Below are 57,671 nucleotides of genomic sequence, written 5' to 3' on the forward strand. Positions count from 1 at the left end.
ATTTATTTTTTAATAATTAAGTAATAAACGATAATATAATCTAGGGTATAATTTATGTAAAAGATTGCCAGGGAGAAGATTATGATTGGGATAGGATATGAGTTACTATTTTTTATATCAATAGTTGTGTACTTAATTTATGAAATAATTACTTTAAAGAGGAGCAAGACAATAAATAGGCTGAGAGAAATTATACTTTTAAAGAAGAGGAAATAATTGAGGCTTTGGGTAGTAGAAATATTGATGTTTTAGCATCAAAGGATATAAATAAAGTAGGCAAGGTGTATCTAATAGAGGAGAAAATAGAAGGGAAAGGGAGATTAGCAATACAATTTTATGATTCTGTAGGAACAAATAGTTTTTTACGTGGTGTTGATAAGCCGATAGATGCTATTCCTGATAAAAAAGGAAATGTAGTTGAGTATTTATTTTCTAATTATAATGGTCAGTTTTTTGAAACTATAACTGTATTCGGAAAAATTATTGATGGGGAAAAAATTCAAATAATTTGTGGCGAAAAAGAATTAAATGTGGATATCTCCGAACAGAAATACTTTATTGATACTATAGATATTAGTGAATTTAATATTTCGCAATATGATGAAGTTAAAATTAAGATTATTTAGTTTATAAGGTGCACTAGCTAAGGTGCACTTTATTTATGTGAAGAAATATAAAGATAATTAATTATATAGAATAAGATAAGTAAAAGAAGTAAATAAATATATTAGATTATGTAGAAAGGAATGTAGAAAAATAGATAGTGATAACATTTACAAAAGTTAGTCGACTAAGTAAAAAAATATTAAATAAATATTAATATAGACACATTTACTTGATTTTAGCAGTATTATGGATTAATATAATAGTTAGCCGACTAAGTAAGGGGGGATGAAAATGGGTTTAATACCTGAAGAATCATTACACCGTGTTTTTGCTCAAGTAATGAGGCTACAATTTGTTAGAAGCCAGCCACTACTTGATAAAATTGGATTATATCCTGGGCAACCACCATTACTTTTTTCATTATATAAGAAGAATGGACAAAGTCAGAGAGAGTTAGCTGAAAATCTTGGGATAAAGGCAGCAACTATTACTGTAATGATAAAGAGAATGGAAAAAACTAAGATGATAAAGAGAGAACAAGATGTAAATGATCAAAGAGTATCTAGAATTTTTATCACTGATGCAGGTATAGAGGTATGTAAGCAATTAGCTATTATACATGAAGAGATAGAGAAGGAATGCTTTGCTGGATTTACAGTAGAGGAAAAAATCTTATTACGTAGATTAATGATACAGGTAAGAGATAATTTAAAAAAAGTATGTGATAAGGACATAGAAATAGGTTGTTGTGGACATAGTAAAAAAAGCTAAAAGGGAGATGGATATATGTTAAAGTTAATGAAGTATTTAAAGAAATCAGTCGTACCGATTATTGCAATAATAGTTTTATTAGTAATTCAAGCAGTGTGCGATCTTTCTTTACCAGATTATACTTCTAAGATAGTTAATGTCGGTATACAACAAGGAGGAGTAGAAAATGCTGTTCCTAAAGTTATTAGACAAACTGAATTAGATAAATTGACACTGTTTATGAGTGAAGAAGATAAGAATGAGGTATTAAGTAATTATACTTTATTAGATAAGGCTTCACTTTCTAAAGAAGATATTACAGGAGATGAGCCTGTATATGAACTTAGCACAAAAAATAAAGATACAATTGAATCTTTAAATGCAATATTTGGTAAACCTATGATGGTTGTTGGTGGACTAGAAAGTGACAATGACCAAACAAAGGAAATGAAGAAACAAATGATGGCTAATATGCCGCCGCAAATGGTAGCTTCAGGGGATCTAGATATATTTAAAGTATTCTCATCTATGCCAAAAGAACAATTAGAAGGTATAAAGAATAACATTTATGAAAAATTTGGTGATATGCCAGAGAGTATGGTTACACAAAGTGCAGTATCTTATGTAAAGTCAGAATATGTTTCATTAGGTATTGATACAGATAAGCAACAAAATAATTACGTATTATTAGCTGGTGCTAAGATGCTTGGAATAGCACTATTAAGTATGATTGCAACAGTTATAGTTGGATTCTTAGGAGCAAAGGTTGCAGCAGCTCTAGGTAGAGATCTTAGAGGGAAAGTATTTAAAAAGGTTATGTCATTTTCAAGTACAGAGCTAGATACATTCTCAACAGCTTCATTAATAACACGTAGTACAAATGATATACAACAAATTCAAATGGTTATGGTTATGTTACTTAGAATTGTATTCTATGCACCAATCCTAGCATTAGGAGGGGTATTAAAGGTTTTAAAGACAGATACTTCAATGTCTTGGATTATAGCAGTAGCAGTACTAGCAGTATTATCATTAGTAATGGTATTATTTTCAGTTGTAATGCCTAGATTTAAGAAAGTTCAAAAGTTGGTAGATAAAGTAAATTTAGTAACTCGTGAAATACTTACAGGTATTCCAGTTATACGTGCATTTAGTACTCAAAAGTATGAAGAAGAAAGATTTGAGAAGGCAAATATGGATTTAACTAAAAACAATATATTTGTTAACAGAGTTATGTCATGTATGATGCCAGCAATGATGTTTGTAATGAATGCTGTAGCAGTTCTTATTGTTTGGAATGGGTCACATGCAGTTGACTCAGGGGCTATGCAAGTTGGAGATATGATGGCATTTATTCAATATACAATGCAAATAATTATGTCATTCTTAATGATATCGATGGTATCAGTAATGTGGCCAAGAGCATCAGTATCAGCAGAACGTATTGATGAAGTAATTACAACATCTCTTAAAATAGAAGATCCTAAGAATGCTGAGGCATTTAAGGATGAGAAAAAGGGAATATTAGAGTTTAGAAATGTTTCATTTAGATATCCTAATGCAGAAGAAGATGTTTTAAGCAATATTACATTTACTGCAAAGCCAGGAGAAACAACAGCATTTATAGGAAGTACTGGTAGTGGTAAATCTACTTTAGTAAATTTAATTCCACGTTTCTATGATGTAACAGAAGGTGAGATTAGACTGGACGGGGTAGATATTAGAAATGTATCTCAACATGATCTTAGAGCTAAAATAGGATATGTTCCACAAAAGGGAGTACTATTCTCAGGAACAATAGATTCAAATTTAAGATATGGTAGGGAAGAAGCTACGGAAGATGAAATAGTAAGAGCAGCAAGGATAGCACAAGCTACAGACTTTATAACTTCAAAGCCAGAAGGTTTTGAAACAGAAATTTCTCAAGGTGGTACAAATGTATCTGGAGGACAAAAGCAAAGACTTTCTATTGCAAGAGCAATAGCTAAGAATCCAGAATTATATATATTTGATGATAGTTTCTCAGCATTAGATTTTAAGACTGATGCTACTTTACGTAAAGCTCTAAAAGCTGAAACAAGTGATAGTACTGTATTAATAGTTGCACAAAGAATTAGTACTATACTTCATGCAGAACAAATTATAGTCCTTGATGAAGGAAGAGTTGTTGGAATAGGAACTCACAAAGAGCTTCTTAAGAATTGTGAAGTTTATGAGCAAATAGCTTTATCACAACTTTCAAAGGAGGAGTTAGCTAATGAGTAATGAGAAAAGAGGAACAAGAAAAGGCTTTGGTGGCCCAATGGGCGGAATGCATGGCGCAGGCGAAAAGGCAAAAGATTTTAAAGGAACAATGAAAAAATTATTCGGGTATATAAGTGCATTTAAATTTGCAATACTTGGAGTAATAATATTTGCAATTGGTAGTGCATGTTTCTCTATAGTTGGACCAAAGATTTTAGGTAAAGCTACTACTGAAATATTTAATGGATTAGTTTCAAAGGTATCTGGAGCAGAAGGAGCGGGTATAAACTTTGATAAGATAGGAAGAATACTTTTAATATTAATTGGACTTTATGTAATTAGTGCATTATTTGCATTTATCCAAGGTTATATAATGAGTGGTATTTCACAAAAGCTTTGTTATAATTTAAGAAACGATCTTTCTACTAAGATAAATAGAATGCCAATGAAGTATTTTGATACTAAAACTCATGGTGAAGTATTATCAAGATTTACAAATGATATAGATACCTTAGGGCAAAGTTTAAATCAAAGTATGACACAATTAATAACATCAGTTGTTACAATAATTGGTGTACTAGTAATGATGCTTTCTATAAGTTGGCAAATGACTCTTGTGGCATTATTAATATTACCTATATCAATGGGATTAATAATGTTAATAGTTAAGAAATCACAAAAATTCTTTAAGGACCAACAAGAGTACTTAGGTAATGTAAATGGTCAAGTTGAAGAGTTATATGGTGGCCATAATATAGTTAAGGTATTTAATGGTGAAGAAAAAGCTATAGAAGAATTTGATGAGTTAAATGATAAATTATATGGATCTGCTTGGAAGTCTCAATTCTTATCAGGAATGATGCAACCAGTTATGATGTTTATAGGAAACCTAGGTTATGTAGCAGTATCTATAATGGGTGGATGGCTTACAATTAAAAAGACTATTGAAGTTGGAGATATTCAATCATTCATTCAATATGTAAGACAATTTACTCAACCAATAGCACAAGTGGCGCAAGTAGCTAATTTATTACAATCTACAGCAGCAGCAGCAGAAAGGGTATTCGAATTCTTAGAAGAAGAGGAAGAAGTACAATTTGCTGAGAATCCTGTATCAGTAGAAGGTTTAGAAGGTAGAGTTGATTTTGAGAATGTTCATTTTGGATATAATGAAAACAAGACAATTATTAATGACTTTACAGCTCATGTTAAGCCCGGCCAAAAGGTAGCAATCGTTGGACCTACTGGTGCTGGTAAGACAACTATGATTAAGTTATTAATGAGATTCTATGATGTTAATAGTGGAGCAATATTAATTGATGGACACAATATTCAAGATTTCAATCGTACAGAGTTAAGAGATTTATTTGGTATGGTACTTCAAGATACTTGGTTATTTAACGGAAGTATAAGAGAGAATATCAGATATGGTAGATTAGATGCAACAGATGAAGAAGTAATTGATGCGGCTAAAGCAGCTCATGTTCATCATTTTGTTAAAACATTACCTGCTGGATATGATATGGAATTAAACGAAGAAGCAAGCAATGTATCACAAGGACAAAAGCAGTTATTAACAATTGCCCGTGCTATTTTAGCTGATCCTAAGATATTAATACTTGATGAAGCAACAAGTTCAGTTGATACAAGAACTGAAATTTTAATTCAAAAGGCTATGGATAATCTTATGGAAGGTAGAACAAGTTTTGTTATAGCTCACAGATTATCAACAATTCGTGATGCGGATTTAATCTTAGTTATGAATGAAGGAGATATAGTTGAGCAAGGAACACATGAAGAGTTACTAGCTAAGGGTGAATTCTATGCTAAGCTTTATAACTCACAATTTGAGAGATCGGAAGAAGCAGTTTAATATAGAAGGTAGTTATAGAAAGATGACAAGTTAAAAGTGGCTTGTCATCTTTTCATTGTATTTCAATAGGTATATATTTAAAATATACTTAAAAAGATAAGCAAGGTGATGAGATGAATTATGTGTATATAATAAAATGTGGAGATAATTCTCTTTATACAGGGTGGACAAACAATCTGGAAAAAAGATTTAATGATCATTGTAGTGGAAGAGGTGCAAAGTATACAAAAGGAAGGGGTCCTTTAGAACTTGCATACTATGAAACTTATGAAGATAAGTCTATAGCTATGAAAAGAGAATATGCCATAAAAAAGTTAAAAAGGGAAGACAAAGAGAAATTGATAGAAAAGTTTGAGGAAACTATTGACAATAAAGAAGTTAATTGTATAATATAAACAAGTAGAAAATTTAATAAATAAGTTTATCTTATTAAGAGTGGTGGAGGGACCGGCCCTTTGAAGCCCAGCAACCTGTAATTGATATTACGTGGTGCTAAATCCTGCAGGTTTATCCTGACAGATAAGAGGAAAGCTAGTCCCATTAGGACTATATTTAGGCTATTTTTAGTCGCTTCTTATAATTTAAGAAGCGGCTTTTTTTACTATAAAGGCAATTATAATTAAAAAAGGGGGCATATTATATGAAAGATTGTTGTTCATTTGAAACAAAAGCAGTAAGAGGGGCATCAGGTGGAGATGAGAGAACAGGGGCAATTAGTTTTCCCATATACCAAAGTGCTACGTTTAAGCATGCTGGACTTTATGAAAGTACAGGATATGACTACTCAAGGATGCAAAACCCAACAGTAGAAGAATTAGAAAGGACAGTAGCTTCTTTAGAAGGTGGAAAAGAAGGAATTGCTTTCGCATCAGGTCTTGGGGCAATTACTTGTTGCATACATCTTTTTAAAGCTGGGGAACATGTTATTTTATCAGAGGATTTATATGGTGGAACCTTCAGACTATTTGATGATATTTATAAGTCATTTGGAATAGATGCTACATTTGTAGATACAAGAAATTTAGAAGATATTAAAGCTGCAATTAAGGAAAATACTAAGGGGATATTTATAGAAACACCTTCAAATCCTTCATTAAAAGTAACTGATATAAGAGGGATAAGTAAAATTGCTAAGGAGAATAATTTGATTTTTGTGGTTGATAATACATTTTTAACACCATATTATCAAAGGCCATTAGAATTAGGGGCAGATGTTGTTGTTCATAGTGGCACTAAGTATCTTGGAGGACATAATGATGTACTTGCTGGAATTGCAGTGGCAAATGATGAAAATATAATTAAAAGATTGAGATATATATTAATGTCAACTGGAGCAACTCTTGGAGCAAATGATGCATGGCTTTTACTAAGAGGACTTAAAACATTGCATATAAGATTAGATAGAGCCCAAGAAAATGCTATAGAAATTGCTAAGTGGTTAGAAAAACAAGAAGAAGTGAGTACAGTTTACTACGTTGGATTAGAAGATCATGAGGGGTATGAAATTAATAAATCTCAAAGTAGTGGTTTTGGTACAACTTTATCATTTAGAGTTAAAGATAAAGAAATTATTCCAAGAATCTTAAAAAATGTTGAGGTAATAAGCTTTGCAGAAAGTTTAGGTGGAGTAGAAACATTAATTACTTATCCATTTACGCAAACACATTCAGAGTTACCTGATGATTTAAGAAAGAGACTTGGAGTAGATGAGTATCTTTTGAGAATAGCAGTAGGAATAGAAAATATAAATGATTTAATAGGTGATCTGGAAAGAGCAATAAAGGGGGAATAACAATGGGAATAGGAACATCATTAATACATTCAGAAGGAAGTATAGATAAGAATACAGGTGCACTAAGTACACCAATATATCAAGCATCAACCTATCATCAATTTGATATAGATAACTTCGGTAAATATGATTATTCAAGATCAGGGAATCCAACGAGAGAAGTGCTGGAAAATCTAATATCAGAACTTGAAGGAGGAGATAGGGGATTTGCTTTTGCATCAGGAATGGCAGCTATATGTTCAGTTTTAAGTATATTTTCAGCAGGAGACCATTTGGTAATCTGTGGAGATGTATATGGAGGAACATATAGAGCAGTAACAAATTTATTCTCAAGATTTAATATTGAACATACATTTGTTGATGCTAGTAATCTTGAAGAAATAAGGTCAGCTATAAAGGAGAATACTAAGGGAATATATTTAGAAACTCCTTCGAATCCATTGTTAAAAGTTACAGATATAAGAGGTGCAGTGGAAATAGCTAAGGAGAATAATGCAATAGTTATAGTTGATAATACATTTATGTCACCACTATTACAAAAACCATTGGAATTAGGGGCAGATATAGTAATTCATAGTGGGACAAAATTTATAGGCGGACATAGTGATGTTATATCAGGCTTAGTAGTTACTAAAACTAAAGAGTTAAGTAGTAGGGTATATCAAATACAAAATACTTTTGGAGCAGTACTTGGACCACAAGATTGTTGGTTATTAATTAGAGGATTGAAGACATTAAAGGTTAGATTATTAGAATCTCAAAGAAATACTGAAATTCTTGCAAAGTGGCTAAATGAAAGAGAAGAAGTTGAAAAAGTATATTATCCAGGATTAGAAGGGCATGAAGGAAGGGATATTCACTTATCACAAGCAAGTGGTGGTGGAGCAGTATTATCTTTCAAGTTTAATAACTATGAACAAACAAAGTATTTCTTAAATAATATAACTAATGCTGCTTTTGCAGTAAGTCTTGGAGGGGTGGAGACTATAGTGTCATATCCAGCTAAAATGAGTCATGCTGCTATTCCTAGAGAAGAAAGAGAAAAACTTGGTGTAACTGATACTTTGATCAGAGTATCTGTTGGACTTGAGGATGTTGAAGATTTAATAAAGAGTTTTGATAAGTCTATTTTAAAATAGGAAATAGCAAGGATATTAATGCAACTTAGTTATAAATTACAAAGTTTTTTAAATTTGAAATTACTTGTTATAATTTAAGTAGCTACAAAAGCAAAAGAGGAGAATTATGATGGGTAATTATGATAATAGTATAATAAAAGATTCACATGAAAGAAGTAGGGCATATGGAGTTAGAACGGAAGGTTATACCTTAAGAAAGGCATTGGAAATAGGGGAAGTAAATAATCTTTTAAAAAAGAATTCAGATTTAGTTAAAGTTGCAAAAATATATATGGATATGTTTAATGATGTTCTACAAGATGAACATTTTGTAATTGTATTAACAGATAAAGATGGTTGCGTCCTATATATTAATGGTCAGAAAAATGTAGTAAAAGAATATGAAAAATCAAATATAGTTGTTGGTATGTATATGGATGAAAAGAGTGTTGGTACTAATGCTATGGGTACTGCAATAAAGGAAAATAGACCTGTACAAGTTACAGCGGACGAGCACTATATAGATATATTTAAAAAATTAACCTGTTCAGCAGCACCAATACATGGGAAGAATGGTGAGATAATAGGAACGTTGAATCTTACATCACAATGGACTGAAAAACATCTTCATTCATTAGGATTAGTTTTGTTTGGAGTAAAGGCAATCGAGAATGAATTGGAAAAAATACATTCTAAAGAGATACTTGAAGAAACCTACAATTATATGGGAAGTCTTATGGAGAATTATGATAAGGGAATAATTTTAGTTAATGAATTAGGAAGGATAAAAAAAGTAAATGATCTTGTTACAGAAATAATACAAATCCCAGAAGATATACTATTAAATAAAAATATACAAAATATAATTCCCACGTGGAAAAATATAATGGATGGATTTAAGGTTAACAAATACAAAGTATATACAAAGGATGTTAAGTTGAATGATGATATAAAGAAAAGAACACTTATATCAATAAAACCAATTAGATTAAATGATAGAGTGATAGGAAATATTATTACCTTTAGTAAAACAGAAGATAATAATAAGGTAAATATTACTGGAGCTTATAAATCTTTTGATGATATTATTGGTGAAAGTGATGTAATTTTGAATGTAATCACTAATTGCAAGGTAGTAGCAAACAGTCCATCAACTATATTAATAGAAGGGGAAAGTGGAACAGGGAAAGAAGTATTTGCACAAGCAATACATAATTATAGCTATAGAAGAAATGAAAAGTTTATTGCTATAAACTGTGGAGCTATTCCTAAAAATTTAATTGAGAGCGAACTTTTTGGATATGATGATGGTGCATTTACAGGTGCAAAAAAGGGAGGAAAACCAGGGAAGTTTGAACAGGCAAACGGGGGGACATTATTTTTAGATGAGATAGGTGAAATGCCGTTAGAGATGCAGGTTCATTTATTAAGAGTACTACAAGAAGGAAGGGTCACTAGAATTGGTGGAGAGAAAGAAATTCCTATAGATGTTAGGATAATTGCTGCAACAAACAAAAATCTTAAAAAAGAAATAAAAGAAAAAAGATTTAGAGAAGATTTATATTATAGATTAAGTGTTATACCAATTAAAATACCACCATTAAGGGAAAGGAAAGGTGATGTGGAAAAACTTATAGAGTACTTTTTAATGATGAAAACTTATAAATTAAGCAAATGCCATATTGAGTTAAAAGGTATATTAAAAAATAATCTTATTAATTATACATGGCCAGGAAATATTAGAGAGCTAGAAAACTGTATAGAGAATATAGTTAATTTAGATGGTGAAATGTCATATGATATTCTCGATAAAATGAATATAAATGAAGATAGAAATATTCAGAGTAGCCAAATAGAAAATGAATCTAATAAGATAATAAAAATAAATCTAGAAGAGTATAGTTCAATAAAAGAAATAGAGAGAGAAATAATAAATAGGGCTATAGAAATAAATAATTATAATATAAGTAAGACTGCAAAAGAACTAGGGGTAAGCAGAAATACATTATATTATAAGAATAAAAGATAATGTACTAATTTAAGACAGTGTATTAAATTAGTACATTAATAAATAAGCATATGTACTAAATTAGTACATATGCTTATTTTATATTTTTAGACTTTGTTAAAAATATGACTATGTCTGGGGTGAACTTTGTTAAAATTTTGGCATAGAACTTGCTAGTATTATATGTGATAAGAAAAATAATATATTTGGAGGGGTTTGTTATGGCACGTTTTACATTACCAAGAGATATTTATCATGGAAAAGGTACTATTGATATATTAAAGGAAATCAGTGGGAAGAAAGCAATGATCGTAATGGGTGGAGGCTCTATGAAGAGATTTGGTTTTTTACAAAAAATAGAAGATAATTTAAAAGAAGCAGGATTAGAGGTTGAAATTTTTGATGGAGTTGAATCAGATCCTTCAGTTGAAACAGTTATGAAGGGCGCAGAAGCAATGAGGAAGTTTGAGCCAGACTGGATCATCGGATTAGGTGGAGGATCGCCAATTGATGCAGCTAAAGCAATGTGGATATTCTATGAAAATCCAGATTTCACTTTTGAAGAGGCAGTTGTACCATTTGGTTTACCTAAGTTAAGAAAGAAGGCTAAGTTTATAGCTATAGCTTCAACAAGTGGAACAGCTACAGAGGTTACAGCATTCTCAGTTATTACAAATTATGATGAGAAAATTAAGTATCCGTTAGCTGATTTTGAAATCACACCTGATATTGCAATAGTTGATCCTGACCTAGCAGAAACTATGCCTCCTAAATTAGTGGCATTTACAGGTATGGATGCTATGACTCATGCTATTGAAGCATATGTATCAACAATAGCAGATAATTTCTCTGATCCTTTAGCTTTAAAGGCAATTGAAATGGTAAGAGACAATATAAAAGCATCTTATGCTGGAGACTTAAAAGCCAGAAGTGAAATGCATGATGCACAATGTTTAGCTGGAATGGCATTTAGTAATGTTTCATTAGGAATAGTACATTCTATGGCGCATAAGATTGGAGGAGTGTTCCATGTACCTCATGGATGCGCAAATGCAATTTTATTACCATCAGTTATAGAATTTAATAGCAGAGAATGTGAACATAGATATGCAGATATAGCAAAGATGTTAAAGTTAGAAGGAAATAATAATGCAGAGTTAACAAAATCATTAGTGGAATTAATTAGGGAATTAAATAAGGAATTAAATGTACCAGCAACATTTAAAGAATATGGAGTAGATGAAGAAGAATTCAAAGCAAATATAGAGTATATGTCTAAAAATTCAGTAATAGATGCATGTACAGCAACTAATCCAAGAAAGGTTGATGCTGAGTTAATTAGAAAGATATATGAAGCTGCTTACAATGGTGAAGAAGTAGCATTTTAATAAATAATTTCTTTTAGCCTCCTATATTAAAAAGGAGGCTTTTTAAATAAATTTAAATTTTACATAAAGGGAGAATTTGGTATTATGTATAGAATAGTTTCGAAAAGAGAATTGACAGAAAATATATTTTTAATGGACATTGAAGCTAGAAGAGTAGCTAAATCAGCAAAGCCAGGGCAGTTCATAATTATTAAGAATGATGAGAAAGGTGAAAGAATTCCTCTTACAATAGCAGATTTTGATTCAGAAAGAGGCACTGTAGCTATAGTATTCCAAGTTGTTGGAAAAGGAACTAAGGAACTAGCAGATTTAAAGGTAGGGGATTATGTAAGTGATTTTGTTGGGCCTTTAGGGAGAGCAAGTGAATTTGTAGATGAAGACTTAGAAAAGCTAAGAAATAAGAAGATCTTATTTGTAGCAGGGGGAGTTGGTGCAGCTCCAGTATATCCACAAGTTAAGTGGCTAAAAGAACAAGGTATTAATGTAGATGTAATTGTTGGAAGTAGAAATAAAGAATTACTTATATTAGAAGAAGAAATGAGAAAGGTTGCAGGAAATTTATATGTTGCAACAGATGATGGATCATATGGATTTAATGGAAGAGTAACTGATTGCCTAACAGATTTAGTTAAAAATCAAGATAAGAAATATGATGAGGCAATAGTAATTGGACCTATGATAATGATGAAATTCATGTGTATGCTGACAAAGGAGCTAAATATACCTACAGTTGTAAGCTTAAACCCAATTATGGTTGATGGTACTGGCATGTGCGGAGCTTGTAGAGTTTCAGTAGGCGGTGAGGTTAAGTTTGCATGTGTAGATGGACCAGAGTTTGATGGACATTTAGTAAACTTCGATGAGGCAATGAGAAGACAAACTATGTATAAGACAGAAGAGGGTAGGGTTAAATTAAAGGCTGAAGAGGGAGATACTCATCATGGTGGGTGTGGACATTGTGGAGGTGACAAATAATGAATATGCAAGATAAAATGAAGAAGGTTCCTGTAAGAGAGCAAGATGCAAAAGTTAGAGCAAGAAATTTTGAAGAAGTATGCATTGGATATAATGATGAAGAAGCTGTTAAAGAGGCAAGTAGATGTTTAAATTGTAAAAATCCTAGATGTGTTTCAGGATGCCCAGTATCAATAGATATTCCAGGGTTTATATTGAAAGTTAAGGAGAGAAAGTTCGAGGAAGCAGCAAAAGTTATAGCTAAGTATAGTGCACTACCAGCTGTTTGTGGAAGAGTTTGTCCACAAGAAAGTCAGTGTGAAGGTAAATGTGTATTAGGTATAAAGGGAGAGTCAGCTTCTATTGGTAAGCTAGAAAGATTTGTAGCTGATTGGAGTAGAGAGAATAACATTGATATGTCTGAAAAAGAAGAAAGTAAAGGTAAAAAGGTTGCAGTAATTGGAAGTGGGCCCTCAGGATTAACTTGTGCAGGTGACCTAGCAAAGAAAGGGTATGATGTAACTATTTTTGAAGCATTGCATGAAGCAGGTGGAGTATTAGTTTATGGAATACCAGAATTTAGATTACCTAAGGATACTGTAGTTAAAACTGAAATTGAGAACATAAAGAAGCTTGGAGTTAAGATAGAAACTAATGTTATAGTGGGAAGAACAATAACTATAGATGAATTAATAGATAACGAAAAGTTTGAAGCTGTATTTATAGGATCAGGGGCTGGTTTGCCAAGATTTATGGGAATCGAAGGAGAAAATGCAAATGGTGTATTTTCAGCTAATGAGTTCTTAACAAGAGTAAATCTTATGAAGGCATATAAAGATGAGTATTCAACACCAGTTAGAGCCGGTAAGAAGGTTGCAGTAGTTGGTGGAGGAAATGTTGCAATGGATGCAGCAAGAACAGCATTAAGACTTGGAGCTGAATCTCATATAGTATATAGAAGAAGTGAGTCTGAGCTACCAGCTAGACTGGAAGAAGTACACCATGCAAAAGAAGAGGGTGTAATATTTGATATATTAACTAATCCAACAGAGATTATTACTGATGAAAATGGTTGGGTAAAGGGAATGAAGTGTGTAAAAATGGAACTGGGGGCACCTGATGAATCTGGAAGAAGAAAGCCCGAAGTAGTAGAAGGATCAGAATTTATTATGGATGTAGATACTGTAATAATGTCTCTTGGAACATCACCAAATCCATTAATATCATCTACCACTAAAGGTCTAGAAATTAATAAGAGAGCGTGTATTATAACAGAAGGAGAAACAGGAAAGACTTCAAGAGATAAAGTATATGCAGGTGGAGATGCAGTAACTGGAGCAGCGACTGTAATTTTAGCTATGGGAGCAGGAAAAGATGCAGCTGTAGCAATTGATGAGTATTTAAGTAAATAATATATAATTTAAAAATAAACTGACTTAGTAGAATTATTAAGTCAGTTTATTTCATGTGGATATGAATATAAATGCAAAGTTAATGAATAAATATTCAGGGAATACTCTTTTAATTAGCAATGAAATTATAGTGGGTAAACAAAAAGAGTTCATTTATAGAGAATATTAATTATATTAAAAAGTAGCTGAATAACAAAGATATAGAGGTCTATACATCTACAGGTTATGATGTCTAAATATATAGTTTTTAAATTATAATTAAAATATTTTTGTAACAAAAATAATGCAAAAAAATACATTAATAGTATAGACAAACATTAAAAAAGTGGTAAAATAACAAATAGGTATAAGAAATAAATTTTGGAAGGAAGTGCTTATTATAAGGAAAAAAGTAGATAAAATTTTAAAAGCGCCAGAACTATATTAAAAGAGATTAGAGTAATGAATAAATCTTAAGATTTAGGATTTCATCTTTAATGCGGAATATAGTTGACGAGGTTGGGGAGTATCGAATACTTCGGCGGGTGCCCCACGGTATCGCACTACCGTAAACGGCTGGTAAAACTACAAAGTGATTTGTAGCACAAATTCAGTCTGGTGTTAAAGCCTTCAAGTTAGGGTTTTTGATTCCTAGGACTTTTATACCTTTTTTACCAATTTGCTAGGACAAAGCTCTAAAGAAGATGAAAACTAAATATAGGATACAAAAGGAAGGAAGAAAAAATATGTGCGGAATAGTTGGATATGTAGGAAATAAAGGAGCAACATCTTTCTTAACAGATGGATTATCAAAGCTTGAGTATCGAGGTTATGATTCAGCAGGAATTGCTGTTATTAATAAAGGCCAGGTTACTATAGTAAAGCATAAAGGTCGTCTTTCTAATCTAAATGAAGCTTTATATAAAAAAGCAGTAGAAGGAACCATTGGAATTGGACATACTAGATGGGCAACTCATGGAGAACCTTCAGATGTTAACTCACATCCACATCAAAGTTCTAAAGGAGATATTACTGTAGTTCATAATGGAATTATAGAAAATTATTTAGAGCTAAGACAATGGCTTAAAGGAGAAGGATATGAATTCTTATCTGAAACAGATACAGAAGTAATTCCTAATTTAATTCACTACTACTATGAAGGAGACCTTTTTAATGCAGTAGTAAAAGCTACAGAAAAACTAGAAGGTAGTTATGCATTAGGTGTAATATGTGGGAATGAACAAGATAAGCTTATTGCAGTAAGGAAAGATAGTCCGCTAATTGTGGGGTTAAAGGATGGAGAAACATTTATTGCTTCAGATATTCCAGCAGTTATAAATTATACAAGAGATGTTTATCTTTTAGAGGATAAAGAATTCGTTTACGTCACTAGAGAAGGGGTTAAGATCCTAGATAGTGAAGGAGTAGAGATAGATAAAGAAATTTTCAAGGTAACTTGGAGTGAGGATGCTGCAGAAAAGAGCGGATATGACTCATTCATGTTAAAGGAGATTCATGAACAGCCAAAAGCTATTAGAGACACTATGTCTTCCAAAGTATCGATGGAACATGGTGTCTTTTTTGATGATTTTAAGTTATCAAAAAAGGAGCTTGAAGATATAGATAGGATATTTATAGTTGCATGTGGAACAGCATATCATGCAGGTATTATGGGGAAAGTAGCAATAGAAAAGTTATCTAAAATAGCTGTAGAGGTGGATATAGCATCAGAATTTAGATATAGAGATCCATTGGTTACAGATAAATCTCTTGTAATTATAGTTAGTCAATCGGGAGAGACAGCAGATACTTTAGCAGTATTAAGAGATTGCAATAGAATAGGAGCAAAGACTTTAGCTATAACAAATGTAGTAGGAAGTACTATTTCAAGAGAAGCAAATCATGTTATATATACAATGGCAGGCCCTGAAATAGCAGTAGCTTCTACTAAAGCATATACAACTCAAGTTGTAGTAATGTATTTGATAGGAATGTATTTCGGTGAATTAAAAGGCACATTAAATAAAAAGGCAGAAGATGAGTTAAAGAAGGGACTATTATCATTACCTGAGAAAATTAAAGAGGTACTAGCTAATAAAGGTGAGATAGAAGAAGTTGCAAAAATATTAGCTAATGAAGATTATTTATTCTATTTAGGAAGAGGAGCTGATTATGCATTAGCTCTAGAGGGATCATTAAAGCTTAAGGAAATATCATATATTCATTCAGAAGCTTATGCAGGTGGAGAATTAAAGCATGGAACCATTGCATTGATAGAACCAGGTACTAAAGTTATAGCCTTATTAACCCAGAAATCATTAAAAGAAAAGATGATAAGTAACATTGTAGAGGTAAAATCAAGAGGTGCAAAAGCAATAGGACTAGCTTATGAAGGTGATGAATTAGATTCATCAGTATTTGATAGTGTTATTAGAATCCCAAAGATATTAAATATAATAGCCCCAGTAGTAGCAGCAGTTTCACTTCAACTTTTAGCTTATTATACAGCTAAGGAAAAAGGCTGTGATATAGATAAGCCAAGGAATCTTGCAAAGTCAGTTACAGTAGAATAAGGAGTGTGTTAATTATGAGAGAAGATTTAAATAAATTATTAAATGAGTATAAAGAGACAGAAAGATGTTTAACTTTAGGACTTGAATGGTTGCCTAATAATGATTACGCTAAGGCGAAGTTAGATATTATAAAAGTTATAATTGGTGATTTAGAGAAGTTATCAGAGACTACAGTAAATTAATAAATAAAACACATCCCTGAATTAATTTAGGGATGTGTTTTATTTATGTCTATAAAAGTATAGAAAGTTCCACTTGTTAAAAAATATAGTATAAAGAAAAGTAACAAGTTTGTTATATTTATTGGTTATTTATGAGATTAGTTTGTTATCTTTATAGTGTATTATATAAAGTAGAAAAAGATATTATATAAAAGTTATATAAGGAATAATGTAAACCTTTTATATAATTGGACGTATTACTAGAGGGGGATTTAAATGGGAATCATTAATTTTGCTAAAAAGATGAGTAAGGTAGATTTAAAAAAAAGTAAATCTTATATAGCTTTCATAGGAGTGACTGCAGCATTTATGTTAAATGCTATAAATATATCCTACAATGAGTATATATATGGAAGTAGAGACATAGTTGAAAAATCAGTTAATAATGTAGGGAATGTAGTTCAAGGGGGAACAGAATTCTTTGATTTGAGACCAGTTCTTTTCCAGAAGCAAAACATTTTTATGTTACTATTAGTAGTTATTATATTTTCAACTTTTTGTAATCTATATTATATACAAAAAAAGAAAAAAGAGATGGCATTTTGTTTAATTAATGGAGCTTCATTAATAGATTTAACAAAATACCTATTGTGGGTGAACGGAGTAAATTATATTGCAGGAACTTTATTAGGTTTAGTATTAGGAATTATATTAATACCCGCATTCAATTTTTTTATGTATTCTTTGAGTGGAGTTCAGGGAAATCTATTCAGCTTCTCTATTGATACTATAGGAATTACATTTGCTTTTATTTTCATACAATTTGTATGTTTAGTTGCATTAGGTTTTGGATCAACTTATAGACATCAATTAATAGATTTAATTAAAGGGCAGAAAACAGTAACAATTAAAGATAACAGGACTGTAAAAGTTCCTGGGTTACTATTTTTTATACTTTATTTACTACCAATATTTTATGGGATTAAGGCAAAGGGATCTCAAGGTGATGATATTGCACTTTATTATTTAGGCTTTGTAGGTTTAGTTGGGATATTAGGAACTATAAGTTATTTTATTCCCAAGTTAATTAATAAGATTAAAGATAAGACATTTATGTATAAGGGAGCTAGAAGAATATATGTAAGTAACTTTATGTATTCATTACATAATGCTAAAATGTATTTCTTTGGACTTGGGTTTTCACTACTATATTTTGCATATACAATTGAGAGATACTCATATAGACCTGGAGTGCTCCAAAATGGGATATTCTGTTTTGTAGGTTCTAGCCTTATTATTGGATTAACACTAGCTTATAAATTATCAGTAGAGATAGAAGAAAAGAAAGTACTATATAAGCAACTTAAAATTCTAGGATACACTAGGGAAGAGATATCAGATGCTATAAATAAAGAATATATTCTATTTTTTGGAATAGGTCTTTTGATGCCATTTTTAATTATATTAGTAACGATATTAACTTATATAAAGTTAGGTACTTTTACAATAAGCTTTGCAGTTGCTATTTTTGCAAGTTATACAATACCTTTAGCATTAGGCGGAATAATTGCAACTGTATCTAATAAGAGAAAAATTTTAAATTGGATTTATGGGGGAATGTAAAATGAAAAGTATTTTAGTGGCTAAAAATATAATAAAAGAATATGGAGATAATACAGCAAAATTTAGAGCATTAGATGATGTTAGCCTAGAAATAAAAGAGGGAGACTTTATTAGTATTATGGGACCTTCAGGATCAGGTAAAAGTACATTATTAAATATACTTGCAACTATTGATATTTGCACTAAAGGAAAGGTTATTATAAATAATAAAGATGTTAGAGCACTTAAAGAAAGAGAACTTTGTGAGTTTAGAAGAAATAATATAGGTTTCATTTTTCAAGATTGCAATCTTTTAGATACACTAACAATTAGAGATAATATATTAGCTCCATTAATTCTATTATCTGTGCCTAAAGATGAGTGCGATAAAAAAGTTTCAGATGTAGCTAAAAGACTTGAGATAGAAGAGATATTAGATAAATATCCAGCAGAGTGTTCAGGAGGGCAAAGACAGAGGGCAGCAGCTTGTAGAGCTCTTGTTACAAACCCTAAGATGATTGTTGCTGATGAACCAACAGGGGCATTAGATACAAAAAATTCTAATGAACTTTTAAGTATTCTACAGACTTTAAATAGAGAATCAAATATTACTGTAGTAATGGTAACTCATGATTCGTTAATAGGAAGTTATGCTAATACATTACTTTTCATAAAGGATGGTAAGATAGAAAATACACTGGATAGAGATGGACTATCACAAATGGAATTCTATAATCAGATAGTAAGAGAAACCTCTAGAGAGAGTAATAGTATATTTAATGAGGAAAATAATACTTCAGAAAATGAATCTAATAAAATAGAAAAAATAATGCAAGAGAATATAAGACTTAAAAAAATGATTAAAGAATTAGAAAAGAAAATATCATAAGTAATGTAAAAACTAACTTACTATTAATTTATAGTAAGTTAGTTTTTTTATATGGTTAATAATATCAAAAATATAGTGAGTAAAATAGTATAAAGTATTAATAATAATAAAGGACCTAAGAATGTATACAAAAGGTGATTTTCATATGCACTCCACGGAGTCAGATGGAGAATTAAAGCCAGGAGAATTAGTATTATTAGCTAAAGAAAGGCGTATAGATATAATAGCATTAACAGATCATAATACTGTTTCAGGAAATAGGCAAGCAGTTAATGTTGGTAAGATTCATGGAGTAAAAGTAATTCCAGGAATAGAGTTATCTACTAGATTTAAAGGTAATAGGGTCCATATACTTGGTTATTTTACTGATGATAGATACAAAAGTGATGAGCTTAAAGATATGTTAAGTAATGTGTATAAAGGAAAATTTAAAGCATGTCAAATTTACTATAAGGGTAAGTTAAGCTTTAGGGCAGAAGGAGGCAAGATAACTACAGCCGCAGGGATTGATTTTTTACATTATTATGGTGCAAAAGTAGTTATGGCACATCCAACATTACTTAGGAAGGATATATTTAATAAGTTAATTGAATTAAATTTTGATGGGATTGAAGCTAAATATTATAGAAATAGATATGAAGAAACAGAGTACTTTATAAAAATAGCTAAAGAAAAGGGAATTATATATACAGCTGGATCAGATTTTCATTCATTAAAAAAGGTAGATTTAAAACATGGTACACTAGGTCAAATTTATTTAGAGCAAGATGAGATAGAAGAGTTTTTAAAAATTTTAGAATAGGTTACATTAAGGGTAGGAATTAATATTCTATCCTTAATTTAATTATGAAAATAACGATAATTTATAATATGATACATATAATTCTACCGAGGAAAAGGAGAATGGGAAATGCAAAGGATACTAATAGTAGAAGACACAGAAAAAATAAGAGAAGAGCTTACAGAATTTCTATCTAAATATGGATATGAGGTAAAAGCGCCAACAGATTTTAATAATATTTTAGAAATTATAGAAGAAGAAAAACCTGATTTAATTTTGCTAGATATTAATCTTCCAGTATTTGATGGATACTATATATGCAGAGAAGTTAGAGCTAAATCAGAGATTCCTATAATAATTGTTACAAGTCGTGATAGTGAGATGGATGAGCTAATGAGTATGAATTTAGGTGCAGATGATTTTGTGACAAAGCCATATAATACTCAAATACTTTTAGCCAGAATAGCATCTGTTTTAAAGAGGAGCGCTAAAGTGACATCACAGGTATTAAGTCATAAAGGACTACAGCTTAATTTATCAAATGGATGTATTACTCATGAGGGGAACACATTAGAGCTAACTAAAAATGAGTTAAAAATACTAAATTATTTAATGATGAATAAAGGCAATATTGTACCAAGGGATGATTTAATGGAGTATCTGTGGTCTTCAGAATTCTATGCAGATGATAATACCCTATCTGTGAATATGACTAGGCTTAGGAAAAAGCTAGAGGAAGTAGGTATGGATAATCCTATAGAAACTAGGAGAGGGCTAGGGTACATAATGCAATGAGTCTAAAGGATTATTTAAAGGATAAAATGATTTTTTTATTGGTTAACTTTGTATTATCCTTAGGATTGGCTGTATTTTTTTTGTTTTTAAGAATTAAGGTTGAGTATATAGTACTAGTTGTAGTTGTATGGTTTACACCATTAATAGTACTATTATTATTACAGTATTTACAGAGGAAGAGTTATTATGATAATTTATATGAAACCATTGAATCTTTAGACAAAAAATATTTACTATCGGAAATTATTGAAGAAGCTAATTTTATAGATGGAAAAATAATTTATGATATTTTAAAAATTTCAGATAAAGAAATGCATGAACATGTAAAATATTATAAAAAACAACAGTCAGAATATAGAGAGTATATTGAAGCTTGGGTTCATGAAGTTAAAACTCCAATTGCATCAAGTAAATTAATAGTAGATAATAACAGAAATTCAGTTACAAAAAGTATAAAAGAAGAATTATTAAAAATTGAGGATTATGTTGAGGAAGTTTTATATTATTCTAGGAGTAATGATGCAAATAAAGACTATATAATAAAGGAATTTAATTTAGGAACTGTGGTTAAAAATATAGTTACTAAGAATTCCAAGGACTTTATCCACAGAAGAATTAAATTAAATCTACAGTCTGTGGACAATACTGTATATAGCGATAGTAAATGGGTAGAATTTATTATAAATCAAATATTAAGTAATGCAATAAAGTATTCTGACAAAGATGAAGCTGAAATAAAGATATTTTCTGAAAAAAGAGAAAATAATATTATTCTTTCAATAGAGGATAATGGCGTTGGTATAAATGAAAGAGATATAAAGAGAGTTTTTGATAAAGGTTTTACAGGTGAAAATGGAAGAAAATATGGTAGATCAACAGGTATGGGTCTTTATATATGTAGTAATCTTGGAAAAAAATTAGGTATAGGAATTGAAATAACCTCTAAAATAGGAGAGGGAACAAAGGTAGATATAATTTTTCCAATGAGCAAAGTAACTTTACTTGAAAATTAATACTTAAATTATAAAATGAAGCTACATATTAGCTTCATTTTTATTTCTTCATCTATAAAGAAATTATGGTATAAGGAAATAAAGATATCAAGAAACTCAAAAATTCAGCCTTTGAAGCTAATCTTTCAAAATTGTAACTTTCAAGTAATGTATATCTATACTAGAAATTTTAGGGAAAGGTTAAAATAAACTCATAATAAATAAACAGGAGGATTCTTAATTATGAAAGAAATACTTAAAGTAAGTGATATTGAAAAATATTATGGTAATAAGGGAAATGTAACTAAGGCTATAAATAACATTGGATTTATAGTTGAAGAGGGAGAATTTGTTGGAATAATGGGGCCATCAGGAAGTGGTAAAACAACTCTTTTAAATTGTATTTCTACAGTAGATAATGTGACAACAGGAAGTATACATATAAATGGCAAAGATATCACAAAGTTAAAATCTAAGGAAATTGAGAGGTTTAGGCGTGAGGAGCTAGGATTTATATTCCAAGATTTTAATCTACTTGATACGCTAACTGCTTATGAGAATATTGCGTTAGCTTTAACCATTCAAGAGGGTAAGAAAGTGAAAAATATAGAAGAGCGAGTAAAAGAAATTGCTAAGAAGTTAGAAATAGATACTGTGCTAAATAAATTTCCATATGAAATGTCAGGAGGACAAAAGCAGAGAGTGGCAGCAGCTAGAGCTATAGTTACAAAACCATCACTTATATTAGCAGATGAACCAACTGGTGCATTAGATTCTAAGTCATCAAGGTTATTACTAGACTCTTTTGAGAAGCTTAATGAAGATTTAAAAGCAACTATATTAATGGTTACTCATGATGCATTTACAGCAAGTTATGCTCATAGAATTCTATTTATAAAAGACGGAAAGATATTTAACGAATTAATAAGAGGAAAAGATTCAAGAAAGGACTTTTTCAATAAGATAATTGAGGTTGTAACCCTTCTTGGAGGTGACACTAATAATGTATTCTAAAATATCAGCAAGGAATGTAAAAAGAAGCTTTAAGGATTACACAATATATTTTTTAACATTGACCTTTGCAGTTTGTATTTTCTATGCATTTAACTCGATTTCATCACAAAATGCAATGGTTGAAGTATCTAAAAGCAAGATGGATATTATGAAGATGCTATCAGGAGTAATCTCAATGACTTCAGTATTAGTTTCCATAATATTAGGATTCTTAATTGTATATGCTAATAATTTTCTGATTAAGAGAAGAAAAAAAGAAATTGGATTATATATGACTTTAGGAATGAGCAGAAGAAAAATTTCATCTTTATTAATTAAAGAAACCTTCTTAATAGGATTAATTTCATTAGCTGTTGGATTAATAGCCGGGGTTGTAGTATCCCAAGGATTGTCCTTATTTACATCCAGATTATTTGAAGTAAATGTTAGTAAATATAATTTTATATTTTCCCCAGAAGCAGCAATGAAAACAGCTATTTATTTTGGACTAATATTTGTATTAGTAATGTTATTTAATACCTTTACTATATCAAAGTACAAATTAATAGATCTTTTAAGGGCAGGAAGAAAAAATGAAAGTATAAAAATTAAGAATATTAAGGTATCCTTTGGATTATTTTTAGTATCTTTAGTAACAATTGGAGGAGCATATTATATTATTTTAAATAATGGACTAGAGGGTGGATATGGGCCAATTAAAGTATCAGTTATATTGGGGGTAATTGGAACAGTATTATTCTTCTTATCTTTATCAGGATTTTTAATAAGCATACTTAGAAAAAATAATAGGTTCTATTTAAATAAATTAAACATGTTTGTGTTAAGACAAATCAATAGCAAGGTTAATACTACATATATTTCTATGGCTATAATATCTTTAATGTTATTTTTAACAATAACACTTTTAGCTACAGGTGTAAGTTTTAAGAATTCTCTTGAATCTGATTTAGAGAATTCAACTAAATTTGATGTAACCTTTTATTCTTTCACAGATAGTGGGGATGAAGGAATAAATCCTGAAAAAACCTTAACTAATATTGGTTTTGATTATAAAAATAAATTTAAAGATTATCTTAGTTTTAACTTATATAAAGGTGAAGATGGAATAAAACAATATTTATATAATTATGTAGATAATAAGATAAAGAAGAATTTAGACTCTTATGATCCGAAAATAGACTTTATATCAATATCAGATTTTAATAAACTAAGAGAAATGACAGGAGAAGAGAAGATTAATACGAAAAATAATGAAGTCATTTTAATTTCTAACTTCAACGGATATTATAAAGCTGTTGATAAATTTATAAAAGATAACAAAACAATGATGATTAGAGGTAAGAATTATAATATTAACAATAAAGATGTTATTCAGGATAACTTAGAAACTAGTGGTTTAAAGAATAAATTCTTAGTTGTTGTATTACCAGATGAAGATATTAAAGGACTAAGTGTGGGAACCTATTATCTAAATGCTAACTATAAAGATAATGATATTAATTTGGAGAATGAAATATATGATATATTTATAGGATTTACTAATGGAAAATATTCATATGATGATTATGGATTTATGCTTGGACAAACAAAAGCACAGGCTTATGACACAAGTGTAGGTATGTCTACAACAGTACTTTATATAGGAATATATTTAGGGATAATATTCCTGATATCAAGTGCGGCAATATTAGCATTGCAACAATTATCTGAAGCCAGTGATAATATTGAAAGATATGGTGTATTAAAGAAGATTGGTGTTTCATCCAAGATGATGAATGGAGCAATATTCTCTCAAATATTTATATATTTCATGATGCCACTAGGTTTATCAATAATACATTCTATTGTTGGTATAACTGTAGCTAGTAAAACAATATCTATGTTTGGAAATAATAATATATTAATTTCAGCTATGATTACAGCAGGGGTAATTGCAGCGGTTTATGGTGGATACTTTATTGCTACTTACTTTGGATACAAAAATATTATCAAAAATAGATAATATGTAGCAAGTGTACATAAAACTATTGATGGGTTTTATACTAGAACAAGGACACTCATATATCTTTTCAGGTCTACTAGCGCTTCGAGAGGTAGCCTTCAAAGAAATATGAGAGTCCTTGTTCTTATTTTATGAAAGATAGAAATACTTGCCGAAATCAAACTAGCTCAGGCGGAATCAATTCATTCAAGATATTTTTAGTTACATTACATTTATAGTTTAGCACGTCCTTTTAAGATATTATAAAAAGAGTATATTACTGGTATAATTAAGAAAAATGAGGTGATTTGATGAATATAGGATTAATAGGTTATGGTGGAGTAGGTAAGGAATTTATAAAGCTATTAAAAGAAAAGAATATAAATTGTAGGGTTAAATTTATAATTAAAAGTGATGGGGGCTTAAGAGATGATAATGGAATAGAGCTAGATGAAGTTATCATAAAAGAAAATAGTATAAAGAGTCATAAGATGTGGATTAAGGGATTGAATTTTATGGATGTAATTGATGAAGAATTAGACTTTTTAGTGGATTTGACTCCTACAAATAAAAGGACTGGAGAGCCGGCATTAACATATATAAAAGAAGGATTAAAAAGAGGTATCAATGTTGTTACAGGGAATAAGGGTCCTATCTTAATAGATTATCATGGACTAAAAAAACTTGCTGATGATAATGGGGTAGACCTTGGTATTGGCTGCACTACAGGAGGGGCGCTTCCAAGTATAAATGGAGGATTAATAGATTGTGCAGGAGCTGAAATTATCTCTATAGAAGGAATTTTAAATGGAACTACAAATTACATACTAAAAGAAATGGAGAAAAATAAAATATCCTATAAGGAGGCATTAAAAAAAGCACAAGATATAGGTATTGCGGAGACAGATCCAACCTTAGACGTTGAAGGATATGATACAGCTATAAAGATGATAATTTTAGCAAATGTATTAATGGGAAGTAATATTACTTTAGATGATGTAGAGCTAGAGGGAATTACTAAGGTATCATTAAATGATATCGGTAATGCAAGTAAAGAAGGAAAAAAAGTCAAATTATTAGGGCAGGTATATAGAGATAATGGAGAAGTTAAGATAAAGGTTGGTCCATCAAATATAGATGCAGAGCATTCATTATATTCTGTAGATAATAAGAATAAAGGAGTAACTTTTGAAAGCGATACACTAGGAAGAATAACTATAATTGGAGGAGCTTCTGGTACTAAAAATGCTGCAGCATCAATATTGAGAGACATAATAAATATAAATAAAAAAATTAAATAAAGATGAGTTTAAAATTAAAAGGACAATATATTTCTAAGTAATGTAAATTGAAATAAAAATTAACAAATACTCATTGTAAATATTACCATAATGGTATAAAATATAAAATATAGGTTATATGTGTAAAAGTAATCGCTTTGAGGTGGTAAAATGGTAGAAATGTTAAATAAGCTTGAGTTCATGCTTATGGGCTTGAGACAAATGAATGTAAACGCTGTATGTGCGTGGTTTCCTAAGATTGCTAAGGAAGATATAATTAAAGCTATAGAAGAATCTCCTAAGTTTAAGGTAGAAGGAAATGTAGTATCTTTAAAGAGTGAAACTGAATTATATGAAGAAGAACTTCAAAAAGATATATTAAAAGATCTAATGGGTGAAATGAATGAATCTTCAGATGATGACGATGATTTATCAGGATATGATGATGATTTAGAATTAGTAGAAGCTGTGGAGGAAAGTCCAATTAATTTAGATGATGAAGTTATATTGGTGGATATTCAAGAAGATCCTATAGTTGAGGAAATAGATAATGAGATAGTAGAAAGTCAATGGGTTGAGGCCAAAGAGGCAGCTGAAGAAGTAGCACCTATAGAAACAATCGAGACAAGCCATGTAGAAGAAGTAGTATCTAAGAGTAATGATGAATATTTTGACTATTATTACAATAATAATAGTAGCCAAACTAAGCAAGAGGTAAGTCAAAAATTAGAGGAAAAGGTTGTTGAGAAAGTGGTAGAGAAAGTTATTGAAATAACAGATGTTTCGAAGGTAAAAGGCTCAGATATACCATATGAAGATTTAATAAGGTTAATAGATGAATACAATGAAGAAGTAGAGAGTAAATTAAATTATGCCCTAGAAAACAAATTTGAAGTTAGAGTTAAAGCTATAAAGAGTTTCTATGAAAATAAGTATGTAGTAAAGGTTAAAGAAGAGAACATATTAGATACACAAGCTTGCATATTTGCATTAGTTCATAAGAAAAAGGGAATGGAGGTTGCATACTTAGTTGTTTGTGAATTATTAAATGAGGTAATTCTTAACTATATGCTTGACCACTATGATGATGAGGTTGTTTATTTCTGTCCAGTAGAAGGATCAGAAGTGAACTTTGAGGTTGGATTAAATGAATTCTATCTAAAGGATACATCAGTAATATTTGATAAGTTCTTAGAACATTATGTAGTGATAGAAGAATGTGATGTTAAGGTTAAGAATCTTGAGGTTATAATAGGTAGTAATTAAAGAGTGTATTAGATCTATAGCTTGCTATAGATCTTTTTTATTTTATACTATAATAAATAAAGAATATATAGATGGAGAATTTTTAGAGTGAGGTGCAAGATGGATAAGCAAAGTATTAGGAAGGCTATAATTAGTAAAAGGGATTCCATTGATACTAAAAGTAAGATGGCAATGGATAGTAGGATAAAAGATAAATTGAAAGAATCTATTTTCTATAAGAACAGTAGGAATATTTTTATCTATATAGGTTTTGGTAGTGAAATTGATACGGCTAAATATATAGAAGAATTCTTATTAGAAGGTAAAGAGATATTTGTTCCAAGAACAGATATGAAGAATAAAGTTATGGAAGCTGTTAAGATTAATTCATTGATGGAATTAACTGAGAGTAGCTATGGGATTTTAGAGCCAGATATAGAGGTAGAGGCAATAAATAAGAATGATATAGATTTAGTTATTTTACCTGGGGTAGCCTTTGATAAGTCTGGTGGAAGGATTGGATATGGAGGTGGATATTATGATAAGTATCTTGAAGGAATGAATTCAGATATAGTGAAGTTAGCTATAACATATGATTTTCAGGTCTTAGATGAGGTTCCTTTTGAAGAACATGATATAAAAGCTGATTATATTATAACTGAATGTAGAGATATTAATTTGTTGCATTATAACTAATTTGGTGTATAATTGAATTAATAAGTAATCTTTTATTAAGAATGGTGGAGGGACTGGCCCTATGAAACCTGGCAACAACTAGTATTCATTTGCTAGAACTGTGCTAAATCCTGCAGGATTTATTTCCTGGCAAATGAGAGATTAGGTATGACGTATATTGTTTCGGCGTTATAGCTATTTATCTCTTTATTAAAAGTAGATAAATAGCTTTATTTTTTTACATTAAATAATTAGGAGGGCTATATTATGAAAATTGAAACTAAATGCTTACATGAAGGATATCATCCAGGTAATGGGGAGCCGAGGGTACTACCAATATACCAAAGTACAACATACACATATGACTCAGCAGAGCACATAGGAAAGTTATTTGATTTAACAGCAGATGGTCATATGTATTCACGTATATCTAATCCAACAGTTGGGGCTGTTGAAGAAAAAATTTCTTCATTAGAAGGTGGAGTAGGTGCCCTTTGCACTACATCTGGACAAGCAGCCTTATTAATAGCTATATTAAATATTCTTGGTGCAGGAGACCATATAGTTAGTGCAGCAACAGTTTATGGTGGAACAATAAATTTATTTGCAGTAACTCTTAAGAAGCTTGGAATAGAATGCACATTTGTTGATCCAGAAGGATCAGAGGAAGAAATACAAAAGGCATTCAAGAAAAACACAAAAGCAGTATTTGGAGAAAGTATCGCAAATCCAGCAATATCTATACTTGATATAGAGAAGTTTGCAAAGATAGCACATAAGAATGATGTTCCTTTTATAATAGATAATACATTTGCGACACCAATTCTTTGTAGACCTATAGAGTTTGGTGCAGATATAATAATACATTCTACAACAAAATATATGGATGGACATGCAGTACAACTTGGTGGAGTGATTGTTGATAGTGGTAAATTTAATTGGGCTAATGGTAAATTCCCAGAGTTCACTGAGCCTGATGAATCCTATCATGGAGTAGTGTATACTGAGCAATTTGGAAGTGCTGCATATATTGCGAAGGCAAGGGTACAGCTTATGAGAGATTTAGGATGTTATCCATCAGCTCAAGATGCTTTCTTATTAAATTTAGGTTTAGAAACATTACCAGTAAGAATAGAAAAACATTGTAGAAATGCAGAAAAAGTAGCTGAATTCTTAAATGAATCAGATAAGATAGAATTTGTTAATTACCCAACACTTAAAAATAGTAATTATCACGATTTAGCTAATAAATATTTACCATTAGGTTGTAGTGGAGTAGTATCATTCTCCATTAAGGGTGGCCGTGAAGATGCAATAAGATTTATGGATGGACTAAAGTTAGCTTCAAATGCTGTCCATGTTGCAGATATTAGAACTTGCGTACTTCATCCAGCAAGCTCAACACATAGACAACTTACTGATAAGCAATTAGTTTCAGCTGGAATAACAGCTGGACTTGTAAGAATATCAGTGGGATTAGAGAACATTGAAGATATTATTGAAGATATTAAACAAGCATTAGATCAAGTTTAAAATAGTGGTTAAAATAAAGGGATAATATTCTGCATTGCAAAATATTATCCCTTTTATAGTTTTAATATTATCTTTCTTTATTTGCTATTTCAGTTAATAGTCTAGTTTCGAATTCTGCAAGTGATATGCTTCCTTCATCACCACTCTTTCTACTTCTTACTGAAACAGAATTTGTTTCTGCTTCCTTTTCACCTACTACTATGATATAAGGAGTTCTTTCTAATCTAGCTTCTCTTATCTTATATCCAATCTTTTCAGCTCTGTAGTCAGCTTCAACTCTTACACCCTTGTTTCTTAAAGACTTAACAACTAAATCAGCATAGTCATTGTACTTATCTGAAATTGGAAGAATCTTAGTTTGAACTGGTGCCATCCAAGTAGGGAATGCTCCAGCATACTTTTCAATTAAAGTAGCTATAGTTCTTTCATAACATCCAATTGATGATCTATGAATGATATAAGGAGTTTTCTTATTACCGTCTTTATCGATATAAGTCATGTTAAATCTATCTGCCAATGCAAAGTCAATTTGAACAGTGATTATTGTATCTTCCTTACCATGAACGTTTTTACATTGAATATCAAGCTTTGGACCATAGAAGGCAGCTTCACCAGCAGCTTCAACATATGGAATACCAATGTGATCTAAGATATTCTTCATTATTACTTGAGTTTCTTCCCAAGCTTTAGCATTGTTTATATACTTAACTTTATCAGTAGGATCCCACTTAGAGAATCTGTAAGATATATCTTCTGAGATTCCTAGAGTATCCATTACATAGTTAATTAAATCTACAACGCCCTTGAATTCTTCTTCAATTTGTTCAGGAGTAACTATAATATGACCTTCTGAAAGAGTGAATTGTCTAACTCTTGTAAGACCATGCATTTCTCCTGATGATTCATTTCTAAACAAAGTAGAAGTTTCAGCATATCTTATTGGAAGATCTCTGTAACTATGTTGTTCAGCATTATATATAGTGAATTGGAATGGACAAGTCATTGGTCTTAATGCAAGAACCTCATCATCCTTTTCTTCATCACCTAAAATAAACATACCATCTTTGTAGTGAGACCAGTGTCCTGAAACTTTATATAAGTCACTTTTAGCCATATATGGAGTCTTAGTTAATACATAGCCCCTTTTTTCTTCTTCATCTTCTATCCATCTTTGAAGAGTTTGGAATAACTTTGCACCCTTCGGCATGAATAGTGGAAGACCTTGACCTATATTTTCATTAGTTGTGAATATGCCTAATTCTCTACCTAACTTGTTATGGTCTCTCTTTTTAGCTTCCTCAAGAGCTTCTAAGTGAGCTTCTAAATCTGCTTTCTTTAAGAAAGCTGTACCGTAGATTCTTGAAAGCATCTTATTCTTTTCATCGCCTCTCCAGTATGCACCAGCAGTTCTAAGAAGTTTAATAGCTTTAACATTTTTAATTGACATTAGGTGGGGACCAGCACATAAATCAGTGAAATCACCCATCTTGTAGAATGATATAATTTCATCTTCTGGAAGATCATTAATTAATTCTACCTTATAAGGTTCATCTGCCATTAATTTTATAGCCTCATCTCTTGGAAGCTCAAATCTTTCTATAGCAGGGTTTTCCTTTATTATCTTTCTCATTTCATCTTCTAATTTTTCTAAATCTTCAGCTGTAAAAGCCACGTCTCTATCAAAATCATAGTAGAATCCAGTTTCTATTGATGGCCCTATAGCAAGCTTTGCTTCAGGGAATACTCTCTTAACAGCATATGCTAATACGTGAGAAATACTATGTCTTACAGCATCTTTTCCTTCTTGAGAATCGAAGGTACATATTGCAAGCTCCACATCTTCATTTACTATGTGACGAAGGTCAACAACTTCGCCGTTAACAATACCACAGCAAGCATTTCTAGCTAAACCTTCGCTAATTCCCTTAGCTATGTCAAGTACTGAAACGCCAGCTTCAAATTCTTTTACTGAACCATCTTTTAAAGTTACTTTAATCATTAAAAAATCTCCTTTCATTTATCTTATGGATATTAAAGAAAATAATTAGTAATCATAAAATTATTTTCTTATATATGCCTTAAATATAATTTTACAAAATAAAAAAACTTCAATCTCATATATAGAGACGAAGTTATATCCGTGGTTCCACTCTAATTACCTAAAAAATAGGTCACTTAAGGATATCGTAACGTGATATAGACGGACTTTATTAAGGTCACTCAGAGGTGGTCTTCGGTTAATTTTATCTAAGGATACTTTCAGCTGGGGTACCCTCTCTCTGGAAATAAAGATTTAACTTACTCTTCTCTTCAACGTTTTAATTATTATATGTATTAGCTTTAATTATAGTTATTTAATTTTTGAATGTCAATATTCTATTATAATTAACCATACTTTAACAGGAATATAATATTTTTGTTGTAATCTGCCATTAAAATAAAAGATAAATGGGAGGAGTAATATGAAATATAAATTTAAGAGCATAAAAAGTAAATTGTTAATTATACTATTACCTATTTTTATTGGAGGATTTTTATTAATTTCTTTGTTTGCATATCACTATTCAAAAGAAATATTGATAGAAAGTAATTTAAATATAATGGGCGAAATGACAAAGGTGGCTGCTGATAAAACTAATGTATATATCAATGAAGAATTAAACAGACTAGATCTTTTAGCTAAAAATTCTAAAGTGAAAGATGAGAATATAAATTTAAATGATAGATTAGGGGAGTTAAGATCGTTATTAGAAACAAACAATGAATTAGATATAGGAATTTCAGATTTATCTGGTAATGCAGTATTTTTTAATAGTGAGAGTAGAAATATAAAAAATACTAGGAATTTTATTTCGTCAATAAGTGGAAACTCAGAGATATCTACACCTTATTTCGATTATGATATTGGAAAAAAGATTATAGCATACTCAGTAGCAATAAAAGATTACAATGATGAGGTAATTGGTACTATAGTTTCTTACAAGGAAAGTAAGGAACTTGGTGAAATGATAAATTCAATTAAGTTTTTAAATACAGGAAATTCACTAATAATCGATAGCTATGGTAACTTTGTTGCAAGTAGCGATAAGAAATTACTATCAGATAATGAGAATATAATATCAATTCAGAGGGAAGGAGAAGATTTAGAAGCATTAAACAATATAGGTAAAGATATGGCTAGTGGCTATTCTGGAACTGGTGAATATCAATATAGCGGAACAGGAAGATACATAACGTATACACCAATAGGTAACACCGGATTATCCTTAGGAATATCAGTAGAAAAAGGTGATATATTAGAGAAACTTACATATTTAAAAGTAGCAAGTTTTACTGTAACTGTGGTAGTAACTTTATTAATAACGATAGTGATTATTTTATTTAGTTTTAATATTGGGGATACTTTAAAAAGAACTAAAGAATATGTACATATTATGTCAGATGGAGACTTTTCAGAAGAGGTTGATAAGAAATATTTAGAAGGTAGAGATGAAGTAGCAGATATATATAATAGTGTTAATAGAGCTAAGGTATCTATAGGGGGCATGATTTGTGCAGTTAAGGATACATCTGAAGGAGTACGAGCTAATGCAGATGTTCTTAATGAGATTTCTATGGAATTATCATCTTTAACAGAAAATATATATGTCGCGATAGGAGAGGTAGCTACAAGAGCTGGAGATCAATCAGCAGAACTTAATAGCATAGTAAATAAGCTTGAATATTTTAGCAAGAAGGTAGATGTAGTAAAAGAACATGTGAAGCAAATTAATCTGAAAGCCTTAGAGGCAAATAATGAAGCAATAAAAGGTAATGAAGATATGATGATTTTAGATCAGGGAATAATTAAATTTAGTAGTGATTTAGATAGCTTCATAAAGGATATAGATCATATAAATGTACATATTAAAAGAGTTAATGAAATTACAGATTTAATTAATAATATATCTGAACAGACTAATTTATTGGCTTTAAATGCAGCGATTGAAGCAGCTAGAGCAGGAGAAGCTGGTAATGGCTTTGCTGTAGTAGCAGATGATATAAGAGTTTTGGCTGAGAAGAGTAAAGAGTCATCTAAAAATATATATAATATTTTGAATGAGTTAATGAATAGAATTAAAGGAGTAGTTATTGGAAGCGAGGCTATAAAATCAGAAATTAAATTTCAGAGGAAAAGTGTAGATATAGCCTTAACATCATTTAAAGGAATATCAGATTCAGTTAATGGAATAACACCTAAGATAATAGAGATAAAAGAGGCTTTTGATAATATAATTGGTAGTAGGGATATAATAATAAATACTATTGAAGTAATAGCATCATCATCTGAGGAGATTTCAGCAGCGACTGAAGAGGTAACAGCATCAGCAATAAATCTTAGTCAAACTAGTGATGCAGTGGAAGTAAGTTCAAAACTTTTATTAGGAAAATCAACAGATTTAATGGAGCAAGTTAAAATATTTAAGGTTAAATAGAAGTGGAATTAGCTATATAACTAAGGAATTTATATAAAATAAAAAGTGGTTTTAAAGAACTATTTTTTATTTTATAAATATATTGATTTTTTTGGTAATACCAGTATATAATATGAGTATGGTAAGCAGATGTGGCGGAATTGGCAGACGCACTAGACTTAGGATCTAGCGCCTTTGGCGTGGGGGTTCGACTCCCTTCATCTGCACCAATATGCGGAAGTGGCTCAATGGTAGAGCGCCACCTTGCCAAGGTGGATGTTGCGGGTTCGAGTCCCGTCTTCCGCTCCATAATATGCAGGTATCGTATATCGGTAATACTCCAGCCTTCCAAGCTGGAAAGGTGGGTTCGATTCCCACTACCTGCTCCAATAAAAAAAGTAGCTCATATAGAGCTACTTTTTTGTTATATCCAACTATAATTAAACGAATTAATTATAGTTGGTAGTATAGAAATAATAAATAAATAGAATAATATTAATATATATTTTGAATGAGTTTTTGAATTTGTATATTTTCAAGGATTTCCTCAGTATAAAGAGTACCTCCCATAATAGCTAGTACAATATCATCCTTTTTATATCCCTCTTTAAATATTTTAATATTACGAGTAATCCTTTTTAAGGTGTTCAAAGATACATTTAGTATTACTCCAAGTTCTTTAAAGGAATAATAATCTTTAGGTAAGATTTCATAAAGTTTATTTTGTAGTTGAATTTTATATTTTATATCTACTTCAATAGAGTGATGGGGTCCGTCTTTACCACGGTGATGTTTTTCGCAAAGATATTTATAATTTAGTTCTATATCGAATCCACCTTCACACCTATGAACAATATGATGAATATCAGCTTTTTCATTACAAATTTCACAAAAGAACAATAAGTTACCCCCTTTATTTTTATGTATTTATTATATAGTAAATTATTTGCTAATTCAATTTGATAAATAAGCCAGAAAAATATTCTGAATATTGATTCACTTAACCATTTGGCAATACCTTGTTAAATTGTAGAAAAGTATTGAAAAAAGGTTATAATATACTATATAATATATTATATAGTAGAAAGAAGGGTGATAAGGATGAGGCAAAGTTATAATTCCTTTAAATATTGGGAAAATCTTATAAGCGAGAACAAGACAATAAGAGGACATATGTTTATGCAGAATCCACCAAAGGATAAATCACTTTATATTCATACTCTTATTTTTAGTAAGAACAATGGTATAGATAATATTTATGCGTATTTTCCAGATGTAAAAGCTCTTCTTGGATATATTCAATATTCATTTTTACAAGAGGCCTTTTATAAATGGATTTATGGGAAGAATAGGATAGTAACAAAGATCCCATCGGAACCTGTAGATAAAATAATACATGGTGGATTAGTAAAGGGTAAGATAACAAAAGAAGAGGCTAACTTAATGTTGGGTTATTATAGAAGATTAACGAGGATGTGGGATATACCTAAAGATAGGGTTATTTCTGAGTTAATGAAATTTGCACGAGACTTTAATAAAACTTGGGTGGGTGACAATAAAGAATTCCTATATATTAAGATATTTAAAAACACTGAAGATTTAGGAAGGTTTGTACTAGACTCAACTATGATGACAAGTAATTCAGATGAATTTGAAAGAAAAACAGGTGTGAGCATCGATGAGTGGAAGATAATCTGTAAAGGTGCAGTAAAAAACAAACATTTAGGAGAAAAACTCCAAAAAGTTCTTCAAAAAAATTTAACAGAAGTAATATAAAAAATGTATTATAGCATCTTGACTTATAAAAATCACGGTGCTATAATACAAAATGTATTAGGCGTTATTAGCTCAGTTGGTAGAGCACCTGACTCTTAATCAGGGTGTCCCGGGTTCGAATCCCTGATGACGCACCAAAAAGGAATCTTATAAAGATTCCTTTTTTTATTGCTCTGAAATATTTGGTATAGGTGGATTAATTATATCCGTTGACACAGTATTTTAGGGATGTTACAATATGCTATGTTAAAAAAGAATAGTTCTTATCAAGAGTGGTGGAGGGACTGGCCCTATGAAACCCAGCAACCAAAAATATTCATTAATTTTTATGGTGCTAAATCCTGCAGGTGCGTCCTGATAGATAAGTTAGTTTGTTATATAAGCTTCTGAATCTATCAGAAGCTTTATTTTATATTCTAAACAGAGGAGAAGTTATGTAATGAAAGAAAAGGGGAAGGTATGGGCATTACTGCCTTTATTAGTATTCATATTAGTATACCTAGGAACATCTATTGTAGCTAAGGATTTTTATGCTATATCAGTAATTGTTCCATTTTTAATAGCAGCTATGGTTGCACTAATAATGAATAGAAAAGTTAAATTTGAGGATAAAATACAAACATTCTGTAAGGGGGCAGGTAATGCTGATGTAATATTAATGATATTAATATTCATATTAGCAGGCGCTTTTGCAGAGGTAGCAAAGTCAATGGGAGCTGTGGATTCAACAGTTAATTTTGGATTATCAGTACTACCTACTAGCGTTATAGTGCCAGGAATATTTGTTATTGCATGTTTTATAGCATTATCAGTAGGTACCTCCATGGGGACTATAGTTGCTTTAGTACCAATAGCAATGGGGATATCTGAAAAAACAGGTATAGCAATTGCCATAGTTGTAGGTGCAGTGGTAAGTGGGGCAATGTTTGGGGATAATCTATCTATTATTTCAGACACAACTATCGCAGCAACAAGAACACAAGGTTGTGAGATGAGGGACAAGTTTAAAATGAACTTTAAAATAGTTCTACCAGCAGCAATAGCAACAGCTCTATGTTTTATGTTTATAACAAGAGGCACAATTATCCCAGAAATGGGCAATTATGAATATAGTTTTGTAAAGATACTTCCATATATAGGGGTGCTTATAACAGCTTTAGCAGGAGTAAATGTAATTTTTGTGTTAATGGGAGGAGTAGTTTTAGCAAGTATTATTGGATTATCATATGGATCATTTGATTTAGTTGGTTTATTTAATAGCATATCAACAGGGATATCTGGAATGAGTGAGCTTATAATTATTTCATTAATAATTGCAGGTACTGTGGAATTGATTAAAAATAATGGTGGAATAGACTTTATACTAAGTAAGGGCTTAAGTAGCTTCAAAACAAGAAGAGGAGCAGAATTTGGAATTGCTACTTTAGTTAGTTTAGTAGATATATGTACGGCTAACAACACTATTGCAATAGTTACAGTAGGTCCAATAGCTAAAAATATTTCTGATGAATTTGAGCTAGAACCGAAGAGGATTGCAGGGATAATGGATATGTTTGCCTGCGTATTCCAAGGATTAATACCATATGGAGCACAATTAATTTCAGCTTCTGGATTAGCTATGATTTCACCTTTTGCTATAATGCAATATTTAATATACCCATATTTAATGGCAGTATGTGCAATAGTATCTATATTTATTTACTGGGAAAAAAATAAAGATAGAAATAAAATAGTTAAATAACATTGCTATACTAATGTTTAACTATGTCATAAAATAATAAAAAGGGTCCTTATCTTTCGTAAAAGGCTACATCTCCTAGAGATGGTAGAACTGAAAAGAAAGAGAAGGACCATTTTTATAGAATATATTACAAATAGTTTTCAGCATAACTTACGTAAAATTGTAATAAATTTATTTGTACAATAGACAAATACTTTGAGAGGAAATTCCATGTCCTTCTCCAGTAAAGCCAAGACCTTCTTCTGTAGTTGCTTTAACATTAATTTGATCAATATCTATATTTAGAGCTTTAGATATATTTTCCCTCATTGTAGGGATGTGATTAGCCATTTTGGGTTTTTGTGCAATTATTGTTGAATCGATATTTGAAATTTTATATCCATTTTCATATAATAATTTTCCAACTTCTTTTAGTAGTTCAATACTAGAAATTCCCTTATAACGCTCATCTGTATCAGGAAAATGTTTTCCGATATCCCCTAGGGCTGAAGCTCCTAGTAATGAATCCATTATTGCATGTAATAAAACATCGGCATCAGAATGACCAAGAAGACCAAGTTCATAAGGAATATTCACTCCTCCAATAATAAGGTCCCTATCAGCCACAAGACGATGTACATCATAGCCAAGTCCAATACGCATATTATCACCTCATGTTTTTTCTTAATATTTTATCATAGTTTATAGTGATTATATACTTATTGAACCTTTTTTACTAGGGAGTTTACTTCATTAGTCTTATTATTAGAATTAAATAATCTTCTAAACTGCTTACTAAATGAGCTGAAAAAATATAGGAAATAGTAATTGATATAATTAATTCTTTTACGGGTAAAGATGAAATCTACATAAACAAGATTTTTTTTCATAATAGACCTCTCTTTCAATAATAATACTCTTATTAAAATATATTTGAAGAACATTAGATATATACGAAACATGTAAAGGTTTTTATATGATATAATACAATGTATGTTAAGATTAATTATTTGTTAATATGGCGATGTATGTCATATTAAGATAAAGAAAGGATGATTTAGGTGGGAGAATTTCAAAAGAATAGATATATTTTCTCTAGCACACCGGCCATATTAGATGTTAGTGAAAATGCTAGAAGACTAAGAGAGAAACAAATATCAATTATGGTTAAAGAACTTTTTTTATACAAGATTTTATTAAAGGATTTAGTTGGACATTTTCCAAATTATAAAGATAGAAATTTAATATTGAATATAGCCTATTATATAAAAGATGATGTGGATATATTTGATAGAATACAAAAAAGAAGAGAGCTACCTATAGCTTTTATAGCAAGAAAAACAAAAATCTCCAGGGCCTTTTTGGAAATATGGCAAGATTATATAATTACCTATGTATTAATTTTATCTAATCCAAATTATAAATATATCCAAGATTATTTAAGGGTTGAATTTAAGGATAATACTAATGAAATTACTCAACCTAGGAGTAATACAGGGGATATTTATAGAGGTATAGTATTAAAAGCAAATAGAAGGAGTACTATAATACTTACTAGTGCAGGTGAATTTATAAAGGTTAAGAGTAATGATACAGAAGTTGGAAAAGAGTTGGAGGCTGGGGAGAAGAAAGGTATAAGACACTACAAGTTACAAATTGCTATTGCTGCTGTCTTGATAATTTTTACTGCCTTTGGAGTTTATAAGGAATATACAAAAGTCGTTAGAACTGTAGTTATACAAACATCATCACAAGTTAAATTAGAACTTAATAGATTTAATAAGGTAATATATTCAAATTCTCCATCGGAGAAAGGTAGGGATATGTTAAATTATGCTGAACCTATGGATGAAGATATAGATAAGGTACTAAAGAAGTGCGTAGAATATGCCAAGAAGAATGATATGGTCCCACAGGATGGTATAGTAGTAACTATAAATGGTGAAGCTTTAAAGTATGGTATTCTTAAAGAAACTGGGGATTATATTGTGGAAGAAAATATAAAGGTGTTAATAAATAATGTTGGTCAACAGCATAAGTTATACGAAAGTACAGAAAAGCAAAAGGAAGATAAGAATGAAGAAAAAAGTAAACAATAATATAATAGTACATAGTGATAGAGGGGAAGAAATAAGATTAAATAAATATATTAGTGAAACAGGAATATGCTCAAGGAGAGAAGCGGATAGGCTTGTTGAGGCAGGTAGAGTTACAATAGATGGTGTTAAGGCGACTATGGGCATGAAGGTCTCTGAAGGTCAAGTAGTCAAGGTAGATGGAAAATTAATTTCAAAGGTTGATGAATTAGTTTATATTGCCTTAAATAAGCCAGTAGGAATTACTTGTACAACAGATAAAAAAGTTAAAGGGAATATTGTTGATTTTGTTGGACATAGTAAGAGAATATTTCACATTGGAAGATTAGATAAAGACTCACAAGGATTAATCTTACTAACTAATGATGGTGATATTGTAAATAAAATTCTAAGGGCTGGAAATAATCATGAAAAAGAGTATATTGTAACGGTGAATAGGCCTATAGATGACGAGTTTATAAGAAAGATGTCATCTGGAGTTAGAATATTAGGTACTGTAACTAAAGAGTGTTATGTAAAACAAGAAGGACCTTGTACATTTAGGATTATATTAACTCAAGGGATGAATAGACAAATAAGAAGAATGTGTGAGGAAATAGGTTTTGAAGTTGTCAAGCTTAAGAGAATTAGGATAATGAATATTAAGCTTGGTGATTTAAAAATTGGTCAGTGGAGAGATTTGACGGTTAAAGAATTAAAAGGTCTTGGTGAGTTAATTAAGGATTCTAATAAGGTATATGAAGAAGAGTAAGGTTTTTATAGGGGATGTATAAAAAATATAAAGATATAAGTGGAAGCTAAGGTTATAAATTACCTTAGCTTCCACTTTATTTTTGTATATTAATAAGTCTATTTTTAAATTGATCCATAGTATAGGTAGAACTTACATATATTCTATCAAGAGTTATTGGATCATCATCTTTATCAGCATATCCTAGATCAGTTGTAAAGGCTAAGGAGTATCCAGCTTCCTTTACAGCTTTTTTACTGTCTTCATTTAAATCTCCAAAAGGATAAGCTACAGAAATAACAGTTTTACCTGTAATAGCTTCAAGCTTTTCTTTAGAAGTTTTTAATTCTTCAAGTTGCTTTTCATATGTTAATTGATTTAAGTGTAGATGATTGTATGTGTGACTTTCTATATCTAACCCATAGTCGGACATTTCCTTTAGCTGAGCACTTGACATGTAGTAACCATCATCAATACCATTAGTTATTACAAATACTGTAGCCTTCATATCTAACTCCTTTAATATTGGGAAGGCATTGGTGTAATTATCCATATAACCATCGTCAAAAGTAACCACAATACTTTTTTCAGGGATAGCTTTATCATTTAAGATATAGTCATTTAGCTCAGCCATTGTTAATGTAGTATACCCGGAGTTCTTTATAAATAGAAGTTGTTCTCTTAACTTATCAGGTGAGATAATTACCTCATTTGCTTCAGATGGTTCAACTGAATGATAATAAAGAACAGGAACTCCACGATTATCATTAACAAGAGTTAATCCTTCAAATCTATCTTTCTCTTTTTCAATACTTTCTTCATTGGTTATTTCGTTATTATTAGCTATTTCTTCTTGAGGAGCTTTGTTATCAGCTTTATTAGAAGACTGTTCTTTTACAAAAATTACAGCCACAACAGCAATAAGTACAATTATAAGACCTATAATTATGTAATTTGACAATTTGTTTTTAGAATTTTTAGGCATAGTAAATCTCCTTGAAGTCGTTAATTTTATAAATTAATTTTAACATAATAGGGTAAATAAAACAAATTAGAAAGTAAAAATATAGTAAAAAATGGATACAATCCACATAGTCCACAAGGGCCTGTGGATAAGTTGTTATAAAACTGTTGATTTATATGTTGATAAATGTATGGATAAGGGAGAATACTAAATAAAAAGAAAATAAAGGTCTAAAAAGGAGAGGTGTATATATGAGACTTGGGAAGATAGCGCTAATAACACTGTTAATAACTAATTTGTTTAATTTGAGTTATCCACATGGTATGTTAATAAGTAATAAGTCGAAAAATGAGGAAGAAGTAAAAATTGTGGATAAAATAATATCAAAAAAGGATGAAATACTAAAAGTTGATGTAATAATACCAGAGGTAAAAGGGTTAGTAGATAAAAAAAAGGAGAAAGAACTTAATGATAGGATTATGAAATGGACTAATGATTGGATTAAAGATATTAGAAGTATAGCTGATGAGAATTTTCTTCCTGGAAGTAAGCCTAGTTTCCCATATGAGGCTGTATCCAGATATATTGTTTCAAATAATGATAAAGATGTCCTAAGTATGTATATAGACTATTATCAATTCACTGGAGGTGCTCATGGAATTACTACAAGGATACCCTATACTGTAGAAGTTAAGAGTGGAAATATATTGAGTCTTAAGGATTTATTTAATGAGAGTTATAATTATAAAGCAATAATTGATAAAGAAGTAAGAAGGCAGATAGCTCTTGATAAGGATAAATATTTTGACGGTGGAGAGATATTTAAGGGAATTAAGGATAATCAGAGTTTTTATATTGAGGGAGATAATATAGTCATATTTTTTGGACAGTATGAAATAGCACCTTACGTTGCAGGTATAGTAGAGTTTAGAATTCCAGTAACTTTGTTTAAAAATTCTTATCGCTATGGTAAAATTGTAGATAAATAGAAACAGTGAAAGGTATAAAATATTATGGGGATGAAAGAAATTCTACAGAGTCAGAAAACATACTTCAAAGGAAATTCAACATTAAGTATAGATTTTAGAATAAATAATTTAAGAAAGTTAAAAAGAATACTGAAAGAGAATGAAGATGAAATACTAGAGGCCTTAAATAAGGATTTAGGTAAATCACATTTTGAAGGATATGCTACAGAACTTGGTATCGTATATGAAGAGATAAATTTAGCTGTTAAAAATGTCAGGAAATGGGCAAGAAGAGAGAGGGTTAAGTCATCTATTATATATTATCCAAGTAAAAGCTACATATATAAAGAACCTTATGGAGTGGCTCTTATAATTGGACCTTTTAATTATCCATTTCAATTAGTTATATCTCCATTGATAGGAGCAATATCAGCTGGGAACTGTGCCATTATTAAGCCATCTGAACATTCAATAGAGACATCTAGGATATTAGAGAAAATTATAAATAGTAATTTTGAAGAATCCTTCTTGAAAGTAGTTGAGCCTTCTGGTGGTAAAGAATTAGTATCAGAATTATTGGATTTAGATTTTGATTATATATTCTTTACTGGTAGTGTAAAGGTTGGCAAGATCGTAATGGAAATGGCAGCAAAAAGGTTAACCCCAATTACATTAGAGTTAGGTGGGAAAAGCCCATGCATTGTGGATAAGGATGCAGATATTAAAAAAAGTGCTAAAAGAATTGTTTGGGGTAAATTTTTAAATGCAGGTCAAACTTGTGTTGCTCCAGATTATATGTATGTACATAGTGATATAAAAGAAAAATTATTATCAGAAATGGTTAAAGAAATAAAAATACAGTTTGGTGTAAATCATATAGAGTCTAGTGATTTTCCGAGGATAATAAGCGAAAGAGAAATTGACAGGATATCATCCTATATTAAGGATGGGGATGTATACTATGGAGGAGAAATTATAAAGGAAGGGCGCTATATCTCTCCAACCTTACTTATCAATATTAAAGAGGGAAGTAGAATAGAGGAAGAAGAGATATTTGGGCCTATATTACCTATATATGAATTTAGAAATTTAGATGAAGTTTTATGTAAGATAAATAGTGGAGAAAAGCCATTAGCATTATATTATTTCTCAGAAGATGATGAAAAAGTGGAGAAGGTATTAAAAGAAAGTACTTCTGGTGGAGTTACAATAAATGATACCATAATTCATGTGGCATCGTCTCACCTACCCTTTGGTGGAGTGGGTAATAGTGGAATTGGAGAATATCATGGAAAAGCAAGTTTTGATACCTTTAGTCATAGAAAGTCAGTTTTAAAACGGGGAACTTTTATGGAATTTCCATTCAGATTTCCTCCTTATAAAAATAGAATTAAATTATTAAAAAAAATTATGAAGTAATGGGGAGAATTATATGAAGAAATATTTATCTTTTGATATTGGTGGTACAAAAATAAAATGGGGAATACTTAATGAATTAGGAGAAATCTTAGAAAAGAATTCTTTTGATACTATGGTAAACTCTGAGGAAGAATTTTTATCAGGTATAGTTGAAGTTTCATTAAAGTATAAGAATGAAGTTGAAGGAATAGCTATTAGTATGCCTGGCTTTATTGATTCTAAAAAAGGAATTCCAACTGTTTGTTATGCTATTAATTGTATTGAAGGAAAGAGTATAACATCAATTTTAGAAGAGAAAACTGGCTTGAAAGCATCAGTTGAAAATGATGGTAAGTGTGTTGCATTAGCTGAAAAGTTTAATGGAAATGCAACTGAATGCTCAGATTTTATATGTATGTCCATAGGTACAGGAATAGGTGGAGGAATATTTTTAAATAATAAACTAGTTAGAGGTAATGCCTTCCAAGCAGGAGAGTTTGGTTTTATGGTATGCAATGGATTAGGAGCAGACTATAAAAATAAAGAAATACTTAGTAATAATGCATCTACTAGATCATTAGTAGTAAGATATATGGAGTATAAAGGTATAGAATCAGAAGAGTTAGTGGAAGGAACTGTAGTTTTTGAGGAAGCTAAGAAGGATACAAAAGTAAAGGAAATAATAAAATGGTGGTACAGTAACATTGCCCTTGGAATATATAATTTATCAGCTACGTTAAATCCAGAAAAGATACTTATTGGCGGAGGAGTTAGTGTAAGAAGTGAATTTATTGAGGAATTAGAAGAGGCACTAAATTTAATTCCATGGTGGAAAGATGTTTCAGCTAAAATAGAACCATGTAAACATAAAAATGATGCGGGAATGATAGGTGCTGTTTATCATTTTATAAATAGTTAAGTTATAATAATTAAACCCAATGCTATGTTTTTAGCATTGGGTTTAATTTTATGTGATTTTATAATTTATAAGTTTCATTAATATTTTCTTGAGATTCCTCTTTTTCCATATCTTTTGTGAAGACTTTATAAACTTGAATTATTAATGTTGGTAGGAATGCTAGCACGTATATTGCAGCAACTAATGCTCCATTTAATGATGCTACTTGGAATAAGTTTTGTAATGGTGGCACAAATAGTACTGCATTTAAGAATACTAATCCAGCTCCAAAAGCATACCAACTGTATTTGTTAGTAAATACTCCAAGACTAAACATTGACTTTCTACCTCTACAGTTGAATCCGTGGAACAATCTTCCTAGGCATAATGTAGAGAAGGCCATAGTACTTGCAACACCAGGATTTCCGTTAGATAAACCAATGTGGAAAGCTATTATTGTAAATAAACCAATTAATAAACCTTCAATACCAACCTCAATCATGAAGTCTTTTGTTAATATAGATTCTTTACTATCTCTAGGCTTATCCTTTAATAAGTCTTTACTTGATTTTTCCATACCAATTGCTATAGCAGGAAGACTATCTGTTAATAAGTTTATAAATAGTAAATGTACTGGAGCAAATGGTACTGGTAAAGCCATTATAGAAGCATATAATACTGCAAGAATACCTGACATATTACCTGATAATAAGAACTTAATTGAATTCTTAATATTTGCATATACGTTTCTACCATTTGTAATAGATTTAACAATAGTAGCAAAGTTATCATCTGTAAGAATCATAGATGCAGCATCCTTAGATACTTCAGTTCCTGTAATACCCATTGCAATTCCTATATCTGCTTGCTTAAGAGCAGGGGCGTCATTAACACCATCACCAGTCATTGCAACAATCTTTCCTTTATCTTGCCAAGCATTTACTATACGTATTTTATGCTCTGGGGAAACTCTAGCATAAACAGAAATATGAGGAAGCTTTTCTGATAATTCTTCTTCAGACATTTTATCTAACTCTAAACCTTCAACTGCCATATCTCCATCTGATAATATGCCAATTTGTTTAGCTATGGCAGAGGCAGTGATCTTATGATCACCTGTAATCATAATTGGCTTTATACCAGCCATGATACAATCTCTAACAGCATCAGCAGACTCCACTCTTGGTGGATCTATCATTGAAACTAAGCCTATAAATACATAATTATATTCATCTTCTAAATTGATATCTTTTTCTTCATTTAATTCCTTATAAGTAAAAGCAAGTACTCTTAGTCCATTCTCAGAAAGATATCTATTAGTATCAATTATCTTTTCTTTATCTTTTTCAGTAATCTCTTTTAAGCCTTCAGCTGTTTTTATGTGAGTAATACGGTTTAATAAAACATCAAAAGCTCCTTTAGTATACATAATGTATTTATTATCAATAAAGTGTAATGTACTCATTAATTTTCTGTCAGAATCAAAAGGAATTTCCTTAAGTCTCTTATAAGTATTTCTAAGATCACTTTCACATAAAGAATGTTTAAGTCCTAAGTTAACAAGTGCAACTTCTGTTGGGTCACCAATCTCTTTTCCTTCGTGACAAGTAGAGTCATTACATAAGATGGCTGCTCTCATAATAGAAGTATGAATTGGGTTATTTAAGTCAATTTCTTCAGATTCAATTAATTTATTATCAACAAAAATTTGCTTTGTTGTCATTTTATTTTGAGTTAATGTTCCTGTTTTATCAGAACATATTATTGAAACACAACCTAAACCTTCAACAGCTTTGATTTTTTTGATAATTGCATTTTCTTTAGCCATTTTTTGTGTGCCTAAAGCTAGTACAATTGTAACTATAGAGCTTAGTGCTTCTGGAATAGCAGCAACAGCTAGGGCAACAGCAAACATTAATGAGTCTAATATAGGAGTTTGTCTATAAACACTTAATCCAAATACAAGAAGACAAATAACTAATATAATCATTGCAAGCTTCTTACTAAAATCATCTAATGTGATTTGGAGAGGAGTCTTTTTCTCCTTAGTTTGTTCCATTAAAGTAGCTATCTTACCTAGTTCAGTATTCATACCTGTACCAGTTACAATAATTAAGGCACGTCCATAAGTAACAAGTGAACTTGAGAAGACCATGTTCTTTTGGTCTCCAAGAGCAACTTCTTCTTTGGTAATAACATCTTCAAATTTATTAACACTTTCTGATTCACCAGTTAAAGCACTTTCATTAACTTGTAGTGAATAATTTTCAATAACTCTACCATCAGCAACAACTAAATCCCCAGCTTCAAGTAAAACAATATCACCAGGAACAACCTCTCTTGATGGTATTTCTTGTTTAATACCATTTCTAATAACTTTAGCATTAGGTGCTGAAAGAGCCTTTAAACTATTAAGTGATTGTTCAGCTTTTACATGTTGAACAGTACCTAAAATAGCATTCATAATAATTACTGCGAAAATAACTATTGTACTTTCTACCTCACCTGTTGCCATTGAAATAATAGCAGCAACAATTAAAATACCTACTAATAAATCCTTGAATTGTTCAAGAAAAACAACAAAAATGCTCTTTTTCTTCTTTTCCGTTAGCTCATTGTAGCCATAGGTTTCAATGGCACTTTTTAATTGAGCGTCTGATAAACCATTTTTGTCTACATTGAAGTTTTTAAGTACATCTTGGGATGACTTAGCAAAAAACTTGTCCATAATACATTCTCCCTCCAATTTGAAATAAAAAAAGACTTTTAATATAATTTTCGATAAAAGAAAATTATATTAAAAGTCTGGTAACCATACAGGCACATAACACCAGGTTTAAAAAACCGCGATTGTTGATGTTATATTTTAAACTACTCCCTTTTAATAGAAAGAAATTTATTTACTTATAATTAAATCATAAATGCAAAGTAATAAGATGTCAATAGACTAAAAAAATAAGTATATTATAGTAGATAAATAGAAGATTAGTAAAAAGCACAAAGTAATATTAACATCATATAATATAATATAACATTACATGGAGTTGAAATTTCGTGATATACGGGCTGATTCTAGCTGGGGGGAAGGGAAGTAGGTTATATCCTCTATCAAGATCCGATCAACCAAAGCAGTTTTTAAAAATAATAAATAATAAGAGCTTTTTAGTTAATACAGTTGAACGTGTGACACCATTAGTAAATAAGGAAAATATTTATATTGTAACTAATAAAGATTATGAGGATAAAATCAGAGAAGAACTAAAGGATATAGATAAAGAAAATATTTTTACAGAGCCAAGTAATAAAGAAACTGCTACATGTATAGGTTTATCAGCAGTTAAGCTATTGAAGAAAGATGGAGATGCAGTTATGATAGTACTTCCATCTGATCATTATATAGAAGGTGAAAAAAGCTATTTAGAAACTTTACAGCAAGCAGTTGATCTAGCAAATAGAAGACGTGGGATAGTAACCTTAGGTATAGAGCCAACACGACCTGAGACTGGTTATGGATATATACAAATGGGTGAAAGAGTTAGTGGTAATATATCCACTTATAAAGTTGCTAGATTCACAGAAAAGCCAAATACTGAGGTGGCTAAGGACTTTTTATTAAAGGGAACCTATCTATGGAATTCTGGTATTTTTGTCTTTAGAGCAGATGTTATACTTAGGGAAATAGAAAAATATTTACCTAATATGCATAAGGCCTTAATGGAGATATATAAACACTTAGGTGAAGATGATGAAGAGCAAGTAATAAAAGAGCAATATAATCTTATAGATGGAATATCAGTGGATTTTGGAGTAATGCAGAAAACTAGAAAGGCATTTGTTTTAAAATGTGATTTTCCCTGGGATGATATAGGAAGCTTCTCTGCCTTAAGTAGATTTTTAGGGAATTATAGAAATAATAGTGTTTCAAAAAATGTATACCTAGAAGAATGTGAGAATTGTTCTATATTTGGAGGGAAAAACTTAATTATAGGTTTAGGTGTGAAGGACTTAGTAGTTGTGGATGCTGGTGATGTAATTCTTGTGATGGATAGAGGTAGAGATCAGGAAATAAAGCATCTATTAAATAACTTGAGTAAGGAAGAAGAATATAATAAGTATATATAATTCTATAATAATCTTGAACTAGAAATATGGCATTCACTATTTTTACTTAGTGAGTGCTATATTTTTATACTAATATTATCGAAGATACTGCAAAAATTACCATACATATTTAAAACAATTTGATATATACTATTAATTAGATGCGAAAAAAATATTAGAGGATGTGTTGAGTATTGCTTATTAGTACACATAAGATATTGGCAACTAATATTTTGAAACATGCAAATGGTAAAAAACTGTATTTAATTAACAAAAAAAGATTTATATGGGGTAATATAAAGCCGGATTGTGCTTCAAAATATAAATTCAAAAAGCATTATTATGAAGAAAGTATAGACATGATAATAGATAAAATAAATTTTTTATCTAGTTTATCAGTAAGGGATATTTATTTTGATTATGGAAAAGGTAAATTTAGTGAAGAGCTTGGAGTAGTATGTCATTTTTTATGTGACTACTTTTGTATGCCACACAATCAAAGGTGGGAGTTTAAAAACTCTATGAAAAAGCATGTACACTATGAAAATAAATTAGCAAGGATAGCTAAGACATATAAAGTTATTGACTATATTGATACAAAACTGAATATGGATGAAGTTAGGGAATTTATAGAAAAAAACAGAAGTAAGTACGAAATAGAAAAAAGTTATAAAAGTGATTTAAACTATTCTTATTATGTTTGCAATAGTATTATTAATTCACTGATGAATCAAATTCTTATTAATGAATATGTAGAAAACAGAAGAGCAAGTTAGTTCTTCTGTTTTCTTTTGTTAAAAATCAGTTTAAAATGTAAAAAAAAATCATAAATGAGGAAAATTTCTGTTACGAATAAAAAATACAAATAATGAATAAAATGGTATAATTAGTAAAATAGATAACTATGGAGGGTGCTGAGAGGAATAAATGTTTAAAAAGGTAGGTAAATTAATTATAATTTTTTGGGCAATATGCTTTATTTCTATTTTACTGTTTGTTCAAGGAAAAATAAGGATTCGTTTAGAGATTATTGTTACAATAGTTTTATTATTACTGCAATATGTTCATAGTGAATATATAAAAGAAATATAGAAGTTTATCTAGATTTATTTTTAGATAAGCTTTTTTTTATTTTTATTTTTATTTTTTATTGACAAAATTATACTATATACATATAATAAAAGTATCATATGAACAAATGCTCATATGATGATGGGAGGAAGAGAATGAGTTTAGATAATAAGGTTGAAAAGTGTAATTGTAATATAATTCATGATGATGTGGTTATGAGAGTAAAAGATAAATTACCGGAAGATGAAACCCTATATGATTTAGCAGAGTTTTTTAAAGTCTTTGGTGATTCAACTAGAATTAAAATAATCTGTGCATTGTTTGAATCTGAAATGTGTGTATGTGATCTAGCAGCACTACTAAGTGTATCTCAATCAGCTATATCCCACCAATTAAGAACTTTAAAAGCAGCAAGACTTGTAAGGTATAGAAGAGATGGGAAGGTTATATACTATTCATTAGATGATGAGCATATTAAGCATATTTTTGATGAAGGATTAAGACACATCACTGAATAGGAGGGGATTCTATATGAGCAATAATAAAGAAATAAAATTATTTTTAAAAGGTCTGGATTGTGCAAACTGTGCAAATAAGATTGAAAGCAAAGTAAATTCACTAGAGGAAGTAGAAGAAGCAGTAGTAAATTTTTCATTAGGATTACTGATTATAAATACAAAAGATAATGTATTAGTTGCTGATATAAAAGATAAGGCAACAAAAATAGTTAAAGCTTTAGAACCGGAAGTTGAAGTGCAAGAGTATAAGTCAAATATAAAGAAAACTTCTAAAAATGTATGTGCTTCAGGTAAGTGCGATGGTCATGATCATCATGAGCATAATGACCATCATGAACATGATGAAGGGACAGGGCATGATCACGATCATGGAGGATCATTTAAGTTAAAGGATAATATAAGTTTATTTATTGGATTGGCTATATATATAGTTGCTATGATAATGGGTGAAGAAGGTAGTGTAGCCTTAATATTATTTATAGTAAGTTATATACTAGTAGGTGGAAAGGTTGTATTAAGTGCCTGTAGAAATATAGCGAGAGGACAAGTGTTCGATGAAAACTTTCTTATGACTGTGGCAACTTTAGGTGCCTTTGCTATTGGAGAATATCCAGAAGCAGTAGCTGTAATGATATTCTATGAGATCGGTGAGTTATTCCAAAGTTATGCAGTAAATAAATCAAGAAAGTCCATATCATCCTTAATGGATATAAGGGCAGAATACGCTAATTTATTAGTGGATGGTAATGAGAAAAAAGTAATACCAGAGGAAGTAGGTATTGATGATATTATTTTAATAAAGGCAGGGGAAAGAATACCATTAGATGGTATTGTTATTGAAGGTAGAAGTTCATTAGATACTTCAGCTCTAACAGGAGAATCTTTACCAAGGACTGTTAAAGAAAATGAAGAGATATTAGCTGGAGCAATAAATTTAACAGGCGTAATTAAAGTTAAAGTAACTAAGGAATTTGGAGAATCAACTGTTGCTAGAATATTAGAATTAGTTCAGAATGCTAGTAGTAAGAAAGCACCAACTGAAAAGTTTATTACTAAGTTTTCAAGATACTATACTCCAGTAGTTGTATTTTCAGCTTTAGCATTAGCAGTAATTCCACCATTATTTATAGCAGATGCAACCTTCTCAGATTGGGTTTATAGAGCATTAATTTTCTTAGTAGTATCGTGTCCATGTGCATTGGTAGTTTCAATTCCATTAGGATTGTTCGCTGGAATAGGAGGAGCATCTAATAAAGGGATTCTTGTTAAAGGCGGAAATTATTTAGAAAGCTTAAAGGATGTTGAAACAGTTGTATTTGATAAGACAGGTACATTAACTAAAGGCGTATTTAAAGTTGTTAAGATTAATGAAGTAGGAATAGGTAAAGATGAGCTATTAAGGATTGCAGCATTAGGTGAAAGTTTATCAAACCATCCAATTGCTCAATCAATATTAAAAGCTTATGATAAGGAAATAGATAAATCACTAGTATCAAACTACGAAGAGATATCTGGTAATGGTATAAAGGTAGGAATTGAAGGCAAAGAAGTTCTATTAGGAAATTATAAATTAATGGATGCTTACAATATTAAATATATTTCAAGTGATGAAATAGGAACTATAGTTCACGTTGTAGTAGATGGAGATTACAAAGGATATATTGTAATAGCAGATGAAATAAAAGAAGATTCAAAGAGGGCAATACAGGAATTAAAAAGAATAGGTGTAAAAAAGACAGTAATGCTTACTGGTGATAATAAGAAGGTTGCAGATAAGGTAGCTAAAGAGTTAGGTTTAGATGAAGTATATTCTGAATTATTACCAACAGATAAAGTTGATAAAGTTGAAGAATTATTAAAAGAAAAGTCTATAAAAGGAAAACTTGCATTTGTTGGAGATGGAATAAATGATGCACCAGTTTTAGCTAGAGCAGATATAGGTGTTGCTATGGGTGGAATTGGATCAGATGCAGCTATTGAGGCAGCAGACGTTGTACTGATGAGGGATACTCCATCAGCTTTAGCCGAAGCAGTTACCATTGGTAGAAAAACAAATAAAATTTTATGGCAAAATATAATTTTCTCATTAGGAGTAAAATGTTTTGTACTTATATTAAGTGCAATAGGACTTGCTAATATGTGGGAAGGTGTATTTGCAGATGTAGGTGTTACTTTACTTGCTGTACTAAATTCAATGAGAGCACTTAAATCTAAATAAGTTAGATAGGACTTTATAGGGTCTAGAACAGTTATTTTAATATATATTAGAATAACTGTTCTTTTTTATAGAGATTAAATGATATTTATCTATTTAGTTTTAGCCTTATAAAAATAAGAGGAGCTAAAACTATAGCATATAAAGTTATAGCAAAATATTTTACAAATGAAATTAGTAATGAGCTATTAAATATAGAGAAGATAAAATAGATAATTAAGGCACCAGTTAAACCGATAAAGATCTTTTTAATATTGTTAGATTTAGATCCATTAGGATTATAACCTATAAATTCATCTTCTATATAAATTCCTAGTACTAAAGCAGAAAAAGATCCAATAGCCTTATATAAATCATTACTAGGGAATAATAATCCAATAGATAGGAAAGCAACTAGGGATATAATTAGTATAAAAATACCTTTGTTTAAATAGGTATTAAATATTTTATTTGAAATAATCACAGATATAATACCTAATAAAGTTCCTACAAAAACATCAATTGGCCAGTGAACACCAAAATAGAGCCTTGATAGTGGTACCAAAATAATCATTAGTATTCCAAAGGTCCAAAGCCATTTATTTTTAAATTTACTCATAAGTAAAGTAAAAGATGTTGCGTTTCCCTGGGAGTGACCAGAAGGGAAGGAGGACCCAGTTGCAGTACTGACATGTGAACTAATAATTCCTTCCACACCAATAGGGCGAGGTGAATTAAAAAATCCTTTAATAGAATTGTTTAAAGAAAAAGAGAATATAACCCCATATAAAAATCTATATCCAAGTTTTTTATCATAACACCAAAAGAGAATTATAGATACAAATATCCCTAGTGTTTGTGCACCACTGTAGGTTACTATAGTGAAAAATACATCTAAAAATTCATTAGAAAATTGTTGGATAAATTTAATTATTTCCACAAATACCTCCTTATAGATCCTAATAATAGATATTATATATTATTAGGGATAAAAAATCATTTACTAAATAGCTCAAGCTTATTGACTCCAACTATATAAAAAGGATATAATAATGGAATATATTGTGTTTTCAAACATAAGGGAGTAGCATGCAGGACTATGTGCTGTGATAAAGTCAACATACTGATGAGGTTTCATCTGGCTTTATATTAAATTGTGAGACTTATGTATAACGGGTAGGATTACGTTATACATAGGTCTTACTTTTTTTATTGCATTATTGTTTATTAAGGCAATAAATTGACCAAACTATATATGATATTTGGAGGGATACTATGAACATAATATCAATTTTCCTTATTGGACTTGGACTATCTATGGATGCATTTGCAGTAGCATTGACAATTGGAATGAATACTAAAAAGGCTGATAAATTTAAGATGGCGTTAAAGTCTGCATTTTATTTTGGAGGATTCCAAGGATTAATGCCTTTTATAGGATGGGCCCTTGGGATAAGATTTAGTGATTATATACAAAAGGTGGATCATTGGATAGCTTTCATTTTATTAAGTATTGTAGGCGGTAAGATGCTTATAGAAGCAATTAAATGCGGTGGTGATGATGAAGAGGAGAAGGAGTGTTGTAATAAAAGGTTTGTAATTTTAGCTATCGCAACAAGTATTGATGCACTTGCTGTTGGTGTGAGCTTTGCATTCTTAAATGTTAATATAGTATCAAGTGTGTTAGTTATAGGCATTACAACATTTATTTTAAGCATAATAGCAGTATACATAGGGGATGTTTTAGGAAAGTTATTCAGAACTAAGGCTGAGATTTTAGGGGGAGCTATTCTTATAATTATAGGAATTAAAATATTAATAGAGCATCTTTTTAATGTGTAAGAAATGATAAAGAGTAATTAATGTAGAAATTTATAATTATTTTAGAATAAATATTATTTGAAGAAAATAATAGATTAACAATAAAGATTTATGTTAATATAATAATAGATACATTTTTATGTAATTATTAACAAAACAACTTTGCTAAAAAGACTAGAAGAAAAGAGGAGAAGATACAGTATGGAAAAGAAGAAGAATATTTCTATGGCTGTTATTAAGAGATTGCCTAAATATCATAGATATCTTAAAGAATTAATGAAAAATGATGTAGATAGAATTTCTTCTAAGGAGCTTGGAGAGAAGATTGGATTTACAGCATCTCAAATACGTCAAGATTTAAATTGCTTTGGAGACTTCGGTCAACAGGGATATGGGTATAATATAAGAGATTTATATAGTCAAATTAGTACAATACTTGGATTAGATAAAGAGTACAGTACAATTATAGTTGGAGCCGGAAACATAGGGCAAGCAATTGCTAACTATAATTTTGAAAAGCTTGGATTTGAGCTATCAGGAATTTTTGATGCAAACCCAAAACTTGTAGGGATTAAAATTAGAGATATAGAAATCAAAGAGATAGATACTTTAAGATTATTCCTAAAGGAACATAAAATTGATATAGGAATAATCTGTGTGCCTAAGATAAATGCACAGAAGGTATGTGATGAAATGGTTCAAGGTGGGGTAAAAGGAATATGGAACTTTGCACCGGTTGACTTATCAGTGCCAGAAGATGTTAAGGTTGAAAATGTACACTTAAGCGAAAGTTTAATGACATTAATTTATCAACTACATACAAATGAAGAAGAAAATTAGCATATATACCCTGTATAATGCTTATAAAATTAACATAAAATCACAATTTATATGTTGCCAAAAACTAAATAAGGACTTATAATTATAATTGAAGTGGAAAACTTCAATTATTTTTTTATCTAACTTTGTTATAATATTAACAATTTTGATGAAATAAATATTAAGTTTTCATAAAAAATACAAGTCCTATCTGGATTATATTGAATAATAAAGGATAGTTTGTAAATAAAGCAGTAAGCAAAATAAGGATATAAATAAGGAGGACAAAAGGCATGGAATTAAAGAACGTAATTCTTGAAAAAGAAGATCACTTAGCTATTGTAACTATCAATAGACCAAAGGCATTAAACGCTCTAAATTCAGAAACTTTAAAAGACCTTGACACAGTCATTGCAAATTTAGAAGAGGATAACAACATTTATGCTGTAATTTTAACTGGGGCAGGAGAAAAATCTTTTGTAGCAGGTGCTGATATAGCTGAAATGAAGGATCTAAACGAAGAAGAGGGAAAGGCTTTTGGAATACTTGGAAATAATGTATTTAGAAGACTTGAAAACTTAAGCAAGCCAGTAATAGCTGCAATATCAGGATTCGCTCTTGGTGGTGGTTGTGAATTAGCAATGGCATGTGATATAAGAATTGCTTCAGAAAAAGCTAAATTTGCTCAACCAGAAGCAGGACTTGGAATAACTCCAGGTTTTGGTGGTACTCAAAGATTACCAAGAATAGTAGGCTTAGGTAAGGCTAAAGAAATGATATATACATGTGCTATGGTTAAGGCTGATGAAGCTTTGAGAATAGGTTTAGTAAATAAAGTTGTACCTTTAGAAAACCTTATGGAAGAAGCAAAAGCTATGGCTTCGGCAATAATAGCTAATGCTCCAATAGCAGTTAAGTTATGTAAAGATGCAATTAATAGAGGAATGCAAGTAGATATAGATAAAGCAATTGTAATTGAAGCAGAAGACTTTGGAAAATGCTTTAGTTCAGAAGATCAAACTGAAGGAATGACAGCTTTCTTAGAAAGAAGAGCAGAAAAGAACTTCCAAAACAAATAAATTGTTTTTTTGAAATATAAGGAGGGTTAAATTAAATGAATTTCCAATTAACTAGAGAACAAGAATTAGTACAACAAATGGTTAGAGAATTCGCAGTAAATGAAGTTAAGCCAATAGCTGCAGAAATCGATGAAACAGAAAGATTCCCAATGGAAAATGTAGAAAAAATGGCCAAGCTAGGAATGCTTGGAATACCTTTCGCTAAAGAAAACGGTGGGGCAGGCGGAGATGTTCTTTCATACATAATTGCTGTAGAAGAATTATCAAAGGTTTGTGGAACAACAGGAGTTATCCTTTCAGCACATACATCATTATGTGCATCTGTAATAAACGAACATGGTACTCCAGCTCAAAAAGAAAAGTATTTAGCTGATCTTTGTACAGGTAAAAAGTTAGGTGCTTTTGGTTTAACTGAGCCAGGTGCTGGAACAGATGCTGCTGGACAACAAACAACTGCAGTATTAGATGGAGATAATTATATATTAAATGGTTCAAAGATATTCATAACAAATGGTGGAGTTGCTGAGACTTTCATAATATTTGCTATGACAGATAAGAGCCAAGGAACTAGGGGTATTTCTGCATTCATCGTAGAAAAGTCATTCCCTGGATTCTCAGTAGGTAAGCATGAGGATAAGATGGGAATTAGAGCATCTTCAACTACTGAATTAGTTATGGAAAACTGTATAGTACCAAAGGAAAACCTAATTGGTAAAGAAGGTAAGGGATTTGGTATTGCAATGAAGACTCTTGATGGTGGTAGAATTGGTATCGCTGCTCAAGCATTAGGAATTGCAGAAGGCGCATTTGAAGAAGCTGTTAATTATATGAAAGAAAGAAAGCAATTTGGTAGATCACTTTCAGCATTCCAAGGACTACAATGGTATATTGCTGAAATGGACGTTAAGATTCAAGCGGCTAAGCACTTAGTATACAAAGCTGCATGTTTAAAGCAAGAAGGTAAGCCATACTCACTTGATGCTGCAAGAGCTAAGCTATTTGCTGCAGATGTTGCTATGGAAGTAACTACTAAGGCAGTTCAAATCTTTGGTGGATATGGTTACACTAAGGAATACCCAGTAGAAAGAATGATGAGAGATGCCAAGATAACAGAAATCTATGAAGGAACTTCAGAAGTTCAAAAGATGGTTATTGCGGGAAGCATTTTAAGATAGGAGGCTTTTATAATGAATATAGTAGTTTGTATAAAACAAGTTCCAGATACTACAGCTGTAAAGATAGATCCTAAGACAGGTACATTAATAAGAGATGGTGTTCCATCAATTATAAATCCTGAGGATAAGCATGCTTTAGAAGCAGCATTACAATTAAAAGAAAATAACGGTGCTAAGGTAACTGTTGTAAGCATGGGTCTTCCAATGGCTAAGGCTGCATTAAGAGAAGCATTATGTATGGGAG

At 30.5% G+C, this 57,671-nt stretch carries 48 protein-coding genes, 4 tRNA genes, 3 riboswitches and 1 other annotated feature (1 of these 56 only partly in view); of the genes, 46 read left to right on the forward strand and 6 right to left on the reverse strand.

The annotated features are described in order from the left end of the window. Positions 1-224 precede the first annotated feature (224 nt). The 24 genes from ACSYT2_RS15350 to ACSYT2_RS15465 all read left to right on the forward strand — a co-directional run bounded on the left by ACSYT2_RS15350 (position 225) and on the right by ACSYT2_RS15465 (position 29,645). Complete coding sequence (locus ACSYT2_RS15350) at positions 225-626, forward strand: hypothetical protein (RefSeq protein ID WP_430857691.1); 402 nt, start codon at positions 225-227, stop codon at positions 624-626. Between the two features lie 271 nt (positions 627-897). After that, positions 898-1,377 carry a MarR family winged helix-turn-helix transcriptional regulator gene (locus ACSYT2_RS15355; RefSeq protein ID WP_430857690.1) on the forward strand — a complete coding sequence of 160 codons (480 nt, stop codon included), beginning with the start codon at positions 898-900 and terminating at the stop codon, positions 1,375-1,377. Positions 1,378-1,392: 15 nt separating this feature from the next. Beyond that, the gene (locus ACSYT2_RS15360) at positions 1,393-3,621 is read left to right on the forward strand and encodes an ABC transporter ATP-binding protein (protein WP_430857689.1); all 2,229 of its coding nucleotides are present in this window, start codon (positions 1,393-1,395) and stop codon (positions 3,619-3,621) included. Further along, positions 3,614-5,473 (forward strand): ABC transporter ATP-binding protein, encoded by a 1,860-nt coding sequence (locus ACSYT2_RS15365; RefSeq protein ID WP_438385125.1) that lies wholly within the window; start codon positions 3,614-3,616, stop codon positions 5,471-5,473. Before ACSYT2_RS15360 ends, ACSYT2_RS15365 begins: the two co-directional genes overlap by 8 nt. Positions 5,474-5,586: 113 nt before the next feature. Beyond that, positions 5,587-5,868 (forward strand): GIY-YIG nuclease family protein, encoded by a 282-nt coding sequence (locus tag ACSYT2_RS15370; protein WP_430857687.1) that lies wholly within the window; start codon positions 5,587-5,589, stop codon positions 5,866-5,868. A 28-nt stretch (positions 5,869-5,896) separates the two neighbouring features. Next, positions 5,897-5,999, forward strand: a riboswitch (SAM riboswitch). Positions 6,000-6,113: 114 nt separating this feature from the next. Beyond that, a complete protein-coding gene (locus ACSYT2_RS15375; RefSeq protein WP_438385126.1) occupies positions 6,114-7,265 on the forward strand; it encodes a trans-sulfuration enzyme family protein in 1,152 nt (383 codons plus the stop codon). A 2-nt stretch (positions 7,266-7,267) separates the two neighbouring features. Then, the gene (locus ACSYT2_RS15380) at positions 7,268-8,404 is read left to right on the forward strand and encodes an aminotransferase class I/II-fold pyridoxal phosphate-dependent enzyme (protein ID WP_438385127.1); all 1,137 of its coding nucleotides are present in this window, start codon (positions 7,268-7,270) and stop codon (positions 8,402-8,404) included. 106 nt (positions 8,405-8,510) lie between these two features. Then, positions 8,511-10,412, forward strand: a complete 1,902-nt coding sequence (locus ACSYT2_RS15385) for a sigma-54-dependent Fis family transcriptional regulator (RefSeq protein WP_430857684.1) — start codon at positions 8,511-8,513, stop codon at positions 10,410-10,412. Positions 10,413-10,612: 200 nt separating this feature from the next. Further along, on the forward strand, positions 10,613-11,779 hold the full coding sequence (locus tag ACSYT2_RS15390; protein WP_430857683.1) for an iron-containing alcohol dehydrogenase: 1,167 nt from the start codon (positions 10,613-10,615) through the stop codon (positions 11,777-11,779). A gap of 84 nt (positions 11,780-11,863) precedes the next feature. Beyond that, positions 11,864-12,754: a sulfide/dihydroorotate dehydrogenase-like FAD/NAD-binding protein gene (locus ACSYT2_RS15395; RefSeq protein ID WP_430857682.1), complete on the forward strand. Its 891-nt coding sequence runs from the start codon at positions 11,864-11,866 to the stop codon at positions 12,752-12,754. Further along, on the forward strand, positions 12,754-14,145 hold the full coding sequence (gltA, locus tag ACSYT2_RS15400; protein WP_430857681.1) for an NADPH-dependent glutamate synthase: 1,392 nt from the start codon (positions 12,754-12,756) through the stop codon (positions 14,143-14,145). Before ACSYT2_RS15395 ends, gltA begins: the two co-directional genes overlap by 1 nt. Before the next feature lie 725 nt (positions 14,146-14,870). Further along, the gene (gene glmS / locus ACSYT2_RS15405) at positions 14,871-16,697 is read left to right on the forward strand and encodes a glutamine--fructose-6-phosphate transaminase (isomerizing) (RefSeq protein ID WP_430857680.1); all 1,827 of its coding nucleotides are present in this window, start codon (positions 14,871-14,873) and stop codon (positions 16,695-16,697) included. Between the two features lie 14 nt (positions 16,698-16,711). Further along, positions 16,712-16,879 carry a hypothetical protein gene (locus ACSYT2_RS15410; RefSeq protein ID WP_430857679.1) on the forward strand — a complete coding sequence of 56 codons (168 nt, stop codon included), beginning with the start codon at positions 16,712-16,714 and terminating at the stop codon, positions 16,877-16,879. Positions 16,880-17,134: 255 nt separating this feature from the next. Continuing rightward, positions 17,135-18,481 carry an FtsX-like permease family protein gene (locus tag ACSYT2_RS15415; RefSeq protein ID WP_430857678.1) on the forward strand — a complete coding sequence of 449 codons (1,347 nt, stop codon included), beginning with the start codon at positions 17,135-17,137 and terminating at the stop codon, positions 18,479-18,481. A gap of 1 nt (position 18,482) precedes the next feature. Beyond that, positions 18,483-19,349 (forward strand): ABC transporter ATP-binding protein, encoded by an 867-nt coding sequence (locus tag ACSYT2_RS15420; protein ID WP_430857677.1) that lies wholly within the window; start codon positions 18,483-18,485, stop codon positions 19,347-19,349. Positions 19,350-19,470: 121 nt separating this feature from the next. After that, positions 19,471-20,151 carry a PHP domain-containing protein gene (locus ACSYT2_RS15425; protein ID WP_430857676.1) on the forward strand — a complete coding sequence of 227 codons (681 nt, stop codon included), beginning with the start codon at positions 19,471-19,473 and terminating at the stop codon, positions 20,149-20,151. 108 nt (positions 20,152-20,259) lie between these two features. Beyond that, positions 20,260-20,925 (forward strand): response regulator transcription factor, encoded by a 666-nt coding sequence (locus ACSYT2_RS15430; RefSeq protein ID WP_430857675.1) that lies wholly within the window; start codon positions 20,260-20,262, stop codon positions 20,923-20,925. Beyond that, on the forward strand, positions 20,922-21,938 hold the full coding sequence (locus tag ACSYT2_RS15435) for a sensor histidine kinase (RefSeq protein WP_430857674.1): 1,017 nt from the start codon (positions 20,922-20,924) through the stop codon (positions 21,936-21,938). Before ACSYT2_RS15430 ends, ACSYT2_RS15435 begins: the two co-directional genes overlap by 4 nt. Positions 21,939-22,160: 222 nt before the next feature. Then, positions 22,161-22,931 (forward strand): ABC transporter ATP-binding protein, encoded by a 771-nt coding sequence (locus ACSYT2_RS15440; RefSeq protein ID WP_430857673.1) that lies wholly within the window; start codon positions 22,161-22,163, stop codon positions 22,929-22,931. Beyond that, positions 22,921-24,933: an ABC transporter permease gene (locus ACSYT2_RS15445; RefSeq protein ID WP_430857672.1), complete on the forward strand. Its 2,013-nt coding sequence runs from the start codon at positions 22,921-22,923 to the stop codon at positions 24,931-24,933. The genes ACSYT2_RS15440 and ACSYT2_RS15445 overlap by 11 nt, the downstream gene beginning before the upstream one ends. A 290-nt stretch (positions 24,934-25,223) precedes the next feature. After that, positions 25,224-26,213, forward strand: coding sequence for a homoserine dehydrogenase (locus ACSYT2_RS15450; RefSeq protein ID WP_430857671.1), 990 nt, complete (start codon positions 25,224-25,226; stop codon positions 26,211-26,213). A 150-nt stretch (positions 26,214-26,363) separates the two neighbouring features. Beyond that, a complete protein-coding gene (locus tag ACSYT2_RS15455) occupies positions 26,364-27,458 on the forward strand; it encodes a hypothetical protein (protein ID WP_438385128.1) in 1,095 nt (364 codons plus the stop codon). A gap of 99 nt (positions 27,459-27,557) precedes the next feature. After that, entirely contained in the window at positions 27,558-28,133 is a 576-nt protein-coding gene (locus ACSYT2_RS15460) for a 5-formyltetrahydrofolate cyclo-ligase (protein ID WP_438385129.1), read from the forward strand. A gap of 29 nt (positions 28,134-28,162) precedes the next feature. Beyond that, a riboswitch (SAM riboswitch) is annotated at positions 28,163-28,273 on the forward strand. Between the two features lie 106 nt (positions 28,274-28,379). Further along, entirely contained in the window at positions 28,380-29,645 is a 1,266-nt protein-coding gene (locus tag ACSYT2_RS15465) for an O-acetylhomoserine aminocarboxypropyltransferase/cysteine synthase family protein (RefSeq protein ID WP_438385130.1), read from the forward strand. 67 nt (positions 29,646-29,712) lie between these two features. On the opposite strand, the gene thrS is transcribed toward ACSYT2_RS15465, so the two are convergent. Continuing rightward, complete coding sequence (gene thrS, locus ACSYT2_RS15470) at positions 29,713-31,644, reverse strand: threonine--tRNA ligase (protein ID WP_438385131.1); 1,932 nt, start codon at positions 31,642-31,644, stop codon at positions 29,713-29,715. A 120-nt stretch (positions 31,645-31,764) separates the two neighbouring features. Then, positions 31,765-31,968 (reverse strand) — a binding site (T-box leader). Between the two features lie 139 nt (positions 31,969-32,107). On the opposite strand from thrS, the gene ACSYT2_RS15475 reads away from it, so the two are divergent. The 4 genes from ACSYT2_RS15475 to ACSYT2_RS15490 all read left to right on the forward strand — a co-directional run bounded on the left by ACSYT2_RS15475 (position 32,108) and on the right by ACSYT2_RS15490 (position 34,488). Then, positions 32,108-34,120, forward strand: a complete 2,013-nt coding sequence (locus ACSYT2_RS15475) for a methyl-accepting chemotaxis protein (RefSeq protein WP_438385132.1) — start codon at positions 32,108-32,110, stop codon at positions 34,118-34,120. Between the two features lie 125 nt (positions 34,121-34,245). Further along, positions 34,246-34,329, forward strand: a tRNA-Leu gene (locus tag ACSYT2_RS15480). Between the two features lie 4 nt (positions 34,330-34,333). Beyond that, a tRNA-Gly gene (locus ACSYT2_RS15485) sits at positions 34,334-34,408 on the forward strand. 6 nt (positions 34,409-34,414) lie between these two features. Continuing rightward, positions 34,415-34,488: transfer RNA gene (locus ACSYT2_RS15490), tRNA-Gly, on the forward strand. A gap of 106 nt (positions 34,489-34,594) precedes the next feature. Here ACSYT2_RS15490 and ACSYT2_RS15495 read toward each other — a convergent pair. Further along, a complete protein-coding gene (locus ACSYT2_RS15495; RefSeq protein ID WP_430857665.1) occupies positions 34,595-34,999 on the reverse strand; it encodes an HNH endonuclease signature motif containing protein in 405 nt (134 codons plus the stop codon). A 201-nt stretch (positions 35,000-35,200) separates the two neighbouring features. Here ACSYT2_RS15495 and ACSYT2_RS15500 point away from each other — a divergent pair, with 201 nt between their 5' ends. The 3 genes from ACSYT2_RS15500 to ACSYT2_RS15510 all read left to right on the forward strand — a co-directional run bounded on the left by ACSYT2_RS15500 (position 35,201) and on the right by ACSYT2_RS15510 (position 37,616). After that, positions 35,201-35,875 (forward strand): hypothetical protein, encoded by a 675-nt coding sequence (locus ACSYT2_RS15500; protein WP_438385133.1) that lies wholly within the window; start codon positions 35,201-35,203, stop codon positions 35,873-35,875. 61 nt (positions 35,876-35,936) lie between these two features. Beyond that, positions 35,937-36,012 (forward strand) — tRNA-Lys (locus ACSYT2_RS15505). Between the two features lie 123 nt (positions 36,013-36,135). Continuing rightward, a riboswitch (SAM riboswitch) is annotated at positions 36,136-36,243 on the forward strand. A gap of 71 nt (positions 36,244-36,314) precedes the next feature. Further along, positions 36,315-37,616 (forward strand): Na+/H+ antiporter NhaC family protein, encoded by a 1,302-nt coding sequence (locus ACSYT2_RS15510; protein WP_438385134.1) that lies wholly within the window; start codon positions 36,315-36,317, stop codon positions 37,614-37,616. 171 nt (positions 37,617-37,787) lie between these two features. Here ACSYT2_RS15510 and ispF read toward each other — a convergent pair whose 3' ends face one another. Then, positions 37,788-38,258, reverse strand: a complete 471-nt coding sequence (ispF, locus tag ACSYT2_RS15515; protein ID WP_430857662.1) for a 2-C-methyl-D-erythritol 2,4-cyclodiphosphate synthase — start codon at positions 38,256-38,258, stop codon at positions 37,788-37,790. A 398-nt stretch (positions 38,259-38,656) separates the two neighbouring features. Between ispF and ACSYT2_RS15520 the strand changes: the two genes are divergently transcribed. Continuing rightward, positions 38,657-39,694: an anti-sigma factor domain-containing protein gene (locus tag ACSYT2_RS15520; protein WP_430857661.1), complete on the forward strand. Its 1,038-nt coding sequence runs from the start codon at positions 38,657-38,659 to the stop codon at positions 39,692-39,694. Continuing rightward, positions 39,672-40,442: a 23S rRNA pseudouridine(2604) synthase RluF gene (rluF, locus tag ACSYT2_RS15525; RefSeq protein WP_438385135.1), complete on the forward strand. Its 771-nt coding sequence runs from the start codon at positions 39,672-39,674 to the stop codon at positions 40,440-40,442. The genes ACSYT2_RS15520 and rluF overlap by 23 nt, the downstream gene beginning before the upstream one ends. Before the next feature lie 76 nt (positions 40,443-40,518). On the opposite strand, the gene ACSYT2_RS15530 is transcribed toward rluF, so the two are convergent. Then, positions 40,519-41,406 (reverse strand): polysaccharide deacetylase family protein, encoded by an 888-nt coding sequence (locus ACSYT2_RS15530; RefSeq protein WP_430857659.1) that lies wholly within the window; start codon positions 41,404-41,406, stop codon positions 40,519-40,521. Between the two features lie 230 nt (positions 41,407-41,636). Between ACSYT2_RS15530 and ACSYT2_RS15535 the strand changes: the two genes are divergently transcribed. From ACSYT2_RS15535 to ACSYT2_RS15545, 3 genes are read left to right on the forward strand one after another with little or no spacing between them, the layout of a single operon-like run. Further along, complete coding sequence (locus ACSYT2_RS15535; protein ID WP_438385136.1) at positions 41,637-42,374, forward strand: DUF3298 and DUF4163 domain-containing protein; 738 nt, start codon at positions 41,637-41,639, stop codon at positions 42,372-42,374. A 21-nt stretch (positions 42,375-42,395) separates the two neighbouring features. Next, positions 42,396-43,772, forward strand: coding sequence for an aldehyde dehydrogenase (locus ACSYT2_RS15540; RefSeq protein WP_430857811.1), 1,377 nt, complete (start codon positions 42,396-42,398; stop codon positions 43,770-43,772). A 13-nt stretch (positions 43,773-43,785) separates the two neighbouring features. Further along, on the forward strand, positions 43,786-44,670 hold the full coding sequence (locus tag ACSYT2_RS15545) for an ROK family protein (RefSeq protein WP_430857657.1): 885 nt from the start codon (positions 43,786-43,788) through the stop codon (positions 44,668-44,670). Positions 44,671-44,728: 58 nt separating this feature from the next. On the opposite strand, the gene ACSYT2_RS15550 is transcribed toward ACSYT2_RS15545, so the two are convergent. Further along, positions 44,729-47,377, reverse strand: a complete 2,649-nt coding sequence (locus ACSYT2_RS15550; RefSeq protein ID WP_430857656.1) for a cation-translocating P-type ATPase — start codon at positions 47,375-47,377, stop codon at positions 44,729-44,731. A 326-nt stretch (positions 47,378-47,703) separates the two neighbouring features. On the opposite strand from ACSYT2_RS15550, the gene ACSYT2_RS15555 reads away from it, so the two are divergent. From ACSYT2_RS15555 to ACSYT2_RS15575, 5 genes are all read left to right on the forward strand, one after another. Then, a complete protein-coding gene (locus ACSYT2_RS15555) occupies positions 47,704-48,771 on the forward strand; it encodes a mannose-1-phosphate guanylyltransferase (protein WP_430857655.1) in 1,068 nt (355 codons plus the stop codon). Positions 48,772-48,968: 197 nt separating this feature from the next. Beyond that, positions 48,969-49,526: a zinc dependent phospholipase C family protein gene (locus ACSYT2_RS15560; protein WP_438385137.1), complete on the forward strand. Its 558-nt coding sequence runs from the start codon at positions 48,969-48,971 to the stop codon at positions 49,524-49,526. Between the two features lie 151 nt (positions 49,527-49,677). After that, positions 49,678-49,842: a hypothetical protein gene (locus tag ACSYT2_RS15565; protein ID WP_430857653.1), complete on the forward strand. Its 165-nt coding sequence runs from the start codon at positions 49,678-49,680 to the stop codon at positions 49,840-49,842. Positions 49,843-49,976: 134 nt separating this feature from the next. After that, positions 49,977-50,339, forward strand: coding sequence for an ArsR/SmtB family transcription factor (locus tag ACSYT2_RS15570; protein ID WP_430857652.1), 363 nt, complete (start codon positions 49,977-49,979; stop codon positions 50,337-50,339). A 13-nt stretch (positions 50,340-50,352) separates the two neighbouring features. Next, a complete protein-coding gene (locus ACSYT2_RS15575) occupies positions 50,353-52,557 on the forward strand; it encodes a heavy metal translocating P-type ATPase (protein WP_430857651.1) in 2,205 nt (734 codons plus the stop codon). Positions 52,558-52,642: 85 nt separating this feature from the next. Here the strand turns inward: ACSYT2_RS15575 and ACSYT2_RS15580 are convergent, their stop codons facing one another. Further along, positions 52,643-53,473: a phosphatase PAP2 family protein gene (locus ACSYT2_RS15580; protein ID WP_430857650.1), complete on the reverse strand. Its 831-nt coding sequence runs from the start codon at positions 53,471-53,473 to the stop codon at positions 52,643-52,645. 335 nt (positions 53,474-53,808) lie between these two features. Between ACSYT2_RS15580 and ACSYT2_RS15585 the strand changes: the two genes are divergently transcribed. The 5 genes from ACSYT2_RS15585 to ACSYT2_RS15605 all read left to right on the forward strand — a co-directional run. After that, on the forward strand, positions 53,809-54,375 hold the full coding sequence (locus ACSYT2_RS15585; protein WP_430857649.1) for a manganese efflux pump MntP: 567 nt from the start codon (positions 53,809-53,811) through the stop codon (positions 54,373-54,375). A gap of 180 nt (positions 54,376-54,555) precedes the next feature. Further along, complete coding sequence (locus ACSYT2_RS15590) at positions 54,556-55,194, forward strand: redox-sensing transcriptional repressor Rex (protein ID WP_430857648.1); 639 nt, start codon at positions 54,556-54,558, stop codon at positions 55,192-55,194. Between the two features lie 272 nt (positions 55,195-55,466). Further along, positions 55,467-56,252 (forward strand): short-chain-enoyl-CoA hydratase, encoded by a 786-nt coding sequence (locus ACSYT2_RS15595; RefSeq protein WP_438385138.1) that lies wholly within the window; start codon positions 55,467-55,469, stop codon positions 56,250-56,252. 35 nt (positions 56,253-56,287) lie between these two features. Then, a complete protein-coding gene (locus tag ACSYT2_RS15600; RefSeq protein ID WP_430857646.1) occupies positions 56,288-57,427 on the forward strand; it encodes an acyl-CoA dehydrogenase in 1,140 nt (379 codons plus the stop codon). A gap of 12 nt (positions 57,428-57,439) precedes the next feature. Further along, a protein-coding gene (locus ACSYT2_RS15605) for an electron transfer flavoprotein subunit beta/FixA family protein (protein ID WP_430857645.1) crosses the window boundary here: on the forward strand, positions 57,440-57,671 show its 5' end (the start). It continues 548 nt past the right edge of the window; only the first 232 of its 780 coding nucleotides appear in the window; the start codon lies at positions 57,440-57,442; its stop codon lies beyond the right edge, outside the window.

Origin of the sequence: Clostridium zhoujianii, from assembly GCF_051590805.1 — a bacterium.
GTDB lineage: Bacteria > Bacillota > Clostridia > Clostridiales > Clostridiaceae > Clostridium.

What these genes read in the sequence shown, in the direction of transcription:
- ACSYT2_RS15355 (WP_430857690.1), top strand. Translation starts at nt 898, where the DNA reads ATGGGTTTAATACCTGAAGAATCATTACACCGTGTTTTTGCTCAAGTA.
- ACSYT2_RS15360 (WP_430857689.1), top strand. Translation starts at nt 1,393, where the DNA reads ATGTTAAAGTTAATGAAGTATTTAAAGAAATCAGTCGTACCGATTATT.
- ACSYT2_RS15365 (WP_438385125.1), top strand. Translation starts at nt 3,614, where the DNA reads ATGAGTAATGAGAAAAGAGGAACAAGAAAAGGCTTTGGTGGCCCAATG.
- ACSYT2_RS15370 (WP_430857687.1), top strand. Translation starts at nt 5,587, where the DNA reads ATGAATTATGTGTATATAATAAAATGTGGAGATAATTCTCTTTATACA.
- ACSYT2_RS15375 (WP_438385126.1), top strand. Translation starts at nt 6,114, where the DNA reads ATGAAAGATTGTTGTTCATTTGAAACAAAAGCAGTAAGAGGGGCATCA.
- ACSYT2_RS15380 (WP_438385127.1), top strand. Translation starts at nt 7,268, where the DNA reads ATGGGAATAGGAACATCATTAATACATTCAGAAGGAAGTATAGATAAG.
- ACSYT2_RS15385 (WP_430857684.1), top strand. Translation starts at nt 8,511, where the DNA reads ATGATGGGTAATTATGATAATAGTATAATAAAAGATTCACATGAAAGA.
- ACSYT2_RS15390 (WP_430857683.1), top strand. Translation starts at nt 10,613, where the DNA reads ATGGCACGTTTTACATTACCAAGAGATATTTATCATGGAAAAGGTACT.
- ACSYT2_RS15395 (WP_430857682.1), top strand. Translation starts at nt 11,864, where the DNA reads ATGTATAGAATAGTTTCGAAAAGAGAATTGACAGAAAATATATTTTTA.
- gltA (WP_430857681.1), top strand. Translation starts at nt 12,754, where the DNA reads ATGAATATGCAAGATAAAATGAAGAAGGTTCCTGTAAGAGAGCAAGAT.
- glmS (WP_430857680.1), top strand. Translation starts at nt 14,871, where the DNA reads ATGTGCGGAATAGTTGGATATGTAGGAAATAAAGGAGCAACATCTTTC.
- ACSYT2_RS15410 (WP_430857679.1), top strand. Translation starts at nt 16,712, where the DNA reads ATGAGAGAAGATTTAAATAAATTATTAAATGAGTATAAAGAGACAGAA.
- ACSYT2_RS15415 (WP_430857678.1), top strand. Translation starts at nt 17,135, where the DNA reads ATGGGAATCATTAATTTTGCTAAAAAGATGAGTAAGGTAGATTTAAAA.
- ACSYT2_RS15420 (WP_430857677.1), top strand. Translation starts at nt 18,483, where the DNA reads ATGAAAAGTATTTTAGTGGCTAAAAATATAATAAAAGAATATGGAGAT.
- ACSYT2_RS15425 (WP_430857676.1), top strand. Translation starts at nt 19,471, where the DNA reads ATGTATACAAAAGGTGATTTTCATATGCACTCCACGGAGTCAGATGGA.
- ACSYT2_RS15430 (WP_430857675.1), top strand. Translation starts at nt 20,260, where the DNA reads ATGCAAAGGATACTAATAGTAGAAGACACAGAAAAAATAAGAGAAGAG.
- ACSYT2_RS15435 (WP_430857674.1), top strand. Translation starts at nt 20,922, where the DNA reads ATGAGTCTAAAGGATTATTTAAAGGATAAAATGATTTTTTTATTGGTT.
- ACSYT2_RS15440 (WP_430857673.1), top strand. Translation starts at nt 22,161, where the DNA reads ATGAAAGAAATACTTAAAGTAAGTGATATTGAAAAATATTATGGTAAT.
- ACSYT2_RS15445 (WP_430857672.1), top strand. Translation starts at nt 22,921, where the DNA reads ATGTATTCTAAAATATCAGCAAGGAATGTAAAAAGAAGCTTTAAGGAT.
- ACSYT2_RS15450 (WP_430857671.1), top strand. Translation starts at nt 25,224, where the DNA reads ATGAATATAGGATTAATAGGTTATGGTGGAGTAGGTAAGGAATTTATA.
- ACSYT2_RS15455 (WP_438385128.1), top strand. Translation starts at nt 26,364, where the DNA reads ATGGTAGAAATGTTAAATAAGCTTGAGTTCATGCTTATGGGCTTGAGA.
- ACSYT2_RS15460 (WP_438385129.1), top strand. Translation starts at nt 27,558, where the DNA reads ATGGATAAGCAAAGTATTAGGAAGGCTATAATTAGTAAAAGGGATTCC.
- ACSYT2_RS15465 (WP_438385130.1), top strand. Translation starts at nt 28,380, where the DNA reads ATGAAAATTGAAACTAAATGCTTACATGAAGGATATCATCCAGGTAAT.
- thrS (WP_438385131.1), bottom strand. Translation starts at nt 31,644, where the DNA reads ATGATTAAAGTAACTTTAAAAGATGGTTCAGTAAAAGAATTTGAAGCT.
- ACSYT2_RS15475 (WP_438385132.1), top strand. Translation starts at nt 32,108, where the DNA reads ATGAAATATAAATTTAAGAGCATAAAAAGTAAATTGTTAATTATACTA.
- ACSYT2_RS15500 (WP_438385133.1), top strand. Translation starts at nt 35,201, where the DNA reads ATGAGGCAAAGTTATAATTCCTTTAAATATTGGGAAAATCTTATAAGC.
- ACSYT2_RS15510 (WP_438385134.1), top strand. Translation starts at nt 36,315, where the DNA reads ATGAAAGAAAAGGGGAAGGTATGGGCATTACTGCCTTTATTAGTATTC.
- ispF (WP_430857662.1), bottom strand. Translation starts at nt 38,258, where the DNA reads ATGCGTATTGGACTTGGCTATGATGTACATCGTCTTGTGGCTGATAGG.
- rluF (WP_438385135.1), top strand. Translation starts at nt 39,672, where the DNA reads ATGAAGAAAAAAGTAAACAATAATATAATAGTACATAGTGATAGAGGG.
- ACSYT2_RS15530 (WP_430857659.1), bottom strand. Translation starts at nt 41,406, where the DNA reads ATGCCTAAAAATTCTAAAAACAAATTGTCAAATTACATAATTATAGGT.
- ACSYT2_RS15535 (WP_438385136.1), top strand. Translation starts at nt 41,637, where the DNA reads ATGAGACTTGGGAAGATAGCGCTAATAACACTGTTAATAACTAATTTG.
- ACSYT2_RS15545 (WP_430857657.1), top strand. Translation starts at nt 43,786, where the DNA reads ATGAAGAAATATTTATCTTTTGATATTGGTGGTACAAAAATAAAATGG.
- ACSYT2_RS15550 (WP_430857656.1), bottom strand. Translation starts at nt 47,377, where the DNA reads ATGGACAAGTTTTTTGCTAAGTCATCCCAAGATGTACTTAAAAACTTC.
- ACSYT2_RS15565 (WP_430857653.1), top strand. Translation starts at nt 49,678, where the DNA reads ATGTTTAAAAAGGTAGGTAAATTAATTATAATTTTTTGGGCAATATGC.
- ACSYT2_RS15570 (WP_430857652.1), top strand. Translation starts at nt 49,977, where the DNA reads ATGAGTTTAGATAATAAGGTTGAAAAGTGTAATTGTAATATAATTCAT.
- ACSYT2_RS15575 (WP_430857651.1), top strand. Translation starts at nt 50,353, where the DNA reads ATGAGCAATAATAAAGAAATAAAATTATTTTTAAAAGGTCTGGATTGT.
- ACSYT2_RS15585 (WP_430857649.1), top strand. Translation starts at nt 53,809, where the DNA reads ATGAACATAATATCAATTTTCCTTATTGGACTTGGACTATCTATGGAT.
- ACSYT2_RS15590 (WP_430857648.1), top strand. Translation starts at nt 54,556, where the DNA reads ATGGAAAAGAAGAAGAATATTTCTATGGCTGTTATTAAGAGATTGCCT.
- ACSYT2_RS15595 (WP_438385138.1), top strand. Translation starts at nt 55,467, where the DNA reads ATGGAATTAAAGAACGTAATTCTTGAAAAAGAAGATCACTTAGCTATT.
- ACSYT2_RS15600 (WP_430857646.1), top strand. Translation starts at nt 56,288, where the DNA reads ATGAATTTCCAATTAACTAGAGAACAAGAATTAGTACAACAAATGGTT.